Source organism: Rhizobium sp. RAF56 (assembly GCF_052113965.1).
GTDB lineage: Bacteria > Pseudomonadota > Alphaproteobacteria > Rhizobiales > Rhizobiaceae > Rhizobium.
The window spans coordinates 1-57,671 of record NZ_JBFRDU010000026.1; the positions used below are offsets into that span (position 1 = coordinate 1).

The following is a 57,671-nucleotide window of genomic DNA, read 5'->3' on the forward strand; positions in this document are numbered from 1 at the left end:
GGCATCCTCGGCACGGCCTATTCGACGGCTTCGAGCTACTCGGTCTACAGCCTGGATATTTCGTCCATGACCTCCGGTCAGATCGCCGGCGCGCTGAGCATGGTGGAATCGGCTCTGAAGACGATGACTTCGGCTGCTTCCAAGCTCGGTTCGATTTCGAGCCGCATCGAGCTGCAGACGAGCTTTACCTCGGATCTGCGCGACTCCATCCAGTCGGGCGTTGGCAAGCTCGTCGATGCCGACATGGAGCAGGAATCGAGCAAGCTGTCTGCTCTGCAGACACAGCAGCAGCTGGCGATCCAGTCGCTGTCGATCTCCAACTCCTCGTCGCAGAACATCCTGTCGCTCTTCCGCGGCTGATGACAGCTTGCCGGCGGCCGCCCGACGGCGGCCGATCGAAAATCAGGAAAACCGCGCCCCGAAACGGGCGCGGTTTTTCGCGTGGCGCCTTTCGTTTATTAGCGTTAACGATTTATTAACCTTTTTTGTGTCATCTGCGGTTGACGTAACGGTTGGTTAACCATTCCTAAAAGGCGGTTAACAGGCATGACGCTGACTTCCGCTACCCGGCCCAAGACCGGAATGTCCCTTCAGATTTAGTGCCATAAGGGGCAGATACCGATGACCAGCATCCTCACCAACGGCGCCGCGATGGCCGCCCTTCAGACCCTTCGTTCGATAGGTACCAATCTCGAGACCACGCAGAATGCCGTGTCCTCCGGCTATCGCGTCTCGAAAGCGTCCGATAACGCCGCCTACTGGTCGATCGCCACCACGATGCGCTCCGACAACAGCGCGCTGTCGGCCGTTTCCGACGCGCTCGGCCTCGGCGCCGCGAAGGTCGATACCGCCTATTCCGCGATGAGCAGTGCGATCGACGTCGTTTCGTCGATCAAGTCGAAACTGACGGCGGCAGTCGAAGACGGCGTCGACAAGACCAAAGTGCAGGAAGAGGTCAAGCAGCTGCAGCAGCAGCTCCTGGGCATTGCGCAATCCGCAAGCTTCTCCGGCGAAAACTGGGTCGCCGGCAGCGGCGGCAAGAGCGTCGTATCCTCCTTCGTGCGCTCGGCCAACGGTCAGGTGGCGGTACAGGTCACGCCCTACACGCTCGACCCCACTTCCACCGGCAACGTTCTCTTCGGTATCGATTCGGTCGGGCAGATCGACATGGCAACCGGCATCATCGGCTCCACGACCTCGTCGCTCGGCTCGATCTTCACCATGAACATCGCCGCCATGACCAGCGGCGATATCCAGACGGCGTTGACGATGGTCGAGCGGGCGCTGAGCTCCACGACCGCCGCAGCCTCGCAGCTCGGCTCGATCGCCAATCGCATCGACCTGCAGACGAACTTCGTCTCGGCGCTCAGCGATTCTATCGACTCCGGCATCGGCAAGCTGGTGGATGCCGACATGGAGGAAGAATCGAGCAAGTTGAGTGCTCTGCAAACGCAACAACAGCTTGCCATTCAATCACTGCAGATCGCCAATAACAGCGCGCAGAACGTGCTGTCGCTTTTCCACGGCAACTGATCGTTCGCCGTCAACAGCTATGGCCGCGCCCGCTAAGGGCGCGGTTTTGTTTTTTAAAACAGGCCTTGAGTGAAGCTTGCGCCGCGATCGCGATCGACGATTTCACACTTGCGCCGGCGCTTAGCGACTTGTTAAGCATAGATGGCAGCCGATTTGCTGCGAACGACTGGCCGTGCCGGGTTTCGACCCGCCGGCGGGCATGACGCCGATCCAGTCGCTACCGGGTCCGCTCGGTCTGTCCCCTTCATTTTCATTGTGGGTTTTTCGATGAACAGCGTGACGACCAACGCCGCCTCCTTGGGCGCCCTTACCGTACTTAGCGGCGTGACCAAGCAGTTGAACGCCGTCCAGAAGGAGGTCTCGTCGGGGCATCGCATCGATTCCGCGTCAGACGACCCCACCTACTGGTCGATGGCGACAACGATGCGCTCGGACGTCAGCAGCCTGTCGACGATCTCGGATGCACTCGGCCTCTCCTCGGGCAAGGTCGATACCACCTACACGACCATGGAGAAGGCGATCGACCTCCTCACGCAAATCCGTTCGAAGCTGACGACCGCCCAGGAGGCGGGCGTCGACAAGACCCAGATCAACAGCGACTTGAGCGACCTGAAGGCGCAGCTGGCCGCAATGGCGCAATCGGCGTCCTTCTCCGGCGAGAACTGGCTCTACAACTCGAGCCCCGTGCTCGAGGGCCAGAAGTCGATCATCAGCAATTTCACACGCGGCAGCAGCGGCGAAATCCGCTTGAGCGCCATGACCTACGACAGCTCGCAGGCGCTGATGATCGATACGTCGGACCCGAGCCGCGGGCTATTCACGAAAAACATCGAGGCGCTCAATGCGGACGGGACCGGCACCGGCCGTTTCTATTATCTGCTGAACGGCGGAGCCACGCCGCAGGCCGGCGGCACGGAGATTGCCTTGTCGGCGTCGACGACGGACCAGCAGCTCAAGGATATGCTCAATGCCACCAACGCCGTTCTGAAGTCGGTGACGTCATCCGCGACCGTTCTCGGCGTATTGAAGTCGCGCATCGACGACCAGACGACCTTTGTCGCGAATTTGCAGGACAGCATCACCAAGAGCATCGGCGATCTCATCGACACCGACATGGACGAGGCATCGAGCCGTCTGACCGCCCTCAAGACGGCCCAGGACATGGGAACGCAGTCGGTCTCGATCGCCAATACCATGGCATCGAAACTGCTGATCCTGCTGCGCGGTTCGTGAGTGTCAGCGCGGGCCGCGTCGCGTGCCCTCGCGTTCCCCCAGTGCAATGGGCGCCGCATTCATCCTCGCACAAGTTTGACTTCCTACGGTTCCGGACAAAGGCACCCTAATGCGGCACCAACCTTGATCCCCGCGCAGTTGCGCGGGTTCAGGACCTTCGAACCGGAATCGTGATGATCCAACCATTCGGCATGACAATCCGGTCTTCGGTTTCTGAGAAGGACCGGTGCGCGCGAAGTGCCGCCCACACGAACGACAGGCGGGCTGCATGAGCGCTGCTCTTTCACGCTATCTGAAGGATTTCGGCACCGTTGCGCCGCCGCCCCTGGTGGTTGCCGATCCGGTATTCGAGGACGTTTCCGCTTTCGCTGTTGTTCCGGAGGCGGACCCGATCGATATCGAGACCTTGCGCCAAGGCGCGTTCGACGAGGGCAGGGAGGCGGCGGAGGCCGAGCTCTCGGTGACGCACCAGGCGGCGCTGGACGCCGCCGTCGCCGCCCACGGCGAGGAGATCGAGGCGCTGCGCATCCGCTATGAGACGGAAGCCGCCGAGCGCATCGGCGCCGGCTTGCGGCAGATCGCGGCCCTCCTTGCCGAAACGATCAGCGCCGAGACGGCCGCGGCGCTCGGACCGGTGATGAGCGAGGCCGTGAGCACGAAGGCGATCGCTGAATTGGCCAGCCTTATCGAAGCGGCAATACTCGAGGGTGCGGCTGGCCCGATCAGTGTCAGCGGCCCCCGGGATCTTTTTGAAAGCCTGACGGCGCTGCTCGGCGAGAAAGCCGGGCTGCTCAGCCACATCGACGCAGCCGACATCGATCTTTCGGTGACGATCGGTGAGAGCGTTCTTGTGACGCGCATGTCGGCCTGGGCCGATGGCTTGAGGAAGATTTGGGCATGAGCGAGAACGAGAACCACCACCACGGCAAGAACGAGATCGTCGTCGTCAAGCGTCACGGCGGCGGCGATCACGAGGGTCATCATGGCGGCGCCTGGAAGATCGCTTACGCCGACTTCATGACGGCGATGATGGCATTCTTCCTCGTTATGTGGCTGGTCAATGCGGCCAACGAGCAGACCAAGGCCTCGATCACCAGCTACTTCAATCCCATCAAGCTCGCCGACGAGAAGCCGACGGTGAAGGGGTTGAAAAAGCCGGTCGATCAGGCAGAGGGCGAAGAGACAAAGGAAAAATCAAAGCAGAAGGCCGAGGATACCGCCAACGCATCGGCTGCGGAAACCGGCAAGGACGAGACATCGACCGCAGGCGACCAGACCAATTACTCCGAAGCGGATTTCTTCGAAAATCCCTATTCGGTTCTGGCGGAAATCGCCCAGGAGGTCGGTCAGCAGGCCAATGTCAGCGCCAAGGGCGAGGGCGGGGCTGCCGATTCAGGTCCAGCGACCGGTGCCGACGGCGGCAAGGCCTACCGCGATCCTTTCGATCCCGACTTCTGGACCAAGCAGGTAGAGGTTTCGACCGCCAGCAAGAAGGCGGCGGATACCGAGACAGCCGGCGAGGACACGCCGAAGGGGGAAGTCGTGGCAATGGCGAAGGCAACCGCCACCGACGACGGCAAGGTGACGACCGAACCCCAGACGCCGGAAGAAAAGCCGACACTGAGCCAGGATGACGCAGGCGACGCCGTTGAGCGAAGCGCATCGGAACAGACCACCCCTCTCAAGCCGGGCGGCAAGGATGCGCACAAGGCGGCGAACGATGCGGCCGAGGGTGACGCGAAGCCGGCGTCGAAGAAAGATCAGCAGGCCGCCAAGGAGTTGCAGCAGGAGATCGCAAGGCAGATCAGCGGAGTGGCGGGTCAATTGGCCGAGGGGCTGGTCGTGACGTCGGCCGAAGGCGGCTTGCTGGTGACGCTCTCCGATCAGAGCAACGACCCGATGTTCAATGTCGGCTCGGCGGTGCCGCGCCGGGAGATGGTGCTGGCGATGGAAAAGATCGGCAAGATCCTGGCCGACCGCAAGGGCGCAGTCGTCATCCGCGGACATACCGATGCGCGACCCTTCAAAGGCGGCAAGAACGACAACTGGCGACTTTCGCTCGATCGCGCCCAGAGTGCCTACTACATGCTGGTCCATGGCGGGCTTGACGAGAAGCGCGTGTCGCAGGTGTCGGGCTTTGCCGACAGGCGGCTGAAGTTGCCGGACGATCCATTCAACGACGCGAACCGCCGCATCGAAATCCTCGTGCAGGGCGATCAAGGCTAGGTTCATGGCACGCTCACACCGCCGGCTGTTTCTGACACTTCTCCTGGCCCTGGGCGCGGCGGCGCCTGGGATCGTCCGTGCCGAGGATCAGGAGCAACTGCCGCCCTACAAGATGTTGCGGTCGCTGCAGTTCGTGCAGGACGCGGTGGTGCTGGGCGACCATTCCGGCGGGGAGATGCAGAGCTTTCTTTTGACGGCGCTCGACGAGCGGCTTCGTACGGCGGAGAAATCCGTTTTCGACGACAGTCGCAATGTCGATGCCGCGCTGATCTACGCGATGAGCGGCGGCAATCCCACGACGCTCGAATTCCTGATGTCGCGCGATACGAACGGCAACTTCGACAACCGCGTGGCCGATGTGCTGCGCAAGTATCTGAACGGCAAAGGCCTGCTCGTCGCAAAGAGCTTGGCCGACACCGCAATGGAATATCGCGACAAGAAAATCGGGCCGTATCTCTCGCTCGTCGCGGGCAACGTGATGGGCGCGAAGGATCCGAAAAGCGCGCTGAAACTCTACGACTGGGCGCGGCTCGTGGCGCCGGGGACGATCGTCGAGGAAGCGGCACTGCGCCGTTCGGTGGCGCTGGCGACGCAAGCGGGGCTGACGGCGCAGGGCCTCGGTTATGCGCAGCGGTATGTCCGAAGGTTTCTGCATTCACCCTACGCCGGCCAGTTCGCAGACCTCTTCGTCACCTTCGTCGTCGAGCGCAGCAAGGAGATGAAGGCCGGGGACGTCACCGGCATTCTGGACTTCATGGACGCGCCGCGGCAGCGGGAAGTCTACCTGCGCATCGCGCGCCGCGCCGCGATTGAAGGCAGGCTTGAGCTTGCCGAACTGGCGGCCAGCCGGGCCAAGGCCATTCCGGGCGATGAGAGCGAAGCCTTCCAGTCGCTGGCCGCGCTCTACGGGGGCCTCGCCGGCATCCCAACGCCCGGGATCGACGCCGCACGACAAAACATCAGCACGATCCCCGAGGGGGAATTGAACGCCAGGGACAGGGCGCTCCGAGAGGCGGCGCAGGCCGTGGCCGACGCTGTGCTCCAGCCGCCGGATCCCGACAGCCTCACGCAAGCCATTTCTCCTAACGTCACCAGTGAAGCAAAAACTGAACATAGTGCCGCTCCCGCAAATGACCTACCCGGCGCCCCGGCTGCCGCAGCGGGGGATGTTCAGAAAGAGGCAGCCGCGCCCCAGGCAAAATCGGTGGCAGCGGCTAGGCAGGATGCCGACGCGTCTTTCGACTCATTTGTCACGACAAGCCGCTCGAAGCTCGACGCGCTCGACGGGCTCCTTGACCAAGAGGGCAAGTAATCATGATGGATATCGGTATTTCCGGCGCCGCACCGGCCGCCGAGCCTTCTGTGGTGGTCAAGAGTGGCCGCAACGGCCAGGACAACGGCCACGGTTTCAATGATGCCCTGTCGCAGGCGAGCGGACGCGATCGCAACGCTGCGGGCGACCGGCGCGATAGCCGCGCCGCGGGATCGGACGCGAGCGCAAGCAAAGCGGGCGCCGGTCGTGCGGAGGCCGGTGGACGGGCAGTCGCACGCGCGCCGCACGCTGCGGCTTCCGCGACCGACGCGAATAGCCAGGCGGATGACACCGCGTCGGACGCATCGGAAGACGCGGCCGCCGAGGTGGCGACGGCAATCGCGAGCGACCAGGCTGCCGACGCTCAACCTGATGCGCCGACGAACGCCGCACTTGCAGCCATGCTTGCCAGCACGGCGCTTGGCGAGAATGTGGCGGACAATGCGGCCTCGACCGATGGCGTCTCCGAGAATGCCGACGATGGCGACAAGACGGAAGAGCGTGACGATGCCGTCGGCGCCCAAGCGACTGCCGATGTATTGACATTGCTGGGTGCGGTGACAGACCCGGCTCCGCCGGCGGTCATCGCGGCCGCCGCCGCCGGGTCCGCATCGATTTCCGGCGCACAACCGGCCAAGGCCGCGCCGCAGGCGGCGCCCTCCGGCAAAACCAGCGATGGCCTCAGCGTGCTTGCCCAGCAGGCAAACTCGCGAAAGCCGAGCGATAGCCTCGGCAGCGTCGCTGCTCCGGCTGCAAATACGGACGAAGCCGACGCTTCCGACACCGCATTGCCGACTGTGAAGGTTGCGCGTGCCGATGGTAATGGACGGGTCTTCGACCTATCCCTTTCACGTGGCCATGACGACAGCCTCGATGTCGAGGCCAAGACGTCGAACGCCGGCAATATCGACGTGACGGTACTGGATCAGCGGCGCTATCTCGGCCTTGCCGCTGGAACCAACTCGGCGACAATTCTCGGTACGCTCGGCGGCAATGGCGAATGGACGAGCGCGATGAGCCCAAGCTCGGAACTCTCCAACCAGGCGCTCTGGACGAGCACCGGCAAGGTCGTCAACACGCTGAAGATCCAGCTCCATCCGCAGGATCTGGGCACCGTCACGGCGACGATGCGCCTGTCTGGCGATGAATTGAGCATCGATCTGAAGGTTCATACCGGCGAGGCCTATCGCCAGCTCAGCAGCGATCAGAGCCATATTCTCGACGCGTTGCGATCTCAGGGCTATACGGTCGATCGCGTCACGGTCAGTATGGCGGCGTCCGATAGCAACGATGCGAATGCCGGTTCAGGCTTCCAGGGACAGCAGCAGGCGACGGCCAATCAGAATCAAGGCGGGGAGGCTCAGTCGCGCAGGCAAGGCTATTCCGGACAGCAGGCGAGCGGAAATGAAGGCAATTGGAGCGTTGGGGATGCGGAAACCAATGATGGCGCTGGCGGTGCTAGTCGGCGCGGTCGCGCTGGCGGCGTCTACCTCTGAGGGGAACGCTTCGTCAGCCTCCGGTCTCTGCGAACGCGAAATCCAGTCCGCCGCAGCCAAGTACGGCATACCCGAAGGGATCCTCTATTCGGTCGGTCTGACGGAGACCGGACGCAAGGGATCGCTCTACCCTTACGCGCTGAATATCGAAGGCAAGCCCTTCTTTCCACCCTCCGAACAGGCAGCCCTCCTGCAGTTCGCCGCGGCACGCACGAGCGGCGCCAAGTTGATCGATATCGGTTGCATGCAGATCAACCAGTACTTTCATGGAGAGAACTTTTCCTCGACGGAAGAGATGTTCGATCCGCACCAAAACGTCGAATATGCCGCGAAGTTTTTGCGCAACCTGCACGATAGGCATGAGACCTGGACGATGGCCGTGGCACGATATCACGCAGGTCCGAACAACGATCCGGCGCAGAAGGTGTACGTGTGCCGCGTGATCGCCAATCTGGTGGCGACCGGTTACGGAAAATGGACGCCCAACGCAGCTCAATTTTGTCGCGATTGATTAGCTAAAAAGTTGTATTTTTGTCACAGCGCTACATTAGTCATATTATGGCGAGATTGCGGGCAAAAATAGAACGCAAGGCCTTATTCACCAGACGTTAACTTTTCCACGTTATTCTTGTGTGGATTGCGCCGTCCTGCCACTAGATGTAGGCCAAATCACGCCGCATATATTAATCAATTATTAATTATCATTCACGATTTCCTACAGTTGTTCGCGATTCGCCCGATTCGTACCCATTGGCGTGTTGAATTGCACCACACTGATTCGGAGGCGGACGAATGATCGTAGTGGTTGATGAGCGCGAGCTCGTTAAGGACGGATATACTTCCCTTTTTAGTCGCGAAGGCATCCCGTCGACGGGGTTCGATCCCCGCGAGTTCGGGGAGTGGGTACAGACGGCTGCGGATGCTGATATCGCAGCGGTCGAGACCTTTCTTTTGGGGCAGGGGCAGCACACGATGGAGCTCCCCCGGTTCATTCGCGACCGGTCGCTTGCGCCGGTGATCGCGGTCAGCGACCAGCACTCTCTCGAGAATACTCTTGCACTTTTTGATTGTGGCGTGGACGACGTTGTCCGCAAGCCGGTCCATCCGCGCGAGATTCTTGCACGTGCTGCCGCAATCCGCCGTCGACTGAAGGCGATCTCGGGCCACACGGATGTCGGCCCGATCCGGGTCTTCTCCGACGGGCGTGATCCCGAGGTGGAGGGTGTCGTGTTTGCGCTGCCGCGCAGGGAGCGCCGCATTCTGGAATACCTGATCGCCAACCGCGGTCGCCGCGTGACGAAGACCCAGATCTTCAACGCGATCTACGGCATCTTCGACGAAGAGGTCGAAGAGAATGTCGTCGAAAGCCATATTTCCAAGCTTCGCAAGAAGTTGCGCAAACGGCTCGACTTCGATCCGGTCGATTCGAAGCGCTTCCTTGGCTATTGCATCGATTGGGATTGATGCCGGGCTGCCGCCCCCAATGCTTCTTTGAAAAGCTGACTATCTATCGCCGGCTTTTCCTCCTTCCAGACAGCTTCACGCAAGGCCCGCCTCATAGTCTTGGGCCAACACGGAAAACGAGGATTGCAGATGAGCATTTTCGGCAGCATGAAAACCGCAGTTTCAGGGATGAACGCCCAGGCTAACCGCCTGAGCGTCGTTTCCGACAATATCGCGAATTCGAATACGACTGGCTATAAGGCTGCCTCTACCTCGTTTTCCTCGATGGTCCTGCCCTCCAGCAGCGGCAACTATACCTCCGGCGGCGTCACCACCAACGTCCGCTACTCGGTGTCCGACCAGGGTGACCTCAGCTACACGACCTCAGGCACCGACCTTGCGCTGCAGGGCAACGGCTTCTTCATCGTTCAGAATGGTGCGGGCAAGAACTACCTGACCCGCGCCGGCGACTTCACCAAGGCGCCGGATGGCGACCTCGTCAACTCCGCCGGTTTCACGCTGATGGGGTACCCCTATTCCTCGGGCGCCCCCTCTGTGGTCGTCAACGGTTTCGGCGGTCTCGTACCTGTCAATGTCGACAGCTTCGGTCTTTCGGCCAATGCCTCGTCGACCGGCAGCTTCAGCGGCAATCTCGACGCAGGTGCTGATATCCAAGGCGCGTCGCACGTGCCTCCGACGACCTTGCCGTCGGCAAACACGGCCGGTGCGACCTACACGTCGAAATCGTCGTTGACGGCTTTCGATGGCGTCGGCAACTCCAGCATCTACGACTTCTATTTCACCAAGACGGCAGAGACCGCGACCAGCAGCACCTGGGAAGTGGTCGCCTATCGGCAGGATGGCGCGGCGACGACGGGAACCTCATCCTTCCCCTACGCGGCCGGCTCCCAGGTTTTGTCAAGCACCATGACGTTCGACAACAAGGGCCAGCTGACCAGCAGCGGCGCCATGACGTTGACCGACGCGAGCTATACGCCGTCGCAGACCATCGCGATGGATCTGAGCAATTTCACCCAGCTCGCCGCAGGCTTCGGGGCGACGGGTAACGTGGACGGCAATGCCGCCAGCGCCGTCGACGGCGTGAAAATCGGCACCGATGGCGTCGTCTACGCCAGCTACGCCGATGGCTCGACCAAGCCGCTCTACCGCATTCCGCTGGCAACCGTTTCGAGCCCGGACAATCTGACTGTCGAGACCGGCAACGTCTATTCGCAGAGCGCAAGCTCGGGCGTCATCATCACCGGCTTCCCGGGCGAGGGCACCTTCGGCACGGTCAAGTCGAACGCGCTCGAAGCCTCCAACGTCGATCTCGCGAGCGAGTTGACGGAGATGATCCAGGCGCAGCGCAGCTACACGGCAAATTCCAAGGTGTTCCAGACGGGTTCCGACCTGATGGACGTCCTCGTCAATCTTCAGCGCTAGTAAGTATTCGGGGCTCTCATGTCTCTCACGTCCGCACTCAATACGGCGCAGTCGATATTCAACAACTCCGGCACCCAAAGCAGCACGGTGTCGAACAATATCGCCAACGCCAACAACGCGAACTACACGCGACGCCAGGCCGTTCTGTCGACCTCGCTCGCCGGTGCGCAGGTGGTGCAGATTGCGCGAGCGCAAGAGCCCCGGTTGCAGGCCCAGTTTCTGACCAGCACTTCGCAGGACAGCGCCCAGCAGCGGCTCCTCAAGGGACTGGAAGACATCAAGGCGACGCTTGGCGGCAACGACAACGAAACCTCGCCGTCCACCTATCTCGCGGCGCTGCAGTCGGCGCTGCAGAACTACGCGTCGTCTCCATCGAGCACGACGGCGGCGCAGTCCGCGATCACGGCAGCGACCGACGTTGCAACGGCGCTCAACAACGCGACCGATTCCCTCCAGGGCATCCGGCTCGGCGCCGACCAGGAAATCGCCTCCGGCGTTACCAAGCTGAACAACCTGCTCGCCCAGTTCAAGACCGCCAACGACGCTGCGAAGTCGTCCAAGGACGGCACGAACGAGTTGGCATCCGCGATGGATACGCGTGATTCCCTGCTGCAGCAGATATCCGAGATCGTCGGCATCACCACGGTGACGCGATCCGGTAACGATATGGCGATCTATACCTCCGACGGCACGCCGCTCTTCGACGTGGTCGCCCGCACGGTAAGCTTCAAGCCGACGAACACCTATGTGCCGGGCCTTGCAGGCAACGGGATCTATGTCGACGGCGCGCCGCTTCTGGCTGGCTCCGGTCCGCAGACGACCGGCCAAGGCAGTCTGCAGGCGCTTCTTCAGATCCGCGACACGGTCGCTCCGACCTACCAATCGCAGCTTGACGACCTGAGCCGCGCCCTGGTGGTGATGTTCTCCGAAACCGGCGGTGGAACGCAGCCGGGCAAGCCTGGCCTCTTCACCTGGAAGCCTTCGAGCGGCGCGGCTTACACGCCGACCACCGACAGCGTCATTCCGGATCCGACGTCGCCGAACATTGCCGGCATCGCAGGCACGATCAAGGTCAATCCGGCCTTTGTTACCTCGCTCGGGGGCAACCCGAGCCTGCTCAGGGACGGCGGTGCCAACGGCGCGGCCTACGTGGTCAACACGTCAGGTGCCAGCGGCTATTCCGACCAACTCGATGGCTATGCCACGGCGATGGACGCCGATATGTCCTTCGATCCCATGACCGGCGTCGCGACCAATGCCAGCATTCTGGAATTTGCCGCGAACTCGGTCGGCTGGGTGGAGAGCAATCGCAGCGGAGCGTCGGCGGCGGCCGAGAATACCGCGGCGGCACAGTCTAGGTCGTCGGAAGCCTATTCGAACGAGACCGGCGTCAATCTCGACGAGGAACTTTCACTGCTGATGGACATCGAGCAGTCGTACAAGGCGGGCACGAAAATCTTGAACGCCATCGACGAAATGCTCCAATCGTTACTGCAAGCGGCGGGCTAAGCCATGAAACTCTCATTCATTTCCAGCAATGCAATCCAGAACGCCATGCGGCAGACAATCCGTCAGTCGCAGAACGAGATGACGGCGGCCTCGCAGGAAGCGACGACGGGGATCTATGCGGATATCGGTCTCGCTCTCGGCGGCAATACGGCCAAGAGCGTCGATCTCAGCCGCGAGGTCTCGCGCATCGATGCGATAACCAACAGCAATTCGATCGTCACGCAACGCCTCTCCTCGTCGCAGCAAGCGCTGACGGCGATGTCGAAATCGGCACAGACGATGCTCGACCAATTGGTGGCGCTTTCCGGCAACCAGGATGCAAACAGCATACAGCTGACGCAGCAGACAGCCGCCTCCTCTCTGGAGACGCTCGGCAGCTATGCCAACACCATGGTCGACGGGGAATATCTCTTTGCCGGCATCAATACGGACGTAAAGCCGTTCAACGACGACAGCACCAACACCACCAGCGCTATCAACACGGCGCTGACCGCCTACATGACCGCAAATTCGATCCCTTCGGTCGACAAGATGACCGGCGCGCAGATGACCGACTTCATCACGACCAAGGTCGAGCCGATGTTTACCGGGGCGGGATGGTCGAGTTGGTCGAGCGCGTCGAGCCAGAACATGACGAGCCGCATCAGCAACTCGGAAGTCGTGGAGTCCTCGACCAACACCAACACGCCCGGCATGCGCTACTTTGCTCTCGCCTCGGTGATGACGTCGGCGCTGATGGGGCAGAACCTGAGTGCGGACGCGCGCAGCGCGGTGTCGACGCAGGCGATCAGCTACACCCGCCAGGCGATCGACGGGATCAACGATCAGCAGGCGACGCTCGGCCTTTCCGAATCGCGGGTCTCCAAGGCCAACGATGCGCTCTCCGCGCAGAAGGACATCATTCAGAACCGCGTGCTGGACCTGCAAGGGGTCGACCCCTACGAGGCATCGACGAAGGTCAATTCCCTGCAGACGCAGCTTGAAACCGCCTACACGATCGTCGCCAAGATTCAGCAGCTCAGTCTCGTGAACTACCTCTGACGACCCTCAAGTAGCCTTTGATGAATAAAGGTGAGTAATGACCAGGAAGGATGCATGAATGTATCAGTTCTCGTACGCGGAGGTCATGCAAGACTCCGTCGCGGACGCAAAAGAACGGGAGCGCCAGGTCCTTGACCGATCGATTTCTCTCCTGGCTGCGGCGCGCGACGTGGAGAAATACTCAAAAGAGGCAATCGAAGCCCTCTTTTATACAAGGCGGGTTTGGGTCAGCTTCGTTGAAGACCTGAAGAGCCCGGAGAACCAGCTTGACATCGAGTTGCGTGCCAATCTGATTTCAATCGCGATCTGGATTTTGAAGGAATGCGATCTCATCCGAAAACGGCAGTCCAGCAACTATCAAGGCATCATCGACGTCACAACCATCATCAGGGATGGACTTAAATGAAAAGTACCCTTCGCATATCGCTTAAAGCCGGAGAAAAGATCTTTATAAACGGGGCCGTGCTGCGCGTGGACCGCAAGGTCGCGTTGGAGTTTCTGAACGACGTCACCTTTCTGCTCGAAAACCACGTTCTCCAGCCGGAGGATGCGACGACGCCGCTGCGTCAGCTCTACTTCATCGCGCAGATGATCCTGATCAATCCGGAAGGCAAGGAACAATCGACGACGATGTTCCGCAAGTCGATCATCATGCTGCTCAATTGCTTCAAGAACGACGAGGTGCTCGCCGAACTGAAGCGCATCGACGGCATGGTGTCCTCCGGACGGGCTTTCGACGCGCTGAAGGCAATCCGCGGGCTCTATGCGATCGAGGATAGCATCCTCAACTCGGTCGAAATGTCGCCGGCAACCGTCGAGCAGATTCGCAGGGAAATCGCACCATGGCGGTAGATCCGGTCAGCGCCCTGAGTTCTGCGAGCGGTGCCAGCGGGTCGACCGCGGCAAGTGCCGCGGCGAGCGCATCGCTGAACTACAACGACTTCCTGAAGCTCTTGATCACGCAGATGAAGACGCAGGATCCGACGGATCCGATGGACGCCAGCGAGCAGATCTCGCAGCTCGCAAGCTTCTCGCAGGTCGAACAGCAGGTGCAGACGAACTCGCATCTGGAAACCGTGCTGCAGAACCAGATGCTTTCCCAGGCGGCCGACTACATCGGCAAGGAAATCGCCAGCGCCGACGGCACCGTCACCGGGACGATCAAGGAAGTCAGCGTTTATTCAGACGGCATCATCGCGGTCACAAACGAGGGCAAGAAGCTGCTGATCCAGCCGGGCGTCACGATTGCCCCGGCCGGCACGAAGATCGATACGACCGTTACCGGCACGAGCAGCACCGGTTCGGACAGCGACACTTCTTCCGGCGCCTAGCGCAAGCCTGTCCCTGTGATAGGAGTGAAGAACTGCCGCGGCTGATTCGAGCGGCAGTGCTTCGCCGTATCGGATGCGGCGCGACGAAACAGACAATGGCATTGCATGACGCAAATGCCGCTTCGGGAGTGCGGCCATGAATGAAGCCGACGCATTGGATATCTTTCAGGCCGCCATCTGGACCGTGCTCGTCGCCTCGGGGCCGGCGGTTCTCTCGGCCATGGTCGTCGGCCTTGTGATCGCTCTCATCCAGGCGCTCACGCAAATCCAGGAAGCGACTTTGACCTTCGTGCCAAAGATCGTCGCGGTGCTCGTGGCAGTCGGGCTCAGTGCACCGCTGGTCGGCTCGCAGATATCCATCTTCAGCACGCTCGTCTTTTCCCGCATCCAGTCGGGGTTCTAGACGAGCGCCCGGCACCCCGGCGGCCATCCTCGCGCAAGCTTCACCGCTTAAAAGTCGAATGAAATAGGCAGGTGGCGTCGCCGCCAGCCCCTTCTCATGAAGAGACGGAACCGGACTTATGGCGCAGCCACCTGCAATTCCCCTTCCCAAAGCCGCTCCAAATATAAGCGATATCGGCTTTGCGCTCGGCATTGTCGTCATCCTGTGCGTGCTGTTCCTGCCTATCCCGCCCTTTCTTATCGACATGGGTCTGGCCTTCTCGATCGCACTGTCGGTGCTGATCCTGATGGTGGCGCTGTGGATCAAGAAGCCGCTGGAATTCTCGTCCTTCCCGACCATCCTTCTGATCGCCACGATGGCGCGCCTGTCGCTGAACATTGCGACGACCCGCGTCATCCTCTCTCACGGCAACGAGGGACATAACGCCGCCGGCGGCGTGATCGCCGGCTTCGCCAGCCTCGTCATGTCCGGCGATTTCGTGATCGGTCTGATCGTCTTCATGATCCTGATCACCATCAACTTCATCGTTATCACCAAGGGCGCGACGCGTATCGCGGAAGTCGGCGCCCGCTTCACGCTCGATGCCATTCCCGGCAAGCAGATGGCGATCGACGCCGATCTGTCGGCGGGATTGATCGACGAAAAGGAAGCGCAGCGGCGGCGTCGAGAGCTGGAGGAGGAGAGCTCCTTCTTCGGCGCCATGGACGGTGCCTCGAAGTTCGTGCGCGGCGACGCCGTGGCCGGCCTGCTGATCACCGCGATCAACGTCTTCGGCGGGATTATCATCGGCTATTTCCGGCACGGCATGCCGATCGGCGAAGCGGCCGACGTCTTCGTCAAGCTGTCGGTCGGCGACGGCCTCGTCTCGCAGATGCCGGCGCTCATCATCTCGCTTGCCGCGGGCCTCCTCGTTTCGCGCGGCGGCACGTCGGGCTCGACAGACCAGGCCGTCATCGGCCAGCTCAGCGGATATCCGCGTGCGCTTGCGGTCGCGGCGTTGCTGATGGGCCTTCTTGCCGTCATGCCGGGCCTGCCCTTCATTCCCTTCACGTTCCTCGGTGGCCTGATGGCCGCGGGAGCGTGGTTCATTCCGCGCCAGGTCGAGGCCGAGAACCAGCTGCGTCGCGACGCGGAGGAAAAGAAGGCGGTGCAATCGAAGGAGCAGGAGAAGGATTCGGTCAAGTCGGTTCTGAAGACCGCGGAAATCGAGCTCGCACTTGGCAAGATCGTCTCGACGCGGCTGCTCGGTGCCCACCAGGAATTGGCTTTCCGCGTCGGCAAGATGCGCAAGAAGTTCGCCACGCAGTATGGTTTCGTAGTCCCCGAGATCAAGGTGACCGACGACATCGCCATTGCCGACAAGGCCTATCAGATCCGCATACACGGAACGACGATCGCCTCGAACATGCTGCGCGTCGGCGAAGTCCTGGTCGTCACCGGCTCGGGGCGCAAGCCGAGCGTTCCGAGCGACGAGATCAGGGAGCCCGCGTTCGGCATGCCGGCGGTTTCGGTGCTGGAGCAGTTCACCGAAGACCTGAAGCGCGAAGGCTTCCAGCCGATCGACAACGTCTCCGTCGTGCTCACGCATATGAGCGAGGTCATTCGCAACAACCTGCCCGCCCTCCTGTCCTACAAGGACGTGAAGGTCCTCATCGAGCGCCTCGATCCGGAATACAAAAAGCTCGCGGACGAGATCTGCACCTCGCATATGTCCTATTCCGGTCTGCAGGCGGTGCTCAAGCTGCTGCTGGCCGAGCGCGTTTCGATCCGCAACCTCCATCTCATTCTGGAAGCAGTGGCCGAGCTCGCCCCGCACGTGCGCAAGACCGAGCAGATCGTCGAGCACGTCCGCGTCCGCATGGCCCAGCAGCTCTGCGGCGACCTCGCCGACAATGGGGTGCTGCGCGTTCTCAGGTTGGGCAGCAAGTGGGACCTTGCCTTCCATCAGGCATTGAAGCGCGATGCCAAGGGCGAAGTCGTCGAGTTCGACATCGATCCGAGAACGCTCGAGGAGTTCAGTGAGGAGGCGACGCGAGAAATCCGTGAATTCATGGATCGCGGCCTGCCTTTCGTACTTGTTACCTCGCCGGAAACACGCTCCTATGTGCGCATGATCATCGAGCGCCTGTTTTCGACGCTACCCGTTCTTTCGCATGTGGAGCTGGCCAAAGGAATCGAGATCAAGATTCTGGGCTCCATTTCATGATCACAGACCCTCAGGGGACCATCCTTGCCTTGTTTCTCGCATTCTGCCGGATTGGCGCCTGCGTGATGGTTCTTCCAGGGTTTTCATCGGGCCGCGTTCCCCAGCAGGTCCGCATTCTCGTCGCCGTGGCGTTGTCGATGGCCGTGCTTCCGGTCCTTTGGGACGTCATCTATCCCAAGGCGTCGTCGGCCGCGCCGGGCGCCTATCTCTCGCTCGTCTTCAGCGAATCGCTGATCGGCGCGATGTACGGCATGATGGCGCGGCTTTACACGATCGGCCTGCAATTTGCCGGCACGATCATCTCGATGTCGATCGGTTTCAGCGCGCCGGGCGGCATGGACATCATCGAGGATACCAGCGAGTCGTCGCTGATTTCGCTGATCGGATTTTGCGGCCTGATGATTCTTTTCATGCTGGACTTCCACCACTACGTCTTCCGCGCGCTCGTCGATTCCTATTCGTCAATTCCGCTCGGCGGCCACCTGGAAATGCGGGCAACGTTGATTTCCTTTACCGACACGCTGCAGACGACCACCTACATCATGCTGCGGCTTGCGAGCCCTTTTCTGCTTTATGGCCTGCTGTTCCAGGTTTCGATCGGCTTCATCAACAAGCTCGCCCCGCAGATCCCGGTCTATTTCGTATCGACCCCCTACCTGCTGATGGGGGGGCTGTTCATGTTCTACCTGGCGATCGCGAGGCTTTTGACCCAGTTCGCCGATGCATTTCTCAGCGTTTACAACGGTCATTAGGACCGAGGCCATGGAGAATCCGCAATGGTCGAAAGGACCCGCTCTGAAAAGCTCAAGCGTCTGGTCGCCGTGCAGCGTCACCTCGAGCGCATGACGGAAAACGAACTCGCCGATACGACGCGGGTGCGCAACGACGTGCAGCAATCGATGGAGCGGGTCATGGACGCGATCGGCTCGGTGGATCCGCTGCACCAGGCGTTTTCAAAGCACTACGGCGATCGTTACGGGCGCCTGACCATCAGGGACAATCAGCTTGCCGGCATGCAGAACCTGCTCGAAACGCAGGTGCTGAAGGAGCGCACGAAAGCCGACCGCCTGGAAGAGCATATGAAAGAAGCAAGAGAAGCGGAAGACCGCGAGGCCGACGACGAGGCGATCTACGATATCGTCGATCAGAAGTTCGCAAGCGGCACGCCAGCCTCCAGCAAGGTTCAAAAACCATAATCGTCGCGATTTCAATGAAAGGAAACGTGACGTGGCTATTTCACCCCCAAGTGATTTGGTCCTGGATGTTGTAAAGGCCGCCGACCCGGCCGATGTTCAGGCGGCCCAGGCGAAGCTTCTCGCCAACAGGGCAGCGTTTGCCGCCAATAGCCTCGCCGAAAACGGCAACGGCTTTGATGCCGCGGTGGACGTGCTCAAGCGCACGAGCACGAGCTCGCAAGCGGGTCTCGCCAACACCAGCGAGCGCACGACGAAGACCGACAAAGTGCCGGAGGTCTATCAGAAGTTCGAGGCGATGGTGTTGCAGAACTTCCTGCAGAACATGATGCCGAAGAGCGAAACCTTCTACGGCAAGGGCGCCGCCGGGGAGATCTGGAAGGGCATGATGGCTGACCAGATCAGCGGCGAAATGTCCAAGAGCGGCGGCGTCGGCATCGCAGAAAAAATGTACCAGGACCAACTCCAGAAGGTGCGCGGCAATGGTGTCGCGAATGCCAAGACGGACGAAAACGATCGCAAGATGGCTTTGAGCATGATTACCGAATTCGAGCGCAAATCGCTCGCCCCAGCATCCGCCGATGACGCAACGACGTCAGCAACATCCCAGGGCAACGTAACGACGAAGGAGGCTTGAGCACATGGATATGGAAGTCATGTCGAGCGACTACCGCATCAAGTCGGTTCTGGGACGTCTGGAACTGATCATAGACAATGAGAACGACCGGATCGGCCGCGACCCGGAATTCGACCTCAAGGTTTCGAACGCGCATAAGAGCCGCTGCCTCTACGAACTGTCTTCGCTGTTTCGCGATACGGATCCGGAACAGCTCGCGTCGAGCCACATGAACCAGCTGCACGGCTTGAAGAAAAAGCTTGCACTCAACGCCCGACGCGTCGAGGCGCACCTGGAGGCGGTTCGCGCCGTCGCCGAGATCCTGAAGAACGCCGCCCAGGACGCCGACGCGGACGGCACCTATTCCCAGGAACAATTCATGATCCGTGAGGCTTGATGGTCAAGCTTGTCCTCACCGGCCTGTGGGTTTGCGCCATCACGCTGGCATCGGTGTATTTCTCGGTGCAGATGGCGACTGCGCCGGCCGTTGATCCGAATGCAGACAAGAAACAGCAGGAATATGTCGCGGGCGAAACGGTCAGCATTCCCGTCATCGACAAGGGCGGCATCGGCGGATACTTCGTCACGAAAATCTCCTACATGATGGGCAAGGAGCAGCCGAAAGAGCCGGGACTGCCGCTGACGGAACTTGCGACCGACGAGCTCTACACGCTCCTCGTCGGCAACAAGGTGGTCGATCTCGCGCATACCGACCGCTTCGATCTTGCCGCCTTTCGCGCAGACATAAAAAAAGGCCTCAACGAGCGTCTCGGCGGCGAGTTCATCGCCAACGTTCTCGTGGAGCAACTCGGCTATCTTTCGAAGGACGAGCTCAGCGCCAATCAATCGGCGCCGGTGAAGAAGAACCTCAAACCGCGACCGATCGTCGAAGGCATGGAACCGCCACCGGGCGCGGTGCTGAAGGCCGCCGAATAGCCAGCCATACGACTGCGAAGCTTCAAAACCGGCCGTCCGCCCTGCGGCCGGCCGTTTGTTTGCTGACAAAGCAGTGTTTTTGCGAGCGCTGTTCGTTCTCTCCGTCATCCCGGCCTTGAGCGATCGAGTCCGGGGTGACGGCGGATAGGGGCGCAGTCCCGGTAAGCCGTCAGAGTTTGTCAGCAGTCTGACGGTCGTCCGCCCTGTGTACGCCGTTTGTTGTGCCGAGGCCGAGATGCTTAACAACTCCTTGATTCATCAACGCAATTGCATGCTGTTTTACTAATATAAGATTTAAGGCGGGCAGCTATGCTTCGGGTGTCGGGCATGTCGCGCCGGCCCGGATTGGGCGGGGCGCTAGCGCGGCGTTTCGCGATACCGCCGCACATCCGTGCTAGGCGGGAAATCGGGCATGGGTTGGGTTTGCCGGCGTAGATGCGTGAACGCGTCTTCGGCAGGAGGTGCGTGTGAATATTGTCGCGAATTTCGCGGTTTTCGCCCCGCGGCGTATGATCCTCGATGTGCCCGTCTGTGATTTCGATTGGGAAGAGGCGCTGCGCTCTGTCAACGAGCTGGCGTTGCGGCCGAGCGGACAGACGGTCATTTCCTTCGTCAACGCCCACAATCTGCTCGTCCAGCAGCGCGATGCCAACTATCGCGAGATCCTTGCCCGCAATCTCGTCCTGCCGGACGGCATCGGCCTCGACATCGCCTCGCGCGTCGCGCACGGCGTATCGTTTCCCGCCAATCTCAACGGCACCGATTTCGTTCCAGCACTCCTGACCTACATGGATCAGCCGATGCGGGTCGGGCTCATCGGCGGAACTGGCGCGGTCGTCGCGCGCGCGGCGGAAAATTTTCGCCGGCATGCGCCCTGGCACGACTTCATCGTGATTTCCGACGGATATCTCGGTCAGGGGCGCAGTGATGCGGTCGCCGAGGAGGCGTTGCGGCAGGAACTCGACGTGCTCATCGTGGGCATGGGAACGCCGCTCCAGGAAAAATGGGTGGCCGCTCATATCAGGCCCGAGCACGCGCGCCTCGTTCTAACGGTTGGCGCACTGTTCGATTTCGTATCGGAGCGGGTGCCGCGCGCCCCGCGCCTTGTGCGTGCCCTGAGGCTCGAATGGACATTCCGGATGGTACAGGAGCCCCGTCGTCTTTGGCGGCGCTATCTTCTCGGTGGGCCGCTTTTCTTCCACCAGGTCGTGCGTTACCGACTTCGCCGCAAGTTCGGCGCTTCCCGGCGCCGTCGGATGCGCTGAGCGTTAATACTTTGTTTGCCCTATAATTTTAGAGTGGCTTAATCATCCGGACCGCGCCGGCGGGAGATGACCGGACATGGGATGAGATAAGCTGCGATGCCAACGAGAAGCGCGACCGCACGAACCGTGCCAGGCGGAATTTTCGCCAGCAGGCCCGTGCCCGAGGAAGGCGCCGGTCTTCCTGCATATCAGGAACGCGGCTACCCGGCTGCGGCAAACGCCGAGCCGCGCGGAGAGGCGGCGCTGCTCGACATCATCCGCCGCGCGCTCGACGGCGATCCCTTTCCGGTTTCAGGCGGTGGGTCTGCCGCCCGTCCTGGAGACGAGACCCTTGCCGACAAGATCCGCGGCATCCTCAATCACGATCAGAGCCTCGAGGAACTATCGGCGGACGCCGAGAGCGGTGGTCTGGGCATGCCCGCGCGATTGCCCGCCGCCGTGGAACAGGCCACCGGCGTTCCGACTCCGGCGGCACTCGAACGCGAGGAGGAAGACGCGCTTGTTCCAATCGGCGCCCCGCTCGCGGAGGTTCCTTCCTTCGAACTCCCGCAGCCCGAGCTTCAGCCTCGGCGAATTTTTGGTCGGGCCGCGATCGCTTTCGTTGCTTGCGCAGCAATCCTCGGCGCGGCAGCGCCGGCACTTGTCCTTGACGGGTCGCCGCGGTTTGCCGCCGAAGCACGATTGCAGGCGCGGGCGGATATTCCCTCGGGTTGGCTCGATGCGATCGCCAAACGGATCGGCTCGCCGCATTCTCTCACGCAGGCCGTTGCCAAGCTGAAGCTCGATCACGATCCGGAGTTTACCAGCAAAAATACCGGTGTATGGACGGTCGCGAGCGAACTCCTGTTCGGCAATGAGGGCGCGTCGGACGCGCCTTCCCGGGCGCAGGCGGCGCTCAGCGACGCTGTTTCGGTTGACGCCGACGCTGGCGCTGGCGCCTTGCGTCTATCGGTGACGACCGGCAGCGGTGAAAAATCGGCGCGCATCGCCAACCTGCTTGCCGACGCAGCCGTATACGATGCCATGATTGCCGAAGGCGCCGAAAGCACCGGGACCAAGGCCGCCGGCGCTGCTCTCGACCGCGCGACGGCCGCACTCGACGTCTTTACCCGCGAAAACGGCGCGGAGCGCATAAAGGCCGCGACCGATCTGCAGCGGCAGCGAAAGAACATCGACGCTGAAATCGCCGCCACGCGCCAGGCGGTCGCGACGGCGAGGGAAAAAGTGGCGGCGACACAATCGACGCGGCTCGGTGACCTCATCGACGGCTCTTTCGACGGCGCGTCGTCTTCGCCGGCGCTCGACGACCTGCGGCAACGCTATGTCGCGGCCCAAGCCGCGCTGTCGCAGCTGTCCGTAAACCTCGGGCCGCGTCATCCGCGTTTGATCGCACAGAAAGCTGCGGTCGACGGTTTGACGGCCAGCATGCGGGCGGAGTTGCGGCGGCTGGCGACGGCCGCGGACGCGGAACTTGCCGCCGCCGTCACTGAGGAGAAGCGCCTCTCGGATCGCATGGCGGCGCTCGGCAAGCAATCTGCCGGGATCGACCTGGCGCGCCTCGGCCAGTTGCAGAGCGACGTCGAAACGACGCGCGCCGCATACGAGGCGTCGACCGCTCGGACGGCCAAGCCGGTGGGCGGTGGCGAGCCGCTGTCCGTCGTCACCCCTGCCGTCGGCATGGCTGTCGTCGATAGCGGGCTGCTGCCCCTGGAAGCGGCCGGGTTTCTCTTAGGGTTCGGCGTTTCGGCGCTCTGTGTGGTCGGCTATGCCCGGCGCCGAGGCACGCCTCGCGGCGGAAACGCCGTTGCGGAAGTTGCTGTTGGCCGTCAGGAAGCGGCGCCGGAAGCGCGTGTCGAACCGCTGGAAATTGCAGCGGACGAGATGCCGCTCGCGCCTATTTCCGCGGCTCACATCGAGCCTGAAAATCGCACGGTTGCGGATATTGGGCAGAGTGGGCAGGACCTCGCCCTGGTGCGGCATGACATGACAAAACTCAGGGCAAAGCTCGAGGCCTATGCCAGCCAGCGCGCCCGGCGCGGGGTGCCGTCCCGCTGAATTGCGCTTGCAATTACCGCATTTAGATATGATAGGGCGTTGGCAGGCAAACCGGACCCGGAGCCTGGCTATAGGCTGGCGCGAATTCGATCGAGGAGATGCGCGTGACGACCATTATCGACGGCAAGCAGGTAGCGGCCTCGGTCATCGAGGCCGTAAAGGCGGCGGCGGCGGGGCTGGAAGCCGAGACCGGAAAAAAGACGGGTCTGGCGGTGGTCATCGTCGGCGACGACCCGGCAAGCCACACCTATGTCGGCGCGAAAAGCCGGATGGCCAAGGAATGCGGCTTCAATTCGATCCAGCATACGCTTTCTGTCGAAACCACGCAGGAAGAACTTGCCTCGCTCGTGCGCGCGCTCAACGAAGACCCGTCCGTCAACGGTATCCTGGTGCAGCTGCCTCTGCCGAAGCATCTGAAATCCGATCCCATCATCCAGTCCATCCTGCCGGAAAAGGACGTCGATGGGCTGCACATCGCCAATGCCGGCAAGCTTGCCACCGGCGATCTCGAGACCGGCCTGATCTCGTGCACGCCGGCCGGCGCGATGCTCTTCGTGCGGCAAACGCATGGTGACGATCTCTCCGGCCTCAACGCCGTCGTCGTCGGCCGTTCCAACCTCTTCGGCAAACCAATGGCGCAGCTTCTGCTCAACGCCAATGCCACCGTTACCATTGCCCATTCGCGCACGAAGGATCTGCCGTCCGTCTGCCGCAACGCCGACATTCTGGTTGCCGCCGTCGGCCGGCCGGAGATGGTCAAGGCCAATTGGGTAAAACCCGGCGCGACGGTAATCGACGTCGGCATCAACCGCATTCCGGCGCCGGAGCGCGGCGAGGGGAGGACGCGCCTGGTCGGCGATGTCGCCTTTGCCGAATGCGCCAAGGTTGCCTCGGTCATCAGTCCTGTACCCGGCGGCGTCGGCCCCATGACCATCGCCATGCTGATGGCCAATACGGTGATCGCCGCCTATCGCGCGGCCGGCAAGGTCGCGCCACGCTTCTGATTTTCGTGGATGCCGTGGCCGCCGGATTTGGATTGACCCAATCGCCTTGCGCTGCCACGCAATCCATGGAATTGGCGGTGGAATTGGCCATGGGACGTGGCCGTGGAACGCCTAGGGACAGTGGAGCACATTATGGATCAGACACTTTTCGCCAATTTGTGCAAGGCGGGTAAATTCAGGGAAGCGCTCGGTCTCGCCGTCGAAGGCCACGAGCACGAGAAGTTTGTGCCCAGCCGCTTCTCGATGGACAAGAAGACCGGATTGCCAATCTTCTACCGTGGCAACAAGCGCGTCGAGGTGGATGAGACCGGCGAATGGCAATTGTCGAAGAACACGAAATTTTAGAGCATCACCCAGGTGCCGCACCGGTCGAGGCGCGCACGATCAACTCGGCTTTCCACAACTCCTGTTGCGGATAAGCGCCTACATTCTTGACGTTGCTGATCAGGCGCTGCGCAATGCGCACGCCGGCGGCGCGCAGCGACGAGCGCGTCGTCGTCAGCGGCACCGAAAAATTTTCCGGCTTCAGTAGTGGCAGCACGTCGTCATGGGCAATCAGCGAGATATCCTCGCCGAGCCGCAACCCCGCCTGGCTCGTGGCGCGGATGGCGCCGAGCGCGAGCACGGTGCTTGAGCAGAGGATCGCGGTCGGACGATCGGGAATGTCGAGAAAACGCTCCATCGCAAGCGTTCCCTCTTCGTCGGTCATCATCGAATTGCTGACGCAGCGCTGGCTCAGCGACAATCCGCGTTCGGCAAGCGCGGCCGCAACGCCGTTCTTGCGGCGGATGGCAAAATCCAGGGGCTCCGGCCCGTTCATCAGCGCAAAACGCGTGTGGCCGAGTTGCAGCAGCAGTTTGGTGGCGTCATAGAAGGCGCCTTCGTTGTCGATGTCGAGATAGGGATAGTCCGGCTCGGTGCCGAACGAACGCCCGTGGACGATGAAGGGGATCGACAGCGATTTCAGCATTTCCAGCCGTGGGTCATGACCCCGCATATAGGAAAGGAACAGTGCGTCGACATTGCCGCTGACGGCGAGGCGCTTCAGCGCGCCCACTTCGTCTTCCGGATCTGCCGGCGTCATCACGAAATGAAAGTCGTGCCGCACGGCCTCATCGCCGAGGCCTGCCAGGAATTCGCCGAAATGGACGTCGGATGGGTGACCGGAGGCTGTCGGCATGACAAGACCGATCGAGCCGGCTTTGCCGGTGGCAAGCCGCTGGGCCGCCTTGTTCGGGCGATAGCCTGTCTCGCGCACGGCTTGCAGCACCCGCTCTCGCGTCTCCCTGTTGACCTCGGGATAGCCGTTCAGGGCACGGCTGACCGTCGTCTGTGACAGACCCAACAGTTGCGATAGCTGTTTCAGATTCACGCGCCGTTGTCCCTTGCTGCGCCCTTGCGGCATCCAAAGCGCTTTAATTATTGTGCATTAGGATGGAATGACACAAGAAAAATCGTTCTCTCGCGCTTGCCAAACTATGCTGCACTGCGGCGTAAATGGCGGATTCTTGGACGAAATTTACAAAAGAGCTTGACTCTGGGGCACCCAGAAGGGATGAATTAAGTAGCCAAAGCGCTTTGAGGAGTTGCGTGCTTTAGGTTCATTTCGGAGGCTGAAGCCTCGGACCAACATGGGAGGTCGGCATAATGAAGAAGCTGTTCATGATGGGCGTCGCGGCAGTGGCGCTGTTTGCGGGCGCGGCAACGGCCGCGGACCTGAAGTTCGCGCCTGGCCAGGACGCCCGGTTCAACTGGAAGAGCCTCGACGATTTCAAGGCGGCGCACGGCGACATCAAGGGCGAAACGCTGACCATCTTCGGTCCCTGGCGCGGCGAAGACGAGAAGCTCTTCGACACGGTTCTCGCCTACTTCATCGAAGCGACCGGCGTGAACGTGAAATACTCGTCGTCGGAAAACTACGAGCAGCAGATCGTCATCGACACGCAGGCGGGCTCGCCGCCGAACGTTGCCATTCTGCCGCAGCCGGGCCTCCTCGCCAACCTCGCCAGCCAAGGCTTCCTGACGCCCCTCGGCGATGATCTCGCCTCCTGGGTCAAGACCAATTACGGCGCCGGCGACAGCTGGGTCGGCTACGGCACCTACAAGGGCAAGGACGGCAAGGAAGCTTTCTATGCCTTCCCCTACAAGGCTGACCTGAAGTCGCTCGTCTGGTTCGTCCCGGAAAACTTCAAGGAGGCCGGCTACAAGGTGCCGACCACCATGGAAGAGCTGATTGCGCTCTCCGACCAGATCGTCAAGGACGGCGGCGTGCCATGGTGCATCGGGCTCGGCTCGGGCGGTGCGACCGGCTGGCCGGCGACCGACTGGATCGAAGACATCATGCTGCGCACCCAGTCGCCCCAGGACTACGACAAGTGGACGACCAACGAGTTGAAGTTCAACGATCCGAAGGTGGTTGCCGCGATCGAGACGTTCGGCCAGATCGCCAAGAACCCCAAATATGTGGACGGTGGTGTCGCCGCCGTTTCGGCGACCGACTTCCGCGACAGCCCGAAGGGTCTCTTTGCGGTGCCGCCGAAGTGCTACATGCACAAGCAGGCCTCGTTCATCCCGTCCTTCTTCCCTGAGGGCACGAAGCTCGGCCAGGATGCCGACTTCTTCTACTTCCCGCCCTTTGCTTCGCATGCGGACCTCGGCAAGCCCGTTCTCGGCGCCGGCACGCTGGCGGCGATTACGAAGGACAGCAAGGCCGCTCGCGCTTTCGTCGCCTTCCTTCAGACGCCGATCGCTCAGGAAGTGTGGATGGCTCAGTCCGGCTTCCTGACCCCGTTCAAGGGTGTCAACACGGCCGCTTACGGCAACGATACACTGCGTAAGGAAGGCGAGGTTCTGACCTCGGCAACCACCTTCCGCTTCGACGGATCCGACCTGATGCCCGGCAAGATCGGCGCTGGCGCCTTCTGGACGAGCATGGTCGACTTCGTCGGCGGCAAGAGCGCGCAGGCGGCGGGTGACGACATCCAGAAGGCCTGGGACGGCATCAAGTAACCATCCATATCGATCCATGCCGCAGGCTTTGTCCGGCGGCATGGTCAGGCTTCGGTGTTGAGCGAGCGTGACGGTGACTTCGCCGTCGCCCGGATTTTCATCGTCAGCCTTATGGCGGCTTGGCCGCCCTATGCCTCCGGCACCGCGGGTCGCGGCGCCAAACCCGCTTCGATGCGGGTCGCAGCCAGAATTAAGGGGAGGGACAGATGGTATCGCAGATATTCTCGGCGTTCGGTGCGGTCATCGTCGGTGTGCTTGTTTGCGCCGGCTATTTCGTGTTCTCGAACAAGCTTCTCGACATGATCTTTCCCGACCGCGGCCGGGACGTTCATACCGCTTCGGTCAATCTGCAATGGCGGGCGACGATCCGGCCGTGGCTGTTTCTTGCCCCCGCGCTGATCCTCCTGCTCATTTATCTCGTCTACCCCGTCATCGCGACCCTCATCCTGTCCTTCAAGGATCGCAACGGTGACCAGTTCGTCGGGCTCGCCAATTATCAATGGGCGCTCGGAGACCGCGAATTCCGCCAGTCCATCTTCAACAATATCCTGTGGCTCGCCGTCGTGCCGGCCGCCTGCACCTTTTTCGGCCTCGTCATCGCGGTCATGACCGACCGCATCTGGTGGGGCAATATCGCAAAAAGCATCGTCTTCATGCCGATGGCGATCTCCTTCGTCGGCGCTTCCGTCATCTGGAAGTTCATCTACGAATATCGCGGCGGCAACGACACGCAGATTGGCCTCCTGAACGCCATCGTGCAGCTCTTCGGCGGCACGCCGCAGGTGTGGATATCGGTGCCCTTCTGGAACAATATCTTCCTGATGATCATCCTCATCTGGATCCAGACCGGGTTTGCCATGGTGATCCTGTCGGCAGCGCTGCGCGGCATTCCCGAAGAGACGATCGAGGCCGCCGTCATCGACGGCGCCAACGGCTGGCAGATCTTCTGGAAGATCATGGTGCCGCAGGTCTGGGGCACGATCGCCACTGTCTGGACGACGATCACCATCCTGGTGCTGAAGGTGTTCGACATCGTGCTGACCATGACCAACGGTCAATGGGACACGATGGTACTCGCCAACCTGATGTTCAACTGGATGTTCCGGGGCGGGGGTGATTCCGGCCGCAGCGCCGTCATTGCGCTGATCATCATGCTCGCGGTAACGCCGATCATGGTCTGGAACGTACGCCGCGCCAACCGCGAGACGAAGGGACACTGAGATGACGCTCGGAAAAAGCCTCTCCCGCATCGGTCCGGCCCGCCTATTCGTGCACGCCACCGTCCTTTTGATCGTCATCATCTGGCTGATCCCGACGCTCGGCATTTTCGTCAGCGCCTTGCGCGACAAGGACCAGATCACCGTCTCCGGCTGGTGGACCGCCTTCTCCGGCTCGACGCAAACCGTCGCGGCGCGCATGGGTGCTGCCGACACGGCAAAGCAGGACGGAGCGAATTACGTGATCGCCGGCTCCGTCTTCGGCGATGCGGGCTCCAAGGGGACCGTGCGCGCCTTCGGTACCCGCGTGCAGCAACCTGCCGCCTACGAGGCCGGTCAGACCGCCGATCTCGGCGACGGCTTGAGCCTGCAGGTCAACGAGGACGGCAGCTACCGTTTCATGAAGACCGCCGCCTTCAGCCCCGATGACGGTGGCCGGCGTGTCTATCTCTCCGTTGCCACCCCCGCGCAGTTCACCCTGCAGAACTACCGAAACGTTCTTGCAAGCGAAGGCATCGGCCAATCCTTCATCAACTCGCTGACGGTCACCATTCCCGCGACCATCATCCCGATCCTGATCGCGGCGTTTGCGGCCTATGCGCTGGCCTGGATGGAGTTCCCCGGGCGGACGGTGCTGATCGCCCTCGTAGTCGGCTTGATCGTCGTGCCGCTGCAGATGTCGCTGATCCCGCTTTTGAGGCTCTACAACGAAATCGGCTCGATACTCGGCGTCCCCTCGAAGACCTACCCCGGCGTGTGGCTGGCGCACACCGCCTTCGGCATGCCGCTCGCGATCTACCTGCTGAGGTCCTATATCGCCGGTCTGCCGCGTGAAATCATCGAATCCGCGCGTGTCGACGGAGCAAGCGACTTCGACATCTTCGTCAAGATCATCCTGCCGCTGTCGTTTCCGGCGCTGGCATCGTTTGCGATCTTCCAGTTCCTGTGGGTCTGGAACGACCTGCTCGTCGCCATGGTCTTCCTCGGCACCACCAAGGACTACCTGGTGCTGACGGCAGCACTCAACGCCCTGCTCGGGTCGCGAGGCGGCAATTGGGAGATCCTTACGGCATCCGCCTTCGTCACCATCATCGTCCCGCTTCTCGTCTTCTTCGCCCTGCAGCGCTACCTCGTTCGCGGGCTGCTGTCCGGCTCGGTCAAGGGCGGTTGATGAACAACCATTCGCATTCAAACAGGACTTGAAGAGCATGAGCATGGCCCAGCAATCGACATCCACGCCGGATAAGGACTGGTGGCGCGGCGCGGTGATCTACCAGATCTATCCGCGCTCCTACCAGGACTCCAATGGCGACGGCATCGGCGACCTGAAGGGCATCGTCGCCCGCCTGCCGCACGTCGCGTCGCTCGGTGCCGATGCGATATGGATCTCGCCCTTCTTCACCTCGCCGATGCGCGACTTCGGCTATGACGTGTCGGACTACGAGGATGTAGATCCGATCTTCGGCACGCTTGCCGACTTCGATGCGGTGATCGTCGAAGCTCACCGGCTCGGCATCAAGGTGATGATCGATCTCGTCATCTCCCACAGCTCGGACAAGCATCCCTGGTTCGTCGAGAGCCGGTCGAGCCGAAGCAATCCGAAGGCCGACTGGTATGTCTGGTCCGATGCGAAACCGGACGGCACACCGCCCAACAACTGGCTGTCGATCTTCGGCGGCTCGGCCTGGGCGTGGGATCCGACGCGCATGCAGTATTACATGCACAACTTCCTGACCTCGCAGCCGGATTTCAACCTGCACAACATGGAAGTTCAGGACCGGCTGTTGAATGTCGTCCGCTTCTGGCTGGAGCGCGGCGTCGATGGCTTCCGCCTGGACACCATCAACTTCTACTTCCACGACAAGCTCCTGCGCGACAATCCGGCGCTGGCGCCCGAGCGGCGCAATGCGTCGACCGCGCCGGCGGTCAATCCCTATAACTTTCAGGAACACCTTTACGACAAGAACCGGCCGGAAAACCTGGAGTTTCTCAAGCGCTTCCGGGCGGTATTGGAAGATTTTCCGGCGATCGCCGCCGTCGGCGAGGTGGGCGATAGCCAACGCGGCTTGGAGATCGTCGGCGAATACACCTCCGGCGGCGACAAGATGCACATGTGCTACGCCTTCGAATTTCTCGCCCCCGATCCGCTGTCGCCGAAGCGCGTCGAGGAGGTGATGCATGATTTCAGTGCCGCCGCACCGGATGGCTGGGCCTGCTGGGCCTTTTCCAACCACGACGTGGTGCGTCATGTCAGCCGCTGGGGAGCGCTGGTCGCCGACCGCGACGCCTTTGCCAAGCAATATGCTGCCCTTCTGATGACGCTGCGGGGCTCCGTCTGCATATACCAGGGCGAAGAGCTGGGCCTGACCGAGGCCGATCTCGCCTTCGAGGATTTGCAGGACCCTTACGGCATCCAGTTCTGGCCGGAATTCAAGGGCCGAGACGGCTGCCGCACGCCGATGGTGTGGGACAGCCAGGTGGCGCAGGGCGGCTTCTCGACCGCCAAGCCCTGGCTGCCGGTGCCCGTCGAACACGTCTTGCGCGCCGTCAGCGTGCAGCAGGGCGACGAGACGTCCATCCTGGAGCACTACCGCCGTTTCCTTGCCTTCCGCCGCGAGCATCCGGCCTTTGCAAAGGGAGCGATCGCCTTCTACGAACCGCAGGGCGATGTGCTCTTCTATCGCCGAGACTGGAACAACGAGTCGGTGCTTTGCGTGTTTAACATGAGCGGCGCAAAGGCGACGGCGACGCTGCCCGAGGGCAACTGGCGGGCGCTTGGCGGCCACGGCTTCGAAAGCGACCACAACGACGGAAAGATCGACGTTCCCGCGTGGGGCGCCTATTTCGCACGACTTGATTGAAATTTGAGGGGAGGGTGAAATGACTGGGCTTGTTCTGAAGGATATCCGCAAATCCTACGGATCGGTGAACGTGCTGCACGGTATCGATCTCGATATCAAGCAAGGCGAATTCATCGTCTTCGTCGGCCCTTCGGGCTGCGGGAAGTCGACGCTTCTGCGAATGATCGCAGGGCTGGAGAGCATTACCGGCGGTGACATGATGATCGACGGGCGGCTGGTCAACGAGGTGCCTCCCTCACGGCGTGGCATTGCGATGGTCTTCCAGTCCTACGCGCTCTACCCGCATATGACGGTCTACGACAATATGGCCTTCGGCATGCGCATCGCTGGGGAGAAGAAGGAAGAGATCGAGCGGCGCGTGCGCGCCGCTGCCGCAAGCCTGCAACTCACCCAGTATCTGGAGCGCCTGCCGAAGGCGCTTTCGGGCGGGCAACGCCAACGCGTGGCCATCGGCCGCGCCATCTGCCGCAATCCGAAAGTGTTTCTCTTCGACGAGCCGTTGTCCAACCTCGACGCGGCTCTGCGCGTGGCAACCCGCATCGAGATCGCGCGGCTGAACGATTCCATGCCCGACACGACGATGATCTACGTCACCCACGACCAGGTCGAGGCGATGACGCTTGCCGACCGCATTGTCGTGCTCTCGGCAGGCAGGGTCGAACAGGTCGGCGCGCCGCTCGATCTCTATGAGCGCCCGGCCAACCTGTTCGTGGCGAAATTCATCGGTTCGCCGGCCATGAACATCATCCCCTGCATCGTCGACGAGACGGGCCAGACGACCGCGGTCACGCTGGCCGGCGGAAAGACGGTTACGCTCGATATCCCGACCGATGCATCGCAGAAGGGCAAGACCGCAAGCTTCGGCGTACGGCCAGAGGACCTTCGCATCGCCACCGGCGACGACTATCTCTTCGAAGGTGAAATATCGATCGTCGAGGCGCTCGGCGAAGTCACGCTTCTCTATATCGAGGGGCTGGTCGACGGCGAGCCGATCATCGTCAAGGTGCCAGGCATTTTCGACGTCAAGCGGGGACAGAAGATGCGCTTTGCGGCCGACCGGCAAAAACTGCATCTCTTCGGCGACGACGGCCGCACCTATGGCAAGTCGTGATCGGCGGTTTGTCCACTGGTCGCGCGCCCTTCCGCGCGACTTTACGCTACTTAAGAACGATGCGTTAAACCTTCGCTGCTAGCCTGCTAACTGCCGATAACAAAAGGAAAATTGGAAGTGGCAGTGCAGACGTCGGGGCGCTCGTCCGAGCATTTTCTAAACAAAGAAGAGTCCTTCATGTATGACCGCGAAGCGCGGTTTCGCATGGAGGATACGATGAATGCGGCTCGTCTCGAATATACCGAGAAGGGCGTGATGAACCTTGCCGCGCGCCGATGCGACATCATCCGCATATCGCAAAGCAGCGCCGTCCTCGCGCTTCTGACGCAGTACAGTCTTCCGCGCGAATTCTATCTCGATATTCCGGATGCCCGGATCACCAAGATCGGCTGCATACTGATGAAGGTCTTTGCCAACAATACCGTCGAAGTGCGCTTCCTGCGCCTGGTGACGAAGAAGGAATTGGACAAGATTTTCGTCTACAGCACCCACCCGGCCCATCGTGACCGCGTGCTCGACGTCCGCGCCTGAGGGCCCGTCGATCTCCACTCCATTACACGGAAACGCCCGCCCCTAGTCTATAGGGCGGCGGGCATCCGCCGCCGCTTGGCGGCATCGCCGTCTATCCGAACAAGACACTCGCGCCGCGATCGGCGGGGCCGGCAGCACGGCGGAAGGGAGCGAAGAGTTCGCGACCCATGCCGAATTCGTTGTCGGAGAGGTCGACCTTGACCGGCTCGCGCTCGGCCATGTCGGCAGCATCGACAAGCACTTCGAGCGTGCCTGCAACCGCGTCGAGGCGGATCATGTCTCCTTCCTGGATGCGGGCGATCGGGCCGCCCTCGACGGCTTCCGGCGTCACGTGGATCGCGGCCGGTACCTTGCCGGAGGCCCCCGACATGCGGCCGTCCGTCAGGAGTGCGACGCGAAAGCCGCGATCCTGGAGAACGCCGAGGGCAGGGGTGAGCTTGTGCAGCTCGGGCATGCCGTTCGCCTTCGGTCCCTGGAAGCGGACGACTGCGACAAAATCCCGGTTCAGCTTGCCGTCCTTGAAAGCCTGCTGCATCTCGGCCTGGTCGTGGAAGATCACGGCCGGGGCTTCGATGATATGGCGGTCCGGCTTCACGGCGGAGATCTTGATGACCGCCTTGCCGATATTGCCGCGCAGCATCTTCAGGCCGCCATTCGCCTGGAAAGGCGTTTCGATGCTCGAGAGCACCTTCGGGTCGTGGCTCTTGTCGGGTGCCGGTTCGCGAACGACCGTGCCGTCCGAGCCCAGCTTGACGTCGATCGAATAGGCTTCGAGGCCATGGCCGTAGACGGTGCGGACATCGCCGTGCAGCAGGCCCTTCTTCAAAAGCTCCTTGATCAGGAAGCCCATGCCGCCTGCCGCATGGAAATGGTTCACGTCGGCAAGGCCGTTCGGATAGACGCGCGCCAGGAGCGGCACCGCATCCGAAAGTTCGGAAATGTCCTGCCAGGTCAGCACGATGCCGGCGGCCCGCGCCATGGCGAGCAGGTGCAGCGTGTGGTTCGTCGAACCCCCGGTCGCATGCAGGCCGACGACGCCGTTGACGATCGAGCGCTCGTCGATCATTTCGCCGGCGGGGGTGAATTCGTTGCCCATGGCGGTGATCGCCAGCGCCCGCTTGGCGGCCTCGCGGGTCAAGGCTTCGCGAAGCGGCGTGCCCGGATTGATGAAGGAGGCGCCGGGCATGTGGAAGCCCATGATCTCCATCAACATCTGGTTGGAGTTCGCCGTGCCGTAGAAGGTGCAGGTGCCGGGGCCGTGATAGGATTTCGATTCCGCCTCGAGCAGTTCGGCGCGGCCGACCTTGCCTTCCGCGTAGAGTTGGCGCACCCGCGACTTTTCGTCGTTCGGCAGGCCCGTGGTCATCGGCCCGGCCGGCACGAAAATGGCCGGCAGATGACCGAAGGAGAGCGCCGCGATCACAAGGCCCGGGACGATCTTGTCGCAGACGCCGAGAAAGACGGCCGCATCGAACATATTGTGCGAGAGGCCGACGCCGGCGGCCATGGCGATCAGGTCGCGGGAAAAGAGCGACAGCTCCATGCCCGGCTGGCCTTGCGTGACGCCGTCGCACATGGCCGGCACGCCGCCGGCGACCTGTGCCAGGCCGCCCACCTGTTTGGCCGCTTCCCGGATGATTGCCGGATAGGTCTCGAACGGCTGATGCGCCGACAGCATGTCGTTATAGGAGGTGATGATGCCGAGGTTCGGCACCTGGTCGCCCGCCAGCGCATCTTTCTCGGAGGGGGAACAGACGGCGAAGCCGTGCGCCAGATTGGCGCAGCCGAGCACGCTGCGATGCGCCCCCTTGGCAGCCGCGGAGCGCAGGCGCGCGAGATAGCGCTCGCGCGTTGGTTTTGAACGTTCGACGATTCGCGCGGTTACCGCGGCAATGCGTGCGTCAGCGGACATGATCGATCCTGTTTATCTATTTGCGTCTATAAATCGTGGCGATCCCAAGGCGGGTTAGGGCGCCCAATAGATGGCGACCGGCGAGGCCGCGCGGCGCAATATCGAGCGGATCGGCATCTCAGCCTCATCGCCCGGGCCTTCCGCCGTGGCAAGGACGTCTTTCTTGCTCTCGCCCTCGATATGTAGAACGAGCAATCGGGCATCCTGAAGGCTGGAGAAGGTGAAGGTCAGGCGCGGCTCGCCGGCACCCTCTGCCTCCATGGTGATGACGCCGCGCGGCGTCTTTTCGTCAAGCGCGACGGCGAGGTTGTTGCCGCCTGGAAAGAAGGACGCGGTGTGACCGTCGCCGCCAAGGCCAAGGGTGACGACGTCGAACGGACAGCCGACAGTCCTGGTGTTTTCCGTCGCGATCGCCGCCGCCTTCTCCACGGACGACACGTCCTGATAGAGCGGCAGGAAGCGAGCGGCGCTCGCCTTGCCGGTCAAAAGATTGGACGACACCAAGAGATGGTTGGAGCGCGGATTGTCGGCGGGCACGAAACGCTCGTCAACGAGCGTGATCGTCACCTTTTCCCAATCGAGCGCGCGCGTGGCGAGCGCCTGGAAGAAGGCTTTTGGCGTCGAACCGCCCGAGACGGCTATCGATGCTGCCCCGCGCGCGCTGATGGCCGCGGATAGCGCGCCGGCTACCCTATCGGCGAGGCTGTTCGCCAGTTCGGCGCTATTGGCGAAAGCATGCATGTCGTGTGCCATTGCGTCCGTCCTAGATCTCGTCATGCCACGTGCGGCCGTCGCGCTCGATCAGCGCGATCGCCTGGCTCGGGCCCCAAGTGCCGGCGGTGTAACCCTGCGCGACCTGGCCGGTTGCCTCCCAACCCTTAAGGATCGGGTCGATCCAGCGCCACGCCGCTTCCACTTCGTCGCGGCGCATGAACAGCGTCTGGTTGGAGCGGATGACATCCATCAGCAGGCGCTCATAAGCGTCGGGATTGCGAACGTTGAAGGCCGAGGCGAAGCTCATGTCGAGTGAGACGTTGCGCAGGCGCATGCCGCCCGGACCCGGGTCCTTAATCATCAGCGACTGCTTGACGCCTTCATCGGGCTGCAGGCGGATGATCAGCTGGTTCTGGTTGATGCGCCCGGCTGCCTGGTCGAAAATCGCGTGCGGAATAGGCTTGAAGGTGATGACGATTTCCGACATGCGACCGGCAAGGCGCTTGCCGGTGCGAATGTAGAAAGGCACGCCAGCCCAGCGCCAGTTGTTGATCTCGGCCTTGATGGCAACGAACGTCTCGGTATTGGAGACACCGCCTTCGAGCTCGTCGAGGTAGCCCTTTACCGGTCCGCCGGCCGACGCGCCGGCGCGGTATTGTCCGCGAACGGTCGCCTGTTCGACGTTTGTCGCGGTAATCCGTTTCAGGGCCCGCAGGACCTTCAGCTTTTCGTCGCGCACGGCCTCCGATTCCATGGAGGAGGGGATTTCCATCGCCACGAGGCAGACGAGCTGCATGATGTGGTTCTGCACCATGTCGCGTAGCGCACCGGCGGTGTCGTAGTAACCGGCGCGGCCTTCGAGCCCGACCGATTCCGCCACCGTGATCTGCACGTGGTCGATATGCGTGGCGTTCCACAGCGGCTCGTAGAGCGCGTTGGCGAAACGCAGCGCCATCAGGTTCTGCACCGTCTCCTTGCCGAGATAGTGGTCGATGCGGAAGATCTGCTCTTCCTTGAAGACCTTGCCGATCGTGTCGTTGAGTTCGAGCGCAGAGGCGAGATCGCGGCCGATGGGCTTTTCAACCACGATGCGCGTCGACTTGGTGATCAGCTTATGGTCGCGGATCTTCTCCGAAATGCTGCCGAAGATCGACGGCGCGACGGCCAGGTAGAAGGCGCGGACGCGCTCCTTGCCGTCGTCGAGAAGCTTCTTCAGCTCTTCCCAGCCCTGATCGGACCGCGCATCGACCGGCACGTAGAAGAGACGCTTGCAGAACGTCTCGACCTGCGCTTCGTCAAACTCGCCCTGCTTCAGATGCTCGCGCAGCGCATCGCGCGCAAAATTGCGGTATTCCTCGTGGGACAGAGCGCTTCGCGACGCGCCGATAATGCGCGTCGGTTCGGTGAATTGGCCTTCGATCTGACGATGGTAGAGGGCGGGCAAAAGCTTGCGTTCGGCAAGGTCGCCGCTGCCGCCAAATACGACATAGTCAAAGGGCTCAACGGGAATAATTTGGCTGCTCATAAGCTGTCTCTCGATCGGACGATGTTACGGCCCTTTTAATCTAATCGATTTAAAAAGGCCAGCGCGCATTGCGGGTGCCCTGCTTTTTAGAGCGAAATGCCGCACGTGGAAATGCACATTCTGGTCAGAAGCGGTCGCGAAGCGCAAACCAGGTCAGCGCCAGGAAGAGCAGCGGCGATCGCATGAGGCGCCCCCCAGGGAACGGCGGAATATTGAGCGCGCGGAAAAGATCGAGATCGGAAGAACGTCCTAAAACGGCTTCGGCATAGAGCTTCCCGCAATAATTCGACAGCATCACGCCATGGCCCGAATAACCGCCGATCGCGGTCACCCCCGGCATGACGTCGCGCACGAATGGCTGGCGCGGCATGGTGATGCCGACGGAGCCGCCCCAGGCGTATTCGATCGGAATGTCGGCAAGCTCGGGGTAGATCTCGGTGATCTGGCGACGAATGTGATCGCTGATGTCGAGCGGGTTGTCGGCGGTATAGGCTTCGCGCCCGCCGAACAGCAGCCGCCCGTCCTTCGACTTGCGGAAATAGCGCACGACAAAACGTGAGTCGGCCACCGCCTCGCTGCCCGGCAATACCCGCGGGTGGCGGTCGAGAGGCACGGTGGCGCCGATGAAGGAACGGATCGGCATGACGTGGCTCGCCGTCACCGGTTCGAGATCGCCGATATAGCCGTTGCACGCGATCAGCACCCGGTCGGCGGTGATGTCGCCGCTGCCGGTTTCGATCACCGTCTTGCCGCCAACGCTCTTGAGGCCCTTGGCCTTGGTCATCTCGAAGAGCGCGGCACCCGCCTGATGGGCGGCGCGCGCAAGGCCGATCAATAGCTTCATCGGATGAATATGGCCCGTGCCGGTGTCGCGCACGCCGCAGCTGTATCGTTTCGAGCCCAGCCGTTCCTGCGTTTCGGCGGTATCCATGAAATGGAGGTGCGCATAGCCGTAGCGCTCGGCGGAGATCCGGGCGTTCTCGGCATAGTCGCGCCGATAGCTCGCCTTGTGGGCGACGTTCATTTGCCCCGGCATGTAGTCGATGCTGATCTGATGCGCCTCGGCAAATTGCAGCAGGTGATGCTTGGCGGCTTCGGCGAGATCGAAGAGCGCTTTCGAGCGCTCGTAACCGAGGCGTTCTTCGAGCTCCTCGGGCCATGAGCGCTGGCCGGTGCCGAGCTGGCCGCCGTTGCGTCCCGATGCGCCGTCGCCGAAGCGATTGGCATCGATCAGAACGACATCGACGCCGGCGACAGCGAGATTATAGGCGGCCTGCAGGCCGGTATAGCCGCCGCCGATGATGGCGACGTCGGCGTGCCGTGATCCGTCGAGCGACGGATAGGTCGGCCTTTCGCCGGCGGTTGCCTGGTACCACGAAACGCCGGGGGCGATCGGGCTCTGCCACGTGGGCTCAACGCTCATGGGTTTCGCTCCCTTACACGTTGAGCAGAAGGAATTCCCGCTCCCAGGGGCTGATGACCTGCATGAACGTCTCGAATTCGCCGCGCTTCACGCCGGCATAAAGGCCGATGAATTCCTTGCCGAACACCCCTTCGAAGGCGGGTTCCTCTTCCATGAGAGCCACCGCTTCCAGCAGGCCGCGCGGAAGGTCGATCGAACCTTCGTTCGCGGAATCCTCGGTCGGCGCCGTCGGCTCGATCTCCTTCATGATGCCGAGCAGGCCGCAGGCGAGCGATCCGGCCAGCGCCAGATAGGGGTTGGCGTCGGAACTGGGCAGCCGGTTTTCGACGCGCCGCGCCTGCGGATCGGAAACCGGCACGCGGAAGGCAGTCGTGCGGTTGTCGTAGCCCCAGGCATTGTTGACGGGGGCCGACATGTCCGGCGTCAACCGGCGGTATGAATTGACGTAGGGTGCCAGCATCGACAGCGCGCTTGGCACGTATTTCTGCAGGCCGCCGATGAAATAGAAGAATTCACGCGAGGGCGAACCGTCGGGATTGGAAAAGACATTCTTTCCCGTCGCTTCGTTTACGACGGACTGGTGAATGTGCATCGCCGATCCCGGCTGGCCCTGCATCGGCTTAGCCATGAAGGTCGCGTAGATGCCGTGCTTCATGGCGGCTTCGCGAATCGTTCGCTTGAAGAGAAAAACCTGGTCGGCAAGCTCGATCGGATCGCCATGGCGCAGGTTGATCTCAAGCTGGGCGGGACCGTCCTCATGGATCAGGGTGTCGATCTCGAGCCCCTGCTTTTCCGAGAAATGGTAGATGTCGTCGATCAGTTCGTCGAATTCGTTGATGCCGGCGATGGAATAGCTCTGGCCCCCAAGGATCGAACGGCCGGAGCGTCCCTTCGGCGGATGCAGCGGATAGTCGGGGTCGTCGTTCTTGGCGACGAGATAGAATTCGATTTCGGGTGCTACGATCGCCTTCCAGCCACGCGCGCGATAGAGCTCCATCACATGCTTGAGAACATTGCGCGGCGTATAGGGCACTTCCCCGCCGTCGGAATTGACGATATCGCAAATCACCTGCGCGGTCGGGTCGGTTTCCCATGGCACGACCGAGAGCGTCGACAGATCCGGCACCAGTTTAAGGTCGCTGTCGCGCGGCTCGTAGCGAAAGCTTTCGGTCTCGTCGGGATATTCGCCGGAGATCGTGTGGCGGTAAAGTGCCGAGGGAAGGGCAAGCGACGTGTTCGAGGTGAACTTCGAACTCGGCATCATCTTGCCGCGCGGCACGCCGGCAAGGTCCGGCGTAATGCATTCTATGTCTTCGATGCCCCGCGCTCTGAGCCACTGTGCCGCTTCTTTCCAACTGGAGACGCCGCGGGCCGATCGAAGGCTTGGGGGGACGGCTGCGAGTTTGGATATTGGCTTGGCTGCTTTCAACGGGGGCTTTCTGGCAGGCATAAAACACCGTAATTGCGTGGATCGTGCAGGCATCATAACGGCTGTTTGGCAATTGGCGAGGGGAGGCCTGCCAAATTTTCGCCACAAGTCGGACTGCTTGAACGGCGGCGGAACACGCCACTGAGAGAAGTGCTGCGATGGAAGGACCATGCGTTGAACGATAGATACGACGTCATCATCCTCGGCGCGGGCGCAGCGGGCATGATGTGTGCCATACGTGCCGGCCAGCGCGGCCGCCGTGTTCTCATCCTCGATCACGCAGCCGCCCCCGGCGAGAAAATCCGCATTTCCGGCGGCGGACGCTGCAACTTCACGAACATTCATGCAGGCCCGAAGAATTTCCTTTCCGCCAATCCGCATTTCGCGAGGTCAGCGCTTGCGCGCTTCACGCCGAAGGACTTCATCGCGATGGTGGAGCGCCACGGCATCGCCTGGCATGAAAAGACGCTCGGCCAGCTTTTCTGCGACGAGAGTGCCCGCGCCATCATCCACATGCTGACGGGGGAGATGAAGGACGCGGGCGTCGAAATGCGCCTTCGCACCGCGGTCGAAACGGTCGATCCGCGTGTCGGCGGCGGCTTCCGGCTGCGGACGAACGAGGGCGACTTCGAAAGCTCTTCGCTTGTTGTCGCGACGGGCGGCAAGTCGATCCCGAAGATGGGGGCAACGGGCTTTGCCTACCGTGTGGCGGAGCAATTCGGCCTGCCGGTCGTCGAGACCCGGCCCGGCCTCGTGCCACTGACACTGGACCCGATGTACCTGCAGCGCCTGGCCCCGCTCTCGGGCATTTCGGCGCCGGCGGAAATCCGCAGCAACGGAGCGGCCTTCCGCGAGGCGCTCCTCGTCACTCACCGGGGCTTAAGCGGCCCCGCGATCCTGCAGATCTCCTCCTATTGGCGGGAAGGCGAAGAGATCGTCATTTCGGTTGAGCCGGACATCGATATCTTCGCCCGGCTGAAGGCAGCGCGGCAGGCGAATGGCCGGATCGCCGTGCAGACCGCGCTCGCTGAGATCCTGCCGAAGCGGCTGGCCCAACATGTCGTCGAGGAGGAAGGCGTTTCGGGCAACCTCGCCGACCAGTCCGACAAACGCCTGCAGCAGCTCGCCGCCGCCGTCCAGCAATGGCACGTCAAGCCCTCGGGATCCGAGGGCTACCGCACGGCGGAAGTGACGCTCGGCGGGATCGATACCAACTGTCTCGATTCGAAAACCATGCAGGCGAAAGCGGTGCCCGGGCTCTATTTCATTGGCGAATGCGTCGATGTGACCGGTTGGCTCGGCGGCTATAATTTCCAATGGGCCTGGGCGTCCGGGCATGTCGCGGGCGAAGTGGTCTAGGTCCTAGTTGCGTGCGAGGAAGCGCTGCGCGGCACTGCGCATTCAGGACTTCTTAAGCGCGCTCGGCGATCATGCACAATACCGGCCGCCATTTCGAAGATAGGAGTTGCGGTTGTGCCGTTTCGGCGGTTATCGTTCCAGTGTCGAAATGGGATGACATGCTCATGAACAGGACGCCGCGGCGCGCACGCGCCATCGCAATCGCCCAGACACAGTCCGCTGCAAAGTTCGCGGTGCTCAGGTTTGCCATGATCGCAGTCGGGGCTACCGCCTGCCTCGCCTATCTCGCCGCCCGCTCGATCTGACGATCAATCCCGCACTCGGCTGCGTTGCTTGCGCACTGCGTGGCTCGCCTGCGGCTTGAAACAGCAAGCGCTCATTCTTATCCGAATATTAAGACATCCCTCTCAAAAATGGCCGGAAAATTTAGGGGGCTCTAAATCGATTAGAGCCGAAGCAATGATTGCTCTCCGATCCCTCGGAGCCCCTGCCTGAACGCCCCCAAAAAACGACGGCTATACACTCGCCCGGTATCGAAGCGGCGGCGCGGGTAGGTATGAGAGGCTTTGCATGTTCATCGACAAGATACTGTCCCGGTTCAAGATCAAGACGAAGGTTTTGATTTTCGTCTTGCCTTTCGTCATCAGCATTTCGGCCGTCGGGCTGACGGGGCTCTATGCATCCGGCCTCCTGCAGGGGCGCATGGAGATTTCCAATAGCGTTCTGCAGTCATTGACGGGCTTCAAGAACCTCTATTCCTCGATGGAGGATTTCCTGCGCGACGCTACCGAGACGCGCCGCGACAAGCTCGTCGCCGACGTCACGGCGCAGGTCAACGTGCTGGGGGCGACCCTTCGGCAGGTCGGCGAAGGCGCCGACGGCCATGCGGAGCTTGCCGACGCGGCAAGCCGAACCACCAATATCTCGGATGTCGTCAACAGCTTCTGGAAGCTGCACGAGCAGGAAGTCGCGCTGCGCAAATCGCTCGACGAGGCGCAGCGCGCGCTGATCAACGCCCGCTTCAGCGTCGATCGCAACAGCAAGGAACTGCAGGACTCGATGCGGACCGATGAGGCGAACGCAACCTCGACGTTGCGCTCCGCCGATCGGCTGCTGAAGGGCGGCGACAGCCTGGCAAGCGTTGCCGAAGACTTCGGCAAGGCGCAAACGCCCGCCGACAAGGTGGCCGCCGTGAAGGGCCGGCTTCCCGACATCGCAAAGGCGCAGCGTTCCATAGAGCTTGCCATCCCGCAGAACCAGAAGAGCATGGTCCAGTCGCTGGAAAGCACGATCAACGACCTGACGACCCTTCTCGGCAGCGCCGAGGCGCCGACCGACGATACGGTGGCGAGCATCAGCCGTCTGCTGTCGCGCTTCCGCCAGATGTCGACCTACACGCAGCTCACCGCCACGCAGATGATGCGGCAGGCGACCACCACCTTCGTGCAGCTGGACAGCCGCGTCGTTCAGACGAACGCGATCCTCGAAGACACGCGGCGGCTGCAGGGCGCCGTCTACTCGCTGCAGTTGGTGCTCGGCGAGTTCCTCGCCAATAGCGACAAGGAAAATCTCGGCCGCCTGCGCCAGGAGATCGCAAAGCTTGGCGGCGACCTGGATACTCTCGTCCAGAGCGCCAAGGGAATGGCCTTTGTCGACGACATCGGCAAGATAGTCCGCCCTGCCATTACCTCCATGAACGCCGACAGCGGCAAGCTCGCCGAGGCGATCAGCGAGCGTGTGGTCGAATACGCCGCCGCCCGCCAACAGCTCGACGAGATCTGGGGTCAGCTGACGGCCTTCGCGCAGACCCAAAAACAGAACGCCGGCGTCGAGCGAGATCAGGCCAACTCCATTTCGGTTCTCGCCACCGTTCTCGGCATCATCCTGTCGATTGCCGGCGGTATCGCCCTCGTGTTGACGTTGCAGCGCCCGATCGGCCAGATCACGGCCGCGATGCGCCGCATCGCCGACGGCCGCCTCGAGACCGCGATTTCCGGCGAACAGCGTAACGACGAAATCGGCGACATCGCCCGCGCGCTCGGCATCTTCAAGGAGAACGCGCTCTCCAAGATCCGCATCGAGGAGAGAAGCGAGGAGGAGCGCACCGCCGCCGAACACGAGCGCCAGCGCAACGACGCCGAAAAGCGCGAACTCGACCGGCAGATCGAATTTGCCGTTACCACCCTTGCCGGCGGCCTGGAACGCCTGTCGCAGGGCGATATCTCCTTCACGCTCGAAACGCCGTTCATCGGCCGCCTCGAGCAGCTCCGGCAGGACTTCAACAATTCCATGGTGCGTCTGCAGCAGACGATCAGCCAGGTCCGCACCAATGTCGAAATGATCCAGTCGAACGGCAACCAGATGGCGGCGTCCGCCGAGGATCTCTCCAAGCGCACGGAACAGCAGGCGGCGTCGCTCGAGGAAACCGCGGCTGCGGTCGACGAGATCACCGTCACCGTCCGCTCGTCCGCCGAGCGCGCCAAGGATGCGGACGCGGTCGTACGCGAAGCCAAGCGCAGCGCCGACGCTTCCGCGGCCGTCGTCAATAACGCGATCAACGCCATGACCCGCATCGAGGAAGCCTCGAGCCAGATCGGGCAGATCATCGGCGTCATCGACGAGATCGCCTTCCAGACCAATCTCCTTGCTCTCAACGCGGGGATCGAGGCAGCGCGCGCCGGCGATGCAGGCAAGGGCTTCGCGGTCGTCGCCATGGAAGTGCGCGAACTTGCGCAGCGTTCAGCCGAGGCCGCGCGAGAGATCAAGGGCCTCATCAACAAATCGACGCAGGAGGTCACCGCCGGCGCCGAGTTTGTGCAGGAGACAGGCACGGTGCTGACCAAGATCAGCGAGCAGATCGTCGCGATCAGCCATCACGTCGAGACGATCGCGCGCGCCAGCCAGGATCAGGCAAGCGCGCTGCAGGGGGTGAACGCCTCGGTGAACCAGATGGACCAGATGACGCAGAAGAACGCGGCGATGGTGGAAGAGACGACGGCGGCAAGCCGCGAACTGGCCGGCGAAACCGACACCTTGCTGGCGCTGGTGCAGCAGTTCAAGATCGACAGCGGCAGTGCAACGGGTCGCCGCCGCGCGGCGTGATCAAAAGAGCGACGGCTCCGGTTTCCCGGCAGCCGTCCGGCAGCTTGATTTAGCATGGAGACCACGAGCGGATCGGCCAGGACTGGCCGGCCCGCTTTGCCGTTGCGGGACCTCCCGAAGACTGGACCAAAAGCGCCGCCAAACGGTCGCGATCCTCGGCGCTTGGCCGATGCCCAGGTCGCGGTAGAAATCGTCCTCATTGCGGCGCCAACGCTCGCGCGCGGCCTCGTTTTGCAGCTCGATGCACTTGGCGATCACGAAACCGTCGATCATGGCGTCCTCTCTTTCTGCTTGACACCTCCTGTCTAATTAGGCGCCAAGAATTGATTTATAAACGCTCGAAACTCGGCTATGCTTTTCAGCCATGAAAAATGCGAACTGGGATTCCTATCAGCTGTTTCTCGCGGTCGCCCGCGGCGGTGGATTGACGGGTGCGGCCGCAAGCGGGCTCAGCCCCGCCACCATCGGCCGACGGATGCTCGACCTCGAGCATGCGGTAGGCCGGCCGCTATTCCTGCGCAGCCAGACCGGTTACCGCCTGACCGGGGACGGGCAAACACTCTTCGATCAGTTGCTCGAAATGGAAGCGGCAGCGCGCAAGGTCGACGCCTGGCAGCGCAAGGCAACGGGAACGGCGATCGTGCGCGTCGCCGTCGGCACCTGGGTCGGCTGGCTGATCAGCCGCAACATGCCGGCGATCTGCTCGGAACGGGACGATTTCCGTCTGGATCTTCGTCTTGCCGAGCGCCGCGCGAGCCTTGCGCATCGCCAAAGCGATATCGCTCTCAGGGCTTTCGAGCCGGAGGAGCCGAACTTGGCGGCGATCAAGGCCGGCGACGTCGCCTATGCGGCCTATCGTGCGCGAAACGTGCCCTTTTCCGGACCCGAGCGCTTCATCGCTGTCAGCGAGGAGGAGGCGGTCTCGGCATATTTGCGCTGGCCGCACGAAAAGGCGGCGGCTGTCGCGATCACGGTCAATCGGCCACGGTCGCTGCGGGATCTCACTCTGGCTGGGGCAGGGGTCGCGGTGCTGCCCTGCTTCGTTGGCGACCTGGAGCCGAGGCTGGAGCGAAGCGGCGGCGAAATCGCGGAACTGCGTCATTCGCAATGGATCGTCATGAACAACGAGGACCGGCACCGCCGCGAGATCCGCACCGTCATCGACCGCATGACCCGCCTGCTGAAAAGCCACGCCGATCTGATCGCGGGCAGGCGTCCGACCTATTGAACGCCGGGACGATTAAAGCCGCGCCGTTGCCGGCGCGGTTTGATTTTCATCGGTGTTACGCCGGCCTCTTCAGGCCGTTGCGCTGCCGTTGGTAACGATGACCGGGATCAGGAGGTCGCCCCAGTTGCCGTTGCCGCCGTGGTGGCGCGCCGAGCGCACCAGCTCGACCGAGACACCCGCATCGACGGCGTTCATGACCGTCTGGTTGAGGCGGTGCAACTCGTTGGCCAGCATGCGGATGGCTGCCTGCTGGTCGGCGTTCATCGTGGAAGACTGTTCTTCTGCTCGTTCCTTGACGCGTGCGACGGATGGCATGGGTCGTTCTCCTCTGTGATCTCTAGCAATTCGGTGAGCGTTATTCCGCAGCCGGCCGGAACTGCTCGGTCTCGGTCGATTCCTTCATGGCGGTGGTCGACGACTGGCCCCCGGAGATGGCCAGCGACACGGCGTCGAAATAGCCGGTGCCGACTTCGCGCTGATGCTTGGTCGCGGTGTAGCCGTTCACTTCGGCGGCGAATTCGGCCTGCTGCAGCTCGGAATAGGCCGCCATCTGGCGGTCCTTGTAGCCGCGGGCGAGTTCGAACATGCCGTAGTTCAGCTGGTGGAAGCCGGCAAGCGTGATGAACTGGAACTTGTAGCCCATGGCGCCGAGTTCGCGCTGATACTTGGCGATGGTCGCATCGTCGAGGTTCTTCTTCCAGTTGAACGACGGTGAGCAGTTGTAGGCGAGCTTCTTGCCCGGATGGGCCTTGTGCACGGCTTCCGCGAACCTGCGGGCCTGCTCGAGATCGGGCTTGGAGGTCTCCATCCAGATCAGGTCGCAGTAGGGCGCGTAGGCGATGGCGCGGGCAATGCAGGGCTCGATGCCGTTTCTCACCTGGTAGAAGCCTTCGGCCGTGCGACCGGCGTCGTGATCGACGAAAGGCTGGTCGCGCTCGTCGATATCAGAGGTCAGCAGCTTTGCGGCTTCGGCGTCGGTACGAGCGATGATCAGGGTCGGTGTGCCCATGACGTCTGCGGCAAGACGCGCCGCGGTCAGGTTGCGGATGTGCGCCGCCGTCGGGATCAGGACCTTGCCGCCGAGGTGGCCGCACTTCTTCTCCGAAGCCAGCTGATCCTCGTAGTGGACGCCGGCAGCCCCCGCCTCGATGAACGCCTTCATGATTTCGAAGGCGTTGAGCGGTCCGCCGAACCCGGCTTCCGCGTCGGCGACGATCGGGGCGAACCAGGTGTCGACGGAAAGGCCCTTGCCCTCCTGCGTTTCGATCTGGTCGGCGCGCTGCAGCGTGCGGTTGATGCGCTTGGCAAGCTCGGGCGCGGCATTGGCCGGGTAGAGCGACTGGTCCGGATACATGGCGGAAGCCGTGTTGGCATCGGCGGCAACCTGCCAGCCGGAGAGGTAGATTGCCTTCAGGCCGGCGCGGACCATCTGCATGGCCTGGTTGCCGGAAAGTGCGCCGAGCGCGTTGACGAAGTCCTCCTCATGGATGAGCTTCCAGAGGCGATTGGCACCCATTTCGGCGAGCGTATGACGGATCTGAACCGAGCCGCGCAGGCGCTTGACGTCCTCTGCCGTGTAAGGACGCTCGATGCCGTCGTAACGGCCCTTCGGCGCGGACGAAACAAGGTTGTAAAAATCAGTCATTATCATCTCCCGTGATGTCTGCGACAGCCAAGATCTCGATGGCTGTTGTGTGACTAGATTTACTGTGCATGCGCAGCAATTGCCAGAAGTTATGCGTTTTCAGGCTTTGGAAAAGGGTAATGATGTCTTGCCTTTGACAGATCAGGTCGGTAAAGTTGTTAAGATTGTAATAATCATAACGTTGCGCGATTTGTAAAAGGAATGACAAATGACCGAGCGGAAGATCTTTGCAGGTGCGCGCCTGCGCCGCATCCGCAACAGTCTCAAGCTGACGCAGACCGCGATGGCGCAAGCGCTGGAGATCTCGCCGTCGTATCTCAATCTGATCGAGCGCAACCAGCGTCCGCTGACCGTGCAGCTGCTCTTGAAGCTGTCGTCGGTCTACAAGGTCGATCTCGACGAATTGCAGGGCGAAAGCGGCGGCAGCGCCAGCCAGCTGCGGGAGGTCTTTTCCGATCCGCTGCTCGCGGGCGAAATCCCCGGTGAACAGGAACTGATGGAAGTGGCGGAGGCGGCGCCCAATGCCGCCAACGGCATGATCCGGCTTTACCGCGCCTACCGAGAGCAGGCGGCGCGGCTTTCCGATCTGGCGGAGCTTCTGTCACAGGAAGGCCATGCGCCGGCGCTGACCGGTGCGCGCATGCCGCTCGACGAAGTCCGCGACCGGCTTGAGAGGCGGCCGAATTTCTTTGCCGCCATCGAGGATGCGGCCGAAGCTTTCCATGCGCGCCTCGCTCCCGGCGACGATCTGGCGGGTGCCTTGAAGAATTGGCTTAAGAGCGAGCACGGCGTTTTCGTCCGCACCTTGCCGGTGCACGCCATGCCCAATCTGCGCCGGCGCTACGACCGGCACACGACGCGGCTCTTCCTGTCGGAGCGATTGTCTCCCTTCGATCAGTTGCAGGAGATCGCAACGGAAGCAGCACAGCTGGCACTTCGCGGCGAGATACTCGCGGAACTGGAAGCGCTCTCGCTATCGACACCGGAAGGCAAGCGCATCGCCCGTTTCGAGCTTGCCCGCTATGCCGCCCTTTCGGTGATGATGCCCTACGCGGCGTTTCTCGCCGCCGCGCAGCGGCTGCGCTACGACGTCGATGGCCTGCGATCCCGCTTCGGTACGTCATACGAGCAGGCCGCGAGCCGCTTGACGACGCTGCAGCGCCCCGGCGCGACGGGAGTGCCCTTTTTTCTGATGGAGATCGACATCGCCGGAAACAGGCTCCGCAAGGCGGGTGCCCAAGGGTTTCCGCAGGCACGCTTCGGCGGCGGCTGTCCAAAGCTCGGCGTGCACGCCGCTTTCGCGCAGCCGGGCCAGATCCTCGTCGATGCGGTGGAAATGCCGGATAAAACCGCCTTCATGACCATTTCCCGCACGATCGAGGGGCCGCAGGTGGGGTTTGGCGAGCGCGTGCGGCGCACCGCCCTCTTGATCGGCTGCGATCTCAGCCAGCGCGAGGACATCGTTTACGGGCAGGCGCTTGCACCTGCGGGGCAGCCGTTGATCGCCATCGGCGCCGCCTGTCGTCTCTGCGAGCGGCGCGGCTGTCTCTCTCGCGCCGAGCCGCCGGTGACCAAGCCGCTCGGCCTCGACGAAATGGCAACGGGTCTCAGCGTTTTCGATTTCCAATGAAAGACAAAAAGGCTTTGGGAAGCTTAGTTTTTTTCTCTTGTGAGTGACAGTAAACCTTTCTAGTCTGCCAGAAAAACAGAGGGAACGGGCGCCGCCAGAGACGCTGCCCGCATGTGCACAGGAGTGAGAATGAAATTCGCAATCGCACGGCTTGCCGCGACGGCTTTTGCCACAGTCAGCCTGGTCGCCTCCGCCTCGGCGGCCGATAGGGTCGTCAACATCTACAACTGGTCGGACTATATCGACAGCTCGATCCTCACCGATTTCACCAAGGAAACCGGCATCAAGGTGGTCTATGACACCTTCGATTCCAACGAGACGCTGGAGACCAAGCTTCTGGCGGGCGGCACCGGCTATGACGTGGTCGTGCCGAGCGGTGATTTCCTGCAACGCCAGATCCAGGCGGGCGTCTTCCAGAAGCTCGACAAATCCAAGCTGCCAAATCTCTCCAACATGTGGGACATGGTGCAGCAGCGGATCAGCACTTATGATCCGGGCAACGAATACGCAGTCGATTACATGTGGGGCACGAACGGGATCGGCTTCAACGTCGACAAGGTCAAGGCTATCCTCGGTTCCGACGCAGCACCCGGCCTGGAGGTTATCTTCGACCCGAAGGTCGCCGCCAAGTTCAAGGATTGCGGCATCTACATGCTGGATGCGCCGAAGGACGTGCTGCCGACCGTATTGGCCTACCTCGGCCTCGACCCGAATACGACCAACCCCGCGGATTTCCAGAAGGCTGAAGACCTGCTTTCGTCTATCCGTCCCTACGTCCGCAAATTCCATTCCTCGGAATATATCAATGCGCTGGCGAACGGCGACATCTGTATCGCCTTCGGCTATTCGGGCGACATCCTGCAGGCGCGTAATCGTGCCGCCGATGCCAAGAACGGCGTGACGATCGGCTATTCCATTCCCTCGCAGGGCGCCCAGATGTGGTTCGACGTGATGGCCATTCCGGCCGACGCGCCGCATTTGGCCGAGGCGCACGAGTTCATCAACTACATGATGCGGCCCGAAGTCATCGCCAAGGCGAGCGACTATGTCTTCTACGCGGACGGTAACAAGGCGGCGCAGCAGTTCATCAGCAAGGAGGTGCTGGAGGATCCGTCGATCTATCCGAGCGAAGACGTGATGAAGCACCTCTTCACCGTCACGCCATGGGATCCGAAAACACAGCGATTGGCGACGCGCGTTTGGACAAAGGTCGTCACCGGCCAATAATTGGACAAAGGAGGCCCGGACGGAAACGCCCGGGCCTTTCATTACTGCGCCAAGCCTCTAAAGGCGCGGCGAGCCGGCGGACGAAACTCGGGGAAGCATTATGAAATCTCTTGGCAATATCAGGCGTTCCTTCGCTCCCTGGGCGGATCCGTCGGCCAAGCCGTTCATCGCGGTCAAGAATGTCACCAAGAAATTCGGCGATTTCATTGCCGTCGACGATCTTTCGCTCGACATCTACCATCGCGAGTTTTTCGCGCTTCTCGGCGCGTCGGGCTGCGGGAAGTCGACGCTTCTGCGCATGCTCGCAGGCTTCGAGCAGCCGACTTCAGGCGAAATCGTCCTCGACGGCCAGGATCTGGCCGGCACGCCACCTTACCGCCGGCCCGTCAACATGATGTTCCAGTCCTATGCGCTCTTCCCGCATATGACGGTCGAAAAGAACATCGCCTTCGGTCTTCGTCAGGACGGCATGGCCAAGGATGAGATTGCCGAACGCGTTCTGCAGATGCTGAAGATGGTGAAGCTCGAGAAATTCGCCACCCGCAAGCCGAACCAGTTGTCCGGCGGCCAGCGGCAGCGCGTGGCGCTCGCCCGGTCGCTCGCCAAGCGTCCGAAAGTGTTGCTTCTCGATGAACCGCTCGGCGCGCTCGACAAGAAGCTGCGCGAGGAAACGCAGTTCGAACTGATGGATCTCCAGCAGAGCCTCGGCCTTACCTTCGTCGTCGTCACCCACGACCAGGAAGAGGCGATGACGATGGCCGATCGCATCGCCGTGATGAGCCACGGCAAGGTGGCGCAGGTAGCGACGCCCGCCGAAATCTACGAGGCTCCGAACAGCCGCTTCGTCGCCGACTTCATCGGCGATGTGAATATCTTCGACGGCACCGTGTCGGCCATTCGGCCGGGCGTGGTCGAGGTCGCGGTCGGCGAGGGCTTCACGGCGCGCACCGCCACCCCTGAGACGCCGGCGCTGGGCAATCGCGCCGGCTTTGCGATCCGGCCGGAGAAGCTGCGCGTTACGCGCCGGCCGCCGACGGACGCTTCCGTGAACGCCTCGACCGGCGAGATCTGGGACATAGGCTATCTCGGCGACATGACGATCTTCCATGTGAAGCTGAAAAGCGGCCAGGTGGTAAAGGCTTCCTCGCTCAACGCCGTTCGCGCCGTCGAGGAACCTTTCGCCTACGACGAGGAGGTCTGGGTTTCATTCGATGAAAACGCCGGCGTCCTCTTGAAGGATTGAGACCATGAGACGTTTCGGTTCCTTTATCTATCCGCGCCTCGTCATCATCATTCCCTATGCGTGGCTGCTGCTCTTCTTTCTCGCGCCCTTCTTCATCGTCTTTCGCATATCGATGTCGACGACGGCGATCGCGATGCCGCCCTATACGCCGGTTTTCTCGTTGGCCCAGGGCTTTGCGGGCAATTTCGCCAAGCTGAAGGAGCTTTCCTTCGACAACTACCTGTGGCTATGGGGCGATCCGCTCTATATCAACGCCTATATATCGAGCGTCGTCATTGCCGGCATCTCGACGCTGCTGACGCTGTTGATCGCCTATCCGATCGCCTATGGCATGGCGCAGGCGCCGCGCAGCATTCGCCCGACGCTGCTGATGCTGGTCATCCTGCCGTTCTGGACGAGCTTCCTCATCCGCGTCTACGCCTGGATCGCCATCCTGAAACCGGAGGGCCTGCTCAACCAGCTCCTCCTTTATCTCGGCGTCATCCATGAGCCGCTGATCATCCTCAACACCAACATCGCCGTCTACATCGGCATCGTTTACTCCTATCTGCCCTTCATGGTGCTGCCGCTCTATTCCTCGCTCGAAAAGATGGACGGCACGCTGATCGAGGCGGCACAGGATCTCGGCTGCCCGCCGATCACCGCCTTCTGGCGCGTCACCTTTCCGCTCTCGGTGCCGGGCGTGATCGCCGGCTGCATGCTTGTCTTCATTCCCGCCGTCGGTGAATTCGTCATCCCGGATCTGCTCGGCGGCTCGCAGACGCTGATGATCGGCAGGACGCTCTGGAACGAGTTCAATTCCAACCGCGACTGGCCGGTTTCCTCGGCCGTGGCAACCATTCTCCTGCTTATTCTGGTGGTCCCCATCGTCTTCTTCCAGAATGCGCAAGCAAAAGCCGACGAGCAGGGGAGATAGGCGATGCTCAGATGGTCTCGCTTCAACATCATCTCCGTCACGCTCGGCTTTGCCTTTCTCTATTTGCCGATCGTGCTGTTGATCGTCTTCTCCTTCAACGAGTCGAAGCTGGTTACCGTCTGGGCGGGCTTTTCGACCAAGTGGTACGTCCAGCTTCTGCAAAACCAGGGCCTGCTTGATGCCGCCTGGGTGACGATCCGTGTCGCCCTGATCTCGGCCACGGTCGCGACGGTGCTCGGCACGCTGGCGGCACTGACGCTGGTGCGTTTCACGCGCTTCCGCGGCCGCGTGCTGTTTTCGGGCATGGTCTATGCACCGCTCGTCATGCCCGATGTCATCACCGGCCTTTCGCTGCTGCTCCTCTTCGTCGCCATGGGGTTCGATCGCGGCTTCTGGACGATTACGCTGGCGCATACGACGCTGACGATGTGTTTCGTCGCCGTGGTCGTGCAGTCGCGGCTGTTGAGCTTCGACCGTTCGATCGAGGAGGCAGCACTTGATCTCGGCGCGCCACCGCTCAAAACTTTTTTCGAGATCACGCTGCCGATCATCTCGCCGGCGGTCTTCTCGGGCTGGATCCTGGCTTTCACCCTGTCGCTGGACGACCTGGTCATCGCGAGCTTTACGTCCGGCCCGGGAGCGACGACGCTGCCGATGAAGATCTACAGTCAGGTTCGTCTCGGCGTCACACCGGAAATCAACGCGGTCTGCACGATTCTGATCGCGGTAGTCACGGTCGGCGTGATCTGCGCCTCCGCCGTCACCAGGCGGCGGGAGATCCAGCGGCAGCGAGACGAAAGAGCGGCCGCAGCAACCGCTTAAAACCTACTGCGCAACCGTCTTCGGCAGGGCGCTTGCAATCGGCGACACCACCGGGTTCGGCCAGCTGCCGGCGAGAAAGAACGGCAGCTGCGGCAGATCGGTTGCATTGACAGGGTCGGTGGCGCTGAGCGTGCCGGAGAGCGCGACACCATTTGCGCGGAAAGGTACGACGCCGGTGAGCTTAATGGTTTCGGTGCGACCGGCGATCGTGGCAGTGCGAACGTCTGCCGATCCGTTTGAAAAGGTCGTGTTGAGATCGAGGCTGTCGAAATCGAAGGACGTATCGGCGACGTCCGTCATGCGGAAATAGGCCTTCTGGGCTGCCAGCGCCCGCAGACTCGATATATTGAGCTGCCGGAAGGTGCCTTGGCCTGTCCAGAAATGAAGCTTGCCGGAGAGGTCGGCGAGCGAGGCGGCCCAGATCGGCTTGGAAGTAGACAGCGAGACGTCGAGCGATCCCACGGCCAGCGGCAGCGGACCCGACAGCTGAAGCCGCTCGATAAGCGCCCCGAAATCGGCATCGCGGATGGATATCTGCAGCTTTCCGCCGGCGTCGAAATCCCGTTCGGTGACTTCCAGATGGGCCGTCAGTTCGCCGCCTTCGAAACCGCTGTCGCCAATATCGAATTTCGCCTTCCCGCCGGAAACGAGCAGGCTTGCGCCGATGCCGGAGAACTGGAAATTCCCGAGCGCCGCCTTCTTCGCCGATAGCCGGACGTCCACGTCGAGCCGTTGCAGCGGATTGCCGTAAAGTATCGCGTTGATTGCCGTATCGGCGGCAAGGCGCATGGTGAAGGCGGCAAGAAACGGCGTCAGGTTCATCTGGTCGAAGGCAAGCGTGCCGGAGATCTTCGGCTTGCCGGTCGCGCCATAGCTCAGATCCATCACCCCGGAGCCGGTCGCGTCGTTCACCTGGAAGCTCAAGTCGTTGAACCGCAAACTGGCGGCGGCAGTAGAAACGTTTGCGTCCAGAGAGATGCTCTGCAGAGCGGCTGCGCCCGGCAGACGCTCGCCGCTCCAGACCAGGAAGGACGGCAGATCAGGGATTGAAAGCTTGAGGTTGCCGGCAAGAGCGGAGAAGTCGGATATGTTGGTGGTGCCGCGGAAACTGGCATTGACGAGCGACGACGTCAGGCTCGTCGAGGCCTCCACGGTCTTGCCGGCAAAGAAGAAAAGCGGCTTGGGGGAGGCGAAGTCGAGCTTGATGTCCTGCCCGTTGATGCGGCCGAGGACGACAGCGCTCATCGGCGCCGAAATCCGCGGCCAGGCGACATCGGCCGTGATGCCCTCGAAGCGATAGAGGGCGCCGCTGCGGTCGTCGGTCACCACCAGCGTGCCGTCCTCGACGGTCACCGCGCCGATCGTCGCGTCCTGATCCTCGCGAGCCGGGGCGGCGCCGGCGGAATCCTGGGCGCGTTCGATCGCCTTTGCCAGCAGCCCCTCATTGGTCCAGTCGATCAGCCCGGCCTCGTCCCGGCGCAGATACAGCACGGGACGCAGGAAATGAAACTCGTGGAAATCCGCTTTGCCGCGCAGCGCGTAGAGCAGCGAAAAATCCGCCGAGAGACTGTCCACATGGCCCAGAACCTTGCCTGCGGCGTTCGGTTGGCGGATCGTCACCTGGTTGAGCGTGATGCGGGGTGTCGGCCAGAAATCGAGCGTGGGCGTACCTTCGATTTCGGCGCGGTAGCCGGTCCACTTCGAAAGCGCGTCCTCGATTCCGGAGCGAACGAGGGCGCTTGAAATGAGAAACGGCGCCGTCACGCGGAAGGCCGCAAAGACGATCAGCAGCGTCAAAAGCACCGCGCCGGTCGTGCGCGCGATCGCAGGCAATCGCCGCGCCATGCTGCGCAGCATCACCCGCCACCTTCTATGTCTCGACGCACTCATGGCTTGGAGGTGCTTTCAAACGTTACGCGTTATTGTGCCTGCGTTTGCCCGATATAGGAATTAACAGCTGCATGCAAATAGCTCGCCCACCGAGCGCTGGCTGATGGCGGTGATTAACGGGGATGAGCCGAAAGCTGGTTTCGGTCAATTCGCGAGCACTCGCTGCGAAGGGAAGGTGATCTCCACCAGCGTGCCTTCGTTCGGTGCGGACTGGATCGAGAAGGTCGCACGGTTCGCATCCGCCATGGCCTTCGTCAACGGCAGGCCGAGGCCGGTGCCGTCGCCGCGGTTGCGGGCGCTTGCCGAGACTTGCCGGAACGGCTTCATGGCGTGCTCGAGCTCCGTCCGGCTCATGCCCGTGCCCGTATCGCGAATGCGCATGACGACGCTGCCGTTGCTTTCGTAGGAGGTCGAGACGACGATCTGGCCGCCGGAGGGGGTGAAGCGGATGGCGTTCGACAGGATGTTGAGCGCGATCTGCTTGATCGACCTCAGGTCGGCGACAACGTTCGGCACGGATTGCGACAGCGCGGTGCGGATGATGACGCGCTGGCTGTTGGCCTGCGGCTGCACCAGCGAGACCGCCTCGGCGATCGCCTCGTTGAGGCCGACGGATGTGAAATCGAGCTCCATTTCGCCTGCCTCGATCTTCGAGATATCGAGAAGGTCGTTCACGATGTCCAACACGTGGCGGCCGGAGCGGCCGATGTCGTTGGCATATTCGACATAGCGCGAATGGCCGATCGGGCCGAAACGTTCGCCCGCCATCATGTCGGAAAAACCGATGATGGCGTTGAGGGGCGTGCGGATCTCGTGGCTGACGCGCGCGAGAAAGTCGCTCTTGTGCGCGTTCGCCGTCTCGGCCGCGCGCTTGGCGTTGCGCAATTCCTCTTCCGTGCGCTTCCATTGGGTAATGTCGCGGATTACGGCGCAATAGCCGTTCGAGGACGTTAGCCGCCCCATCGTCATAAACAGCGGCACGAAGCCGCCGGACGCCTCGCGGCCGATGACTTCGCGCCCGTCGTTGAGCACGCTCGCGACGCCGTGGCCCGAAAGCCCGCCGAGATAATCAAGGACAGCCTTCTGGCTCTCATGCGCAAACAGCATGACGAAGGGCCGGCCGCGCGTCTCGTCGTCGTCGTAGTTGAAGAGCGCGCTTGCCGAGCGGTTCATCGTGCGGATGTCGCCATCGGGGCCGATGACGACGACGCCGTCGGTCGCCGTTTCGAGGATCGACTGCAATTCCTCCACCTCGACCTGGAGCTTGCCCACCTTTTCCAGCATGCGCTCCGGTCGCACTTCGCCGCGAGCGGTCTCCGGCTGGCGTTCCGCCCCTTGCTCGGCCGGGATCAGCGCCAGCATCAACGCCGTGCCGTTATCCCAGCGGATCGATTGCAGGCGGGCGCTGACAGGGATCACCGCGTCGTCGCCGCGAACCACCATCATGGCGCCCGCGCGCTCGGACGGGTCATCGAGATCGCCTTGCTGCAGCAGCGCATCGAGGCCGCCGACGTCGTCGAGATCGGCAAGGCTCGCATAGCCGGTCAGGCGCAGAAATTCCGGGTTGGCGTGGATCAGCCGATCGCCGGCATGGACGAGGGCCGCGACAGGCAGCAAATCAAGCATCTCGGCATTGAGACCGCTCGTCGCCTTGACCCTTGGCGGGATCGCGGTGTTCAGCACATCGAAGGCCTCGCCCGACGTCTGCGGGATGACAGGGGCCGCCCCATCCGACGGCTGCTTTGCGCTGTCTTCGGCGCGCGGTGGTTCGGCCACCTCTTTGCTCTCGGCAGGTGATGCCTCGGAGGTCTCCGCTGGCGGCTCGCCGCGCTTGCCGAAGGGCTCGAGCTGCCGCGCGATCTCGCGAAACGCGGCATGCTCGCTCGGTGAAAGCCCCTCACGCGCCAGCGAGCGATGCTCATGCAGCTGGATGATCTTGTCGGAAAGACGCCGGTTCGGCGTTTCGGTAATCGTGAGCGCCGGCGGCTCAGGTGCAGGCTGCGGTTCCGGCACTACCTCATCGGCAGGCGCCTGGCTGGTCGAGGGCTCGGCGGGTTCCCCGGCGGCAACGTCCTCGGCGATGGCTTCTTCAGCGATGGCTGGCGGAACGGCTTCGGTGGCATCGGGCTCATCGCGGCCTTCCTCGCCGGTTGCAGCCTCGTCCGCCGGACCGAGCGTCAGCCCGATCCCGGACGCATCCTCGAATGCGTCCGACAGGCGGACAACGCCGAAGCCGCGGAAGCCGTCGAATTCGCGGTTGCGCGTGTAGGTGGGAAGTGCGGCAAGATCGACCGGCACCACCAGGTTCGTCCCTTCGACCGGCCAGTGGATGGTCCGCCCGGACCACGTGTCACGCCGCGCGAGCAGGCTCCCGATCTTGCCTTCTGGGTCGAGGTGGAAGCGGGCAGCTACGTCGGCGAATGCCTCCCCGGTGATGCGGGCGGCATGCGGGCCGACCGCTTCGGCGAACTCATGGGAAATCTCGTTGAAACGGCCCTCCGCGTCGATCTTCCAGACAAAGCGGACCGCCCTGCCGTTGTGGTCGAAGGCAAACTGTTTCGCATCCGCTGGCGCCGGTGCGGGTTGGGCTTCGTACGGAATCGGCGCCTCGGGCGTGGTGGCAGCGGGTTCC

The 57,671-nt window shown here is 62.1% G+C and carries 52 protein-coding genes (1 of these 52 running past the window's edge); 41 read left to right on the top strand and 11 right to left on the bottom strand.

Going from position 1 to position 57,671, the window contains the following annotated elements:
- The 26 genes from AB4048_RS20395 to AB4048_RS20520 form a co-directional block, all read left to right on the top strand.
- A partial coding sequence (locus AB4048_RS20395; RefSeq protein ID WP_442203812.1) for a flagellin occupies positions 1–360 on the top strand: 360 nt, incomplete at its 5' end.
- Between the two features lie 261 nt (positions 361–621).
- A complete protein-coding gene (locus tag AB4048_RS20400) occupies positions 622–1,533 on the top strand; it encodes a flagellin N-terminal helical domain-containing protein (protein ID WP_442203813.1) in 912 nt (303 codons plus the stop codon).
- A 267-nt stretch (positions 1,534–1,800) separates the two neighbouring features.
- Entirely contained in the window at positions 1,801–2,766 is a 966-nt protein-coding gene (locus AB4048_RS20405; protein WP_442203814.1) for a flagellin N-terminal helical domain-containing protein, read from the top strand.
- 268 nt (positions 2,767–3,034) lie between these two features.
- The gene (locus tag AB4048_RS20410; protein ID WP_442203815.1) at positions 3,035–3,667 is read left to right on the top strand and encodes a hypothetical protein; all 633 of its coding nucleotides are present in this window, start codon (positions 3,035–3,037) and stop codon (positions 3,665–3,667) included.
- The gene (locus AB4048_RS20415; protein WP_442203816.1) at positions 3,664–4,992 is read left to right on the top strand and encodes a MotB family protein; all 1,329 of its coding nucleotides are present in this window, start codon (positions 3,664–3,666) and stop codon (positions 4,990–4,992) included. Before AB4048_RS20410 ends, AB4048_RS20415 begins: the two co-directional genes overlap by 4 nt.
- 4 nt (positions 4,993–4,996) lie before the next feature.
- Positions 4,997–6,304 carry a chemotaxis protein MotC gene (gene motC / locus AB4048_RS20420; protein ID WP_442203817.1) on the top strand — a complete coding sequence of 436 codons (1,308 nt, stop codon included), beginning with the start codon at positions 4,997–4,999 and terminating at the stop codon, positions 6,302–6,304.
- A gap of 2 nt (positions 6,305–6,306) precedes the next feature.
- Positions 6,307–7,800: a flagellar hook-length control protein FliK gene (fliK, locus tag AB4048_RS20425; protein ID WP_442203818.1), complete on the top strand. Its 1,494-nt coding sequence runs from the start codon at positions 6,307–6,309 to the stop codon at positions 7,798–7,800.
- Positions 7,733–8,311 carry a transglycosylase SLT domain-containing protein gene (locus tag AB4048_RS20430; protein ID WP_442203819.1) on the top strand — a complete coding sequence of 193 codons (579 nt, stop codon included), beginning with the start codon at positions 7,733–7,735 and terminating at the stop codon, positions 8,309–8,311. The genes fliK and AB4048_RS20430 overlap by 68 nt, the downstream gene beginning before the upstream one ends.
- 281 nt (positions 8,312–8,592) lie before the next feature.
- Positions 8,593–9,264, top strand: coding sequence for a response regulator transcription factor (locus tag AB4048_RS20435; protein ID WP_442203820.1), 672 nt, complete (start codon positions 8,593–8,595; stop codon positions 9,262–9,264).
- Positions 9,265–9,393: 129 nt separating this feature from the next.
- Positions 9,394–10,686 carry a flagellar hook protein FlgE gene (locus AB4048_RS20440; RefSeq protein ID WP_442203821.1) on the top strand — a complete coding sequence of 431 codons (1,293 nt, stop codon included), beginning with the start codon at positions 9,394–9,396 and terminating at the stop codon, positions 10,684–10,686.
- A gap of 18 nt (positions 10,687–10,704) precedes the next feature.
- Positions 10,705–12,195, top strand: coding sequence for a flagellar hook-associated protein FlgK (gene flgK / locus AB4048_RS20445; RefSeq protein WP_442203822.1), 1,491 nt, complete (start codon positions 10,705–10,707; stop codon positions 12,193–12,195).
- Between the two features lie 3 nt (positions 12,196–12,198).
- Positions 12,199–13,236: a flagellar hook-associated family protein gene (locus AB4048_RS20450; RefSeq protein WP_442203823.1), complete on the top strand. Its 1,038-nt coding sequence runs from the start codon at positions 12,199–12,201 to the stop codon at positions 13,234–13,236.
- A gap of 58 nt (positions 13,237–13,294) precedes the next feature.
- The gene (flaF, locus tag AB4048_RS20455) at positions 13,295–13,642 is read left to right on the top strand and encodes a flagellar biosynthesis regulator FlaF (protein WP_442203824.1); all 348 of its coding nucleotides are present in this window, start codon (positions 13,295–13,297) and stop codon (positions 13,640–13,642) included.
- Positions 13,639–14,088, top strand: coding sequence for a flagellar biosynthesis repressor FlbT (gene flbT, locus AB4048_RS20460; protein ID WP_442203825.1), 450 nt, complete (start codon positions 13,639–13,641; stop codon positions 14,086–14,088). The genes flaF and flbT overlap by 4 nt, the downstream gene beginning before the upstream one ends.
- Positions 14,079–14,567: a flagellar hook assembly protein FlgD gene (flgD, locus tag AB4048_RS20465; protein WP_442203826.1), complete on the top strand. Its 489-nt coding sequence runs from the start codon at positions 14,079–14,081 to the stop codon at positions 14,565–14,567. The genes flbT and flgD overlap by 10 nt, the downstream gene beginning before the upstream one ends.
- A 136-nt stretch (positions 14,568–14,703) precedes the next feature.
- Complete coding sequence (gene fliQ / locus AB4048_RS20470) at positions 14,704–14,970, top strand: flagellar biosynthesis protein FliQ (RefSeq protein ID WP_442203827.1); 267 nt, start codon at positions 14,704–14,706, stop codon at positions 14,968–14,970.
- Between the two features lie 118 nt (positions 14,971–15,088).
- The gene (gene flhA, locus AB4048_RS20475; RefSeq protein WP_442203828.1) at positions 15,089–17,176 is read left to right on the top strand and encodes a flagellar biosynthesis protein FlhA; all 2,088 of its coding nucleotides are present in this window, start codon (positions 15,089–15,091) and stop codon (positions 17,174–17,176) included.
- Complete coding sequence (gene fliR, locus AB4048_RS20480) at positions 17,173–17,928, top strand: flagellar biosynthetic protein FliR (protein WP_442203829.1); 756 nt, start codon at positions 17,173–17,175, stop codon at positions 17,926–17,928. The genes flhA and fliR overlap by 4 nt, the downstream gene beginning before the upstream one ends.
- A gap of 24 nt (positions 17,929–17,952) precedes the next feature.
- Positions 17,953–18,372, top strand: a complete 420-nt coding sequence (locus tag AB4048_RS20485; protein WP_442203830.1) for a hypothetical protein — start codon at positions 17,953–17,955, stop codon at positions 18,370–18,372.
- A 31-nt stretch (positions 18,373–18,403) separates the two neighbouring features.
- The gene (locus AB4048_RS20490) at positions 18,404–19,006 is read left to right on the top strand and encodes a rod-binding protein (protein ID WP_442203831.1); all 603 of its coding nucleotides are present in this window, start codon (positions 18,404–18,406) and stop codon (positions 19,004–19,006) included.
- A gap of 10 nt (positions 19,007–19,016) precedes the next feature.
- Positions 19,017–19,382, top strand: a complete 366-nt coding sequence (locus tag AB4048_RS20495; RefSeq protein WP_442203867.1) for a hypothetical protein — start codon at positions 19,017–19,019, stop codon at positions 19,380–19,382.
- The gene (locus AB4048_RS20500) at positions 19,382–19,921 is read left to right on the top strand and encodes a hypothetical protein (protein ID WP_442203832.1); all 540 of its coding nucleotides are present in this window, start codon (positions 19,382–19,384) and stop codon (positions 19,919–19,921) included. The genes AB4048_RS20495 and AB4048_RS20500 overlap by 1 nt, the downstream gene beginning before the upstream one ends.
- Before the next feature lie 467 nt (positions 19,922–20,388).
- Positions 20,389–21,186: a WecB/TagA/CpsF family glycosyltransferase gene (locus tag AB4048_RS20505; RefSeq protein ID WP_442203833.1), complete on the top strand. Its 798-nt coding sequence runs from the start codon at positions 20,389–20,391 to the stop codon at positions 21,184–21,186.
- A 96-nt stretch (positions 21,187–21,282) separates the two neighbouring features.
- Complete coding sequence (locus tag AB4048_RS20510) at positions 21,283–23,241, top strand: hypothetical protein (RefSeq protein WP_442203834.1); 1,959 nt, start codon at positions 21,283–21,285, stop codon at positions 23,239–23,241.
- A gap of 104 nt (positions 23,242–23,345) precedes the next feature.
- Positions 23,346–24,245, top strand: coding sequence for a bifunctional methylenetetrahydrofolate dehydrogenase/methenyltetrahydrofolate cyclohydrolase FolD (gene folD, locus AB4048_RS20515; RefSeq protein ID WP_442203835.1), 900 nt, complete (start codon positions 23,346–23,348; stop codon positions 24,243–24,245).
- A 132-nt stretch (positions 24,246–24,377) separates the two neighbouring features.
- A complete protein-coding gene (locus AB4048_RS20520) occupies positions 24,378–24,590 on the top strand; it encodes a hypothetical protein (protein ID WP_442203836.1) in 213 nt (70 codons plus the stop codon).
- 4 nt (positions 24,591–24,594) lie between these two features.
- Here the strand turns inward: AB4048_RS20520 and AB4048_RS20525 are convergent, their stop codons facing one another.
- Complete coding sequence (locus AB4048_RS20525) at positions 24,595–25,617, bottom strand: substrate-binding domain-containing protein (RefSeq protein WP_442203837.1); 1,023 nt, start codon at positions 25,615–25,617, stop codon at positions 24,595–24,597.
- Between the two features lie 275 nt (positions 25,618–25,892).
- Here AB4048_RS20525 and AB4048_RS20530 point away from each other — a divergent pair, with 275 nt between their 5' ends.
- The 6 genes from AB4048_RS20530 to AB4048_RS20555 all read left to right on the top strand — a co-directional run bounded on the left by AB4048_RS20530 (position 25,893) and on the right by AB4048_RS20555 (position 32,974).
- Complete coding sequence (locus tag AB4048_RS20530; protein ID WP_442203838.1) at positions 25,893–27,254, top strand: ABC transporter substrate-binding protein; 1,362 nt, start codon at positions 25,893–25,895, stop codon at positions 27,252–27,254.
- A gap of 206 nt (positions 27,255–27,460) precedes the next feature.
- A complete protein-coding gene (locus AB4048_RS20535) occupies positions 27,461–28,474 on the top strand; it encodes a carbohydrate ABC transporter permease (RefSeq protein ID WP_442203839.1) in 1,014 nt (337 codons plus the stop codon).
- A 1-nt stretch (position 28,475) separates the two neighbouring features.
- Positions 28,476–29,642, top strand: a complete 1,167-nt coding sequence (locus tag AB4048_RS20540; protein WP_442203840.1) for a carbohydrate ABC transporter permease — start codon at positions 28,476–28,478, stop codon at positions 29,640–29,642.
- Positions 29,643–29,679: 37 nt separating this feature from the next.
- Complete coding sequence (gene bglA, locus AB4048_RS20545; protein ID WP_442203841.1) at positions 29,680–31,332, top strand: beta-galactosidase BglA; 1,653 nt, start codon at positions 29,680–29,682, stop codon at positions 31,330–31,332.
- Positions 31,333–31,351: 19 nt separating this feature from the next.
- Positions 31,352–32,443, top strand: coding sequence for an ABC transporter ATP-binding protein (locus AB4048_RS20550; RefSeq protein WP_442203842.1), 1,092 nt, complete (start codon positions 31,352–31,354; stop codon positions 32,441–32,443).
- Between the two features lie 177 nt (positions 32,444–32,620).
- Positions 32,621–32,974, top strand: a complete 354-nt coding sequence (locus tag AB4048_RS20555; protein ID WP_442203843.1) for a hypothetical protein — start codon at positions 32,621–32,623, stop codon at positions 32,972–32,974.
- Positions 32,975–33,065: 91 nt separating this feature from the next.
- Here the strand turns inward: AB4048_RS20555 and edd are convergent, their stop codons facing one another.
- From edd to AB4048_RS20580, 5 genes are all read right to left on the bottom strand, one after another.
- Entirely contained in the window at positions 33,066–34,886 is a 1,821-nt protein-coding gene (edd, locus tag AB4048_RS20560; RefSeq protein ID WP_442203844.1) for a phosphogluconate dehydratase, read from the bottom strand.
- A gap of 54 nt (positions 34,887–34,940) precedes the next feature.
- Positions 34,941–35,639, bottom strand: a complete 699-nt coding sequence (gene pgl, locus AB4048_RS20565; RefSeq protein WP_442203845.1) for a 6-phosphogluconolactonase — start codon at positions 35,637–35,639, stop codon at positions 34,941–34,943.
- A gap of 10 nt (positions 35,640–35,649) precedes the next feature.
- Positions 35,650–37,125 (bottom strand): glucose-6-phosphate dehydrogenase, encoded by a 1,476-nt coding sequence (gene zwf / locus AB4048_RS20570; protein WP_442203846.1) that lies wholly within the window; start codon positions 37,123–37,125, stop codon positions 35,650–35,652.
- 124 nt (positions 37,126–37,249) lie between these two features.
- A complete protein-coding gene (locus tag AB4048_RS20575) occupies positions 37,250–38,548 on the bottom strand; it encodes an NAD(P)/FAD-dependent oxidoreductase (protein ID WP_442203847.1) in 1,299 nt (432 codons plus the stop codon).
- 13 nt (positions 38,549–38,561) lie between these two features.
- Complete coding sequence (locus AB4048_RS20580) at positions 38,562–39,998, bottom strand: glutamine synthetase family protein (protein WP_442203848.1); 1,437 nt, start codon at positions 39,996–39,998, stop codon at positions 38,562–38,564.
- Between the two features lie 201 nt (positions 39,999–40,199).
- On the opposite strand from AB4048_RS20580, the gene AB4048_RS20585 reads away from it, so the two are divergent.
- The 3 genes from AB4048_RS20585 to AB4048_RS20595 all read left to right on the top strand — a co-directional run bounded on the left by AB4048_RS20585 (position 40,200) and on the right by AB4048_RS20595 (position 44,438).
- Positions 40,200–41,336, top strand: a complete 1,137-nt coding sequence (locus AB4048_RS20585; protein ID WP_442203868.1) for an NAD(P)/FAD-dependent oxidoreductase — start codon at positions 40,200–40,202, stop codon at positions 41,334–41,336.
- A gap of 164 nt (positions 41,337–41,500) precedes the next feature.
- Complete coding sequence (locus AB4048_RS20590) at positions 41,501–41,641, top strand: hypothetical protein (RefSeq protein WP_442203849.1); 141 nt, start codon at positions 41,501–41,503, stop codon at positions 41,639–41,641.
- Between the two features lie 265 nt (positions 41,642–41,906).
- Entirely contained in the window at positions 41,907–44,438 is a 2,532-nt protein-coding gene (locus AB4048_RS20595) for a methyl-accepting chemotaxis protein (RefSeq protein WP_442203850.1), read from the top strand.
- Here the strand turns inward: AB4048_RS20595 and AB4048_RS20600 are convergent, their stop codons facing one another.
- Positions 44,439–44,711, bottom strand: coding sequence for a hypothetical protein (locus AB4048_RS20600; RefSeq protein WP_442203851.1), 273 nt, complete (start codon positions 44,709–44,711; stop codon positions 44,439–44,441).
- Between the two features lie 91 nt (positions 44,712–44,802).
- Here AB4048_RS20600 and AB4048_RS20605 point away from each other — a divergent pair, with 91 nt between their 5' ends.
- Entirely contained in the window at positions 44,803–45,666 is an 864-nt protein-coding gene (locus AB4048_RS20605; protein WP_442203852.1) for a LysR family transcriptional regulator, read from the top strand.
- A 69-nt stretch (positions 45,667–45,735) separates the two neighbouring features.
- Here AB4048_RS20605 and AB4048_RS20610 read toward each other — a convergent pair whose 3' ends face one another.
- Positions 45,736–45,981 carry an SMc00767 family acetate metabolism repressor gene (locus AB4048_RS20610; protein ID WP_442203853.1) on the bottom strand — a complete coding sequence of 82 codons (246 nt, stop codon included), beginning with the start codon at positions 45,979–45,981 and terminating at the stop codon, positions 45,736–45,738.
- A 40-nt stretch (positions 45,982–46,021) separates the two neighbouring features.
- Entirely contained in the window at positions 46,022–47,311 is a 1,290-nt protein-coding gene (aceA, locus tag AB4048_RS20615) for an isocitrate lyase (protein ID WP_442203854.1), read from the bottom strand.
- Between the two features lie 208 nt (positions 47,312–47,519).
- On the opposite strand from aceA, the gene AB4048_RS20620 reads away from it, so the two are divergent.
- The 5 genes from AB4048_RS20620 to AB4048_RS20640 all read left to right on the top strand — a co-directional run bounded on the left by AB4048_RS20620 (position 47,520) and on the right by AB4048_RS20640 (position 53,149).
- Positions 47,520–48,941 carry a helix-turn-helix domain-containing protein gene (locus AB4048_RS20620; protein WP_442203855.1) on the top strand — a complete coding sequence of 474 codons (1,422 nt, stop codon included), beginning with the start codon at positions 47,520–47,522 and terminating at the stop codon, positions 48,939–48,941.
- 129 nt (positions 48,942–49,070) lie between these two features.
- Positions 49,071–50,168: a polyamine ABC transporter substrate-binding protein gene (locus AB4048_RS20625; RefSeq protein WP_442203856.1), complete on the top strand. Its 1,098-nt coding sequence runs from the start codon at positions 49,071–49,073 to the stop codon at positions 50,166–50,168.
- A 100-nt stretch (positions 50,169–50,268) separates the two neighbouring features.
- Positions 50,269–51,411 (top strand): ABC transporter ATP-binding protein, encoded by a 1,143-nt coding sequence (locus tag AB4048_RS20630; RefSeq protein ID WP_442203857.1) that lies wholly within the window; start codon positions 50,269–50,271, stop codon positions 51,409–51,411.
- Positions 51,412–51,415: 4 nt separating this feature from the next.
- A complete protein-coding gene (locus tag AB4048_RS20635; RefSeq protein ID WP_442203858.1) occupies positions 51,416–52,327 on the top strand; it encodes an ABC transporter permease subunit in 912 nt (303 codons plus the stop codon).
- Between the two features lie 3 nt (positions 52,328–52,330).
- Positions 52,331–53,149, top strand: coding sequence for an ABC transporter permease subunit (locus tag AB4048_RS20640; protein ID WP_442203859.1), 819 nt, complete (start codon positions 52,331–52,333; stop codon positions 53,147–53,149).
- Positions 53,150–53,152: 3 nt separating this feature from the next.
- On the opposite strand, the gene AB4048_RS20645 is transcribed toward AB4048_RS20640, so the two are convergent.
- Both AB4048_RS20645 and AB4048_RS20650 read right to left on the bottom strand, forming a co-directional pair.
- Entirely contained in the window at positions 53,153–55,039 is a 1,887-nt protein-coding gene (locus tag AB4048_RS20645; protein WP_442203860.1) for an AsmA family protein, read from the bottom strand.
- A gap of 144 nt (positions 55,040–55,183) precedes the next feature.
- A protein-coding gene (locus AB4048_RS20650; RefSeq protein ID WP_442203861.1) for an ATP-binding protein crosses the window boundary here: on the bottom strand, positions 55,184–57,671 show its 3' portion. It continues 995 nt past the right edge of the window; 2,488 of the gene's 3,483 nt are visible here — the last part of the coding sequence; the start codon falls outside the window, past its right edge — the gene reads right to left on this strand; it ends in the stop codon at positions 55,184–55,186.

What these genes read in the sequence shown, in the direction of transcription:
- AB4048_RS20400 (WP_442203813.1), top strand. Translation starts at nt 622, where the DNA reads ATGACCAGCATCCTCACCAACGGCGCCGCGATGGCCGCCCTTCAGACC.
- AB4048_RS20405 (WP_442203814.1), top strand. Translation starts at nt 1,801, where the DNA reads ATGAACAGCGTGACGACCAACGCCGCCTCCTTGGGCGCCCTTACCGTA.
- AB4048_RS20410 (WP_442203815.1), top strand. Translation starts at nt 3,035, where the DNA reads ATGAGCGCTGCTCTTTCACGCTATCTGAAGGATTTCGGCACCGTTGCG.
- AB4048_RS20415 (WP_442203816.1), top strand. Translation starts at nt 3,664, where the DNA reads ATGAGCGAGAACGAGAACCACCACCACGGCAAGAACGAGATCGTCGTC.
- motC (WP_442203817.1), top strand. Translation starts at nt 4,997, where the DNA reads ATGGCACGCTCACACCGCCGGCTGTTTCTGACACTTCTCCTGGCCCTG.
- fliK (WP_442203818.1), top strand. Translation starts at nt 6,307, where the DNA reads ATGATGGATATCGGTATTTCCGGCGCCGCACCGGCCGCCGAGCCTTCT.
- AB4048_RS20430 (WP_442203819.1), top strand. Translation starts at nt 7,733, where the DNA reads ATGCGGAAACCAATGATGGCGCTGGCGGTGCTAGTCGGCGCGGTCGCG.
- AB4048_RS20435 (WP_442203820.1), top strand. Translation starts at nt 8,593, where the DNA reads ATGATCGTAGTGGTTGATGAGCGCGAGCTCGTTAAGGACGGATATACT.
- AB4048_RS20440 (WP_442203821.1), top strand. Translation starts at nt 9,394, where the DNA reads ATGAGCATTTTCGGCAGCATGAAAACCGCAGTTTCAGGGATGAACGCC.
- flgK (WP_442203822.1), top strand. Translation starts at nt 10,705, where the DNA reads ATGTCTCTCACGTCCGCACTCAATACGGCGCAGTCGATATTCAACAAC.
- AB4048_RS20450 (WP_442203823.1), top strand. Translation starts at nt 12,199, where the DNA reads ATGAAACTCTCATTCATTTCCAGCAATGCAATCCAGAACGCCATGCGG.
- flaF (WP_442203824.1), top strand. Translation starts at nt 13,295, where the DNA reads ATGTATCAGTTCTCGTACGCGGAGGTCATGCAAGACTCCGTCGCGGAC.
- flbT (WP_442203825.1), top strand. Translation starts at nt 13,639, where the DNA reads ATGAAAAGTACCCTTCGCATATCGCTTAAAGCCGGAGAAAAGATCTTT.
- flgD (WP_442203826.1), top strand. Translation starts at nt 14,079, where the DNA reads ATGGCGGTAGATCCGGTCAGCGCCCTGAGTTCTGCGAGCGGTGCCAGC.
- fliQ (WP_442203827.1), top strand. Translation starts at nt 14,704, where the DNA reads ATGAATGAAGCCGACGCATTGGATATCTTTCAGGCCGCCATCTGGACC.
- flhA (WP_442203828.1), top strand. Translation starts at nt 15,089, where the DNA reads ATGGCGCAGCCACCTGCAATTCCCCTTCCCAAAGCCGCTCCAAATATA.
- fliR (WP_442203829.1), top strand. Translation starts at nt 17,173, where the DNA reads ATGATCACAGACCCTCAGGGGACCATCCTTGCCTTGTTTCTCGCATTC.
- AB4048_RS20485 (WP_442203830.1), top strand. Translation starts at nt 17,953, where the DNA reads ATGGTCGAAAGGACCCGCTCTGAAAAGCTCAAGCGTCTGGTCGCCGTG.
- AB4048_RS20495 (WP_442203867.1), top strand. Translation starts at nt 19,017, where the DNA reads ATGGAAGTCATGTCGAGCGACTACCGCATCAAGTCGGTTCTGGGACGT.
- AB4048_RS20500 (WP_442203832.1), top strand. Translation starts at nt 19,382, where the DNA reads ATGGTCAAGCTTGTCCTCACCGGCCTGTGGGTTTGCGCCATCACGCTG.
- AB4048_RS20510 (WP_442203834.1), top strand. Translation starts at nt 21,283, where the DNA reads ATGCCAACGAGAAGCGCGACCGCACGAACCGTGCCAGGCGGAATTTTC.
- AB4048_RS20520 (WP_442203836.1), top strand. Translation starts at nt 24,378, where the DNA reads ATGGATCAGACACTTTTCGCCAATTTGTGCAAGGCGGGTAAATTCAGG.
- AB4048_RS20530 (WP_442203838.1), top strand. Translation starts at nt 25,893, where the DNA reads ATGAAGAAGCTGTTCATGATGGGCGTCGCGGCAGTGGCGCTGTTTGCG.
- AB4048_RS20535 (WP_442203839.1), top strand. Translation starts at nt 27,461, where the DNA reads ATGGTATCGCAGATATTCTCGGCGTTCGGTGCGGTCATCGTCGGTGTG.
- AB4048_RS20540 (WP_442203840.1), top strand. Translation starts at nt 28,476, where the DNA reads ATGACGCTCGGAAAAAGCCTCTCCCGCATCGGTCCGGCCCGCCTATTC.
- bglA (WP_442203841.1), top strand. Translation starts at nt 29,680, where the DNA reads ATGAGCATGGCCCAGCAATCGACATCCACGCCGGATAAGGACTGGTGG.
- AB4048_RS20550 (WP_442203842.1), top strand. Translation starts at nt 31,352, where the DNA reads ATGACTGGGCTTGTTCTGAAGGATATCCGCAAATCCTACGGATCGGTG.
- AB4048_RS20555 (WP_442203843.1), top strand. Translation starts at nt 32,621, where the DNA reads ATGTATGACCGCGAAGCGCGGTTTCGCATGGAGGATACGATGAATGCG.
- edd (WP_442203844.1), bottom strand. Translation starts at nt 34,886, where the DNA reads ATGTCCGCTGACGCACGCATTGCCGCGGTAACCGCGCGAATCGTCGAA.
- pgl (WP_442203845.1), bottom strand. Translation starts at nt 35,639, where the DNA reads ATGGCACACGACATGCATGCTTTCGCCAATAGCGCCGAACTGGCGAAC.
- zwf (WP_442203846.1), bottom strand. Translation starts at nt 37,125, where the DNA reads ATGAGCAGCCAAATTATTCCCGTTGAGCCCTTTGACTATGTCGTATTT.
- AB4048_RS20575 (WP_442203847.1), bottom strand. Translation starts at nt 38,548, where the DNA reads ATGAGCGTTGAGCCCACGTGGCAGAGCCCGATCGCCCCCGGCGTTTCG.
- AB4048_RS20580 (WP_442203848.1), bottom strand. Translation starts at nt 39,998, where the DNA reads ATGCCTGCCAGAAAGCCCCCGTTGAAAGCAGCCAAGCCAATATCCAAA.
- AB4048_RS20585 (WP_442203868.1), top strand. Translation starts at nt 40,200, where the DNA reads ATGATGTGTGCCATACGTGCCGGCCAGCGCGGCCGCCGTGTTCTCATC.
- AB4048_RS20590 (WP_442203849.1), top strand. Translation starts at nt 41,501, where the DNA reads ATGAACAGGACGCCGCGGCGCGCACGCGCCATCGCAATCGCCCAGACA.
- AB4048_RS20595 (WP_442203850.1), top strand. Translation starts at nt 41,907, where the DNA reads ATGTTCATCGACAAGATACTGTCCCGGTTCAAGATCAAGACGAAGGTT.
- AB4048_RS20600 (WP_442203851.1), bottom strand. Translation starts at nt 44,711, where the DNA reads ATGATCGACGGTTTCGTGATCGCCAAGTGCATCGAGCTGCAAAACGAG.
- AB4048_RS20605 (WP_442203852.1), top strand. Translation starts at nt 44,803, where the DNA reads ATGAAAAATGCGAACTGGGATTCCTATCAGCTGTTTCTCGCGGTCGCC.
- AB4048_RS20610 (WP_442203853.1), bottom strand. Translation starts at nt 45,981, where the DNA reads ATGCCATCCGTCGCACGCGTCAAGGAACGAGCAGAAGAACAGTCTTCC.
- aceA (WP_442203854.1), bottom strand. Translation starts at nt 47,311, where the DNA reads ATGACTGATTTTTACAACCTTGTTTCGTCCGCGCCGAAGGGCCGTTAC.
- AB4048_RS20620 (WP_442203855.1), top strand. Translation starts at nt 47,520, where the DNA reads ATGACCGAGCGGAAGATCTTTGCAGGTGCGCGCCTGCGCCGCATCCGC.
- AB4048_RS20625 (WP_442203856.1), top strand. Translation starts at nt 49,071, where the DNA reads ATGAAATTCGCAATCGCACGGCTTGCCGCGACGGCTTTTGCCACAGTC.
- AB4048_RS20630 (WP_442203857.1), top strand. Translation starts at nt 50,269, where the DNA reads ATGAAATCTCTTGGCAATATCAGGCGTTCCTTCGCTCCCTGGGCGGAT.
- AB4048_RS20635 (WP_442203858.1), top strand. Translation starts at nt 51,416, where the DNA reads ATGAGACGTTTCGGTTCCTTTATCTATCCGCGCCTCGTCATCATCATT.
- AB4048_RS20640 (WP_442203859.1), top strand. Translation starts at nt 52,331, where the DNA reads ATGCTCAGATGGTCTCGCTTCAACATCATCTCCGTCACGCTCGGCTTT.
- AB4048_RS20645 (WP_442203860.1), bottom strand. Translation starts at nt 55,039, where the DNA reads ATGAGTGCGTCGAGACATAGAAGGTGGCGGGTGATGCTGCGCAGCATG.